The organism is Nocardia sputi, from assembly GCF_023501985.1.
The window spans coordinates 55,584-112,500 of record NZ_JAMFLC010000014.1; the positions used below are offsets into that span (position 1 = coordinate 55,584).

Annotated in this window: 53 protein-coding genes, 2 tRNA genes and 1 pseudogene (2 of these 56 only partly in view); 28 read left to right on the forward strand and 28 right to left on the reverse strand. The window is 68.6% G+C overall.

Annotated features, from left to right (window positions below; translation table 11 throughout):
- From M8859_RS18600 to M8859_RS18615, 4 genes are all read right to left on the reverse strand, one after another.
- Positions 1-59, reverse strand: partial view of a hypothetical protein gene (locus tag M8859_RS18600; RefSeq protein ID WP_159929192.1) — the 5' end (the start) only. The gene continues 202 nt to the left of window position 1, outside the view; the window shows 59 of its 261 coding nt (coding positions 1-59); its start codon is at positions 57-59; the stop codon falls past the left edge of the window.
- A 95-nt stretch (positions 60-154) separates the two neighbouring features.
- Positions 155-1,135 carry a ribose-phosphate diphosphokinase gene (locus M8859_RS18605; protein WP_249644606.1) on the reverse strand — a complete coding sequence of 327 codons (981 nt, stop codon included), beginning with the start codon at positions 1,133-1,135 and terminating at the stop codon, positions 155-157.
- Positions 1,132-2,622 (reverse strand): bifunctional UDP-N-acetylglucosamine diphosphorylase/glucosamine-1-phosphate N-acetyltransferase GlmU, encoded by a 1,491-nt coding sequence (glmU, locus tag M8859_RS18610; RefSeq protein ID WP_159929188.1) that lies wholly within the window; start codon positions 2,620-2,622, stop codon positions 1,132-1,134. The genes M8859_RS18605 and glmU overlap by 4 nt, the downstream gene beginning before the upstream one ends.
- An 89-nt stretch (positions 2,623-2,711) precedes the next feature.
- Positions 2,712-2,782: transfer RNA gene (locus tag M8859_RS18615), tRNA-Gln, on the reverse strand.
- A gap of 436 nt (positions 2,783-3,218) precedes the next feature.
- Here M8859_RS18615 and M8859_RS18620 point away from each other — a divergent pair.
- The 7 genes and pseudogenes from M8859_RS18620 (at position 3,219) to M8859_RS37665 (ending at position 11,040) form a co-directional block, all read left to right on the forward strand.
- Positions 3,219-3,833: a TetR/AcrR family transcriptional regulator gene (locus tag M8859_RS18620; protein ID WP_159929186.1), complete on the forward strand. Its 615-nt coding sequence runs from the start codon at positions 3,219-3,221 to the stop codon at positions 3,831-3,833.
- A 181-nt stretch (positions 3,834-4,014) separates the two neighbouring features.
- On the forward strand, positions 4,015-4,662 hold the full coding sequence (locus M8859_RS18625) for a TetR family transcriptional regulator (RefSeq protein ID WP_159929184.1): 648 nt from the start codon (positions 4,015-4,017) through the stop codon (positions 4,660-4,662).
- Between the two features lie 141 nt (positions 4,663-4,803).
- Positions 4,804-5,097, forward strand: coding sequence for a DUF1330 domain-containing protein (locus M8859_RS18630; RefSeq protein WP_195070948.1), 294 nt, complete (start codon positions 4,804-4,806; stop codon positions 5,095-5,097).
- A 223-nt stretch (positions 5,098-5,320) separates the two neighbouring features.
- Entirely contained in the window at positions 5,321-8,932 is a 3,612-nt protein-coding gene (gene mfd, locus M8859_RS18635; RefSeq protein ID WP_249644607.1) for a transcription-repair coupling factor, read from the forward strand.
- Between the two features lie 149 nt (positions 8,933-9,081).
- The gene (locus M8859_RS18640; RefSeq protein ID WP_223521801.1) at positions 9,082-9,723 is read left to right on the forward strand and encodes a nucleoside triphosphate pyrophosphohydrolase; all 642 of its coding nucleotides are present in this window, start codon (positions 9,082-9,084) and stop codon (positions 9,721-9,723) included.
- Between the two features lie 635 nt (positions 9,724-10,358).
- A pseudogene (locus M8859_RS18645) lies at positions 10,359-10,919 on the forward strand (DUF5753 domain-containing protein); the annotation flags it as partial.
- 22 nt (positions 10,920-10,941) lie between these two features.
- The gene (locus M8859_RS37665) at positions 10,942-11,040 is read left to right on the forward strand and encodes a DUF397 domain-containing protein (RefSeq protein WP_201295356.1); all 99 of its coding nucleotides are present in this window, start codon (positions 10,942-10,944) and stop codon (positions 11,038-11,040) included.
- Positions 11,041-11,422: 382 nt separating this feature from the next.
- On the opposite strand, the gene M8859_RS18650 is transcribed toward M8859_RS37665, so the two are convergent.
- The 3 genes from M8859_RS18650 to M8859_RS18660 all read right to left on the reverse strand — a co-directional run bounded on the left by M8859_RS18650 (position 11,423) and on the right by M8859_RS18660 (position 13,144).
- The gene (locus M8859_RS18650; protein WP_159929175.1) at positions 11,423-11,998 is read right to left on the reverse strand and encodes a TerD family protein; all 576 of its coding nucleotides are present in this window, start codon (positions 11,996-11,998) and stop codon (positions 11,423-11,425) included.
- Between the two features lie 64 nt (positions 11,999-12,062).
- The gene (locus M8859_RS18655) at positions 12,063-12,548 is read right to left on the reverse strand and encodes a hypothetical protein (protein WP_159929304.1); all 486 of its coding nucleotides are present in this window, start codon (positions 12,546-12,548) and stop codon (positions 12,063-12,065) included.
- Between the two features lie 140 nt (positions 12,549-12,688).
- Complete coding sequence (locus M8859_RS18660; protein WP_195070951.1) at positions 12,689-13,144, reverse strand: flavodoxin domain-containing protein; 456 nt, start codon at positions 13,142-13,144, stop codon at positions 12,689-12,691.
- 507 nt (positions 13,145-13,651) lie between these two features.
- Here M8859_RS18660 and M8859_RS18665 point away from each other — a divergent pair.
- Positions 13,652-15,115, forward strand: a complete 1,464-nt coding sequence (locus M8859_RS18665; protein WP_159929171.1) for a stealth family protein — start codon at positions 13,652-13,654, stop codon at positions 15,113-15,115.
- Here M8859_RS18665 and M8859_RS18670 read toward each other — a convergent pair.
- The 7 genes from M8859_RS18670 to M8859_RS18700 form a co-directional block, all read right to left on the reverse strand.
- A complete protein-coding gene (locus M8859_RS18670) occupies positions 15,063-16,016 on the reverse strand; it encodes a phosphodiesterase (RefSeq protein WP_159929170.1) in 954 nt (317 codons plus the stop codon). The two genes, M8859_RS18665 and M8859_RS18670, sit on opposite strands and share 53 nt — an antisense overlap.
- A 163-nt stretch (positions 16,017-16,179) precedes the next feature.
- Positions 16,180-17,268: a glycerol dehydrogenase gene (locus tag M8859_RS18675; RefSeq protein ID WP_159929169.1), complete on the reverse strand. Its 1,089-nt coding sequence runs from the start codon at positions 17,266-17,268 to the stop codon at positions 16,180-16,182.
- Positions 17,269-17,427: 159 nt separating this feature from the next.
- Positions 17,428-18,831, reverse strand: coding sequence for an MATE family efflux transporter (locus tag M8859_RS18680; protein WP_159929167.1), 1,404 nt, complete (start codon positions 18,829-18,831; stop codon positions 17,428-17,430).
- Between the two features lie 70 nt (positions 18,832-18,901).
- Entirely contained in the window at positions 18,902-19,933 is a 1,032-nt protein-coding gene (locus tag M8859_RS18685; protein ID WP_249644608.1) for a PLP-dependent cysteine synthase family protein, read from the reverse strand.
- Between the two features lie 34 nt (positions 19,934-19,967).
- Positions 19,968-21,350, reverse strand: coding sequence for an alanine racemase (locus M8859_RS18690; RefSeq protein ID WP_308221210.1), 1,383 nt, complete (start codon positions 21,348-21,350; stop codon positions 19,968-19,970).
- Positions 21,351-21,366: 16 nt separating this feature from the next.
- On the reverse strand, positions 21,367-22,377 hold the full coding sequence (locus M8859_RS18695; RefSeq protein ID WP_201295355.1) for an ornithine cyclodeaminase family protein: 1,011 nt from the start codon (positions 22,375-22,377) through the stop codon (positions 21,367-21,369).
- Positions 22,349-23,506, reverse strand: coding sequence for a TauD/TfdA family dioxygenase (locus M8859_RS18700; RefSeq protein WP_249644609.1), 1,158 nt, complete (start codon positions 23,504-23,506; stop codon positions 22,349-22,351). Before M8859_RS18700 ends, M8859_RS18695 begins: the two co-directional genes overlap by 29 nt.
- A 321-nt stretch (positions 23,507-23,827) precedes the next feature.
- Between M8859_RS18700 and M8859_RS18705 the strand changes: the two genes are divergently transcribed.
- The 9 genes from M8859_RS18705 (at position 23,828) to M8859_RS18745 (ending at position 33,076) form a co-directional block, all read left to right on the forward strand.
- Positions 23,828-25,345, forward strand: coding sequence for an ABC transporter substrate-binding protein (locus M8859_RS18705; protein ID WP_195070955.1), 1,518 nt, complete (start codon positions 23,828-23,830; stop codon positions 25,343-25,345).
- Positions 25,342-26,271 (forward strand): ABC transporter permease, encoded by a 930-nt coding sequence (locus tag M8859_RS18710; protein ID WP_249644610.1) that lies wholly within the window; start codon positions 25,342-25,344, stop codon positions 26,269-26,271. Before M8859_RS18705 ends, M8859_RS18710 begins: the two co-directional genes overlap by 4 nt.
- A complete protein-coding gene (locus M8859_RS18715) occupies positions 26,268-27,116 on the forward strand; it encodes an ABC transporter permease (protein WP_159929161.1) in 849 nt (282 codons plus the stop codon). The genes M8859_RS18710 and M8859_RS18715 overlap by 4 nt, the downstream gene beginning before the upstream one ends.
- The gene (locus M8859_RS18720; RefSeq protein ID WP_249644611.1) at positions 27,113-28,675 is read left to right on the forward strand and encodes an ABC transporter ATP-binding protein; all 1,563 of its coding nucleotides are present in this window, start codon (positions 27,113-27,115) and stop codon (positions 28,673-28,675) included. Before M8859_RS18715 ends, M8859_RS18720 begins: the two co-directional genes overlap by 4 nt.
- Positions 28,676-28,771: 96 nt before the next feature.
- Entirely contained in the window at positions 28,772-29,497 is a 726-nt protein-coding gene (locus tag M8859_RS18725) for a lytic transglycosylase domain-containing protein (RefSeq protein WP_159929294.1), read from the forward strand.
- Between the two features lie 114 nt (positions 29,498-29,611).
- Positions 29,612-30,898, forward strand: a complete 1,287-nt coding sequence (eno, locus tag M8859_RS18730; RefSeq protein ID WP_159929157.1) for a phosphopyruvate hydratase — start codon at positions 29,612-29,614, stop codon at positions 30,896-30,898.
- Between the two features lie 90 nt (positions 30,899-30,988).
- Positions 30,989-31,600 (forward strand): FtsB family cell division protein, encoded by a 612-nt coding sequence (locus M8859_RS18735; protein WP_159929155.1) that lies wholly within the window; start codon positions 30,989-30,991, stop codon positions 31,598-31,600.
- Complete coding sequence (locus M8859_RS18740) at positions 31,597-32,136, forward strand: DUF501 domain-containing protein (protein ID WP_223520741.1); 540 nt, start codon at positions 31,597-31,599, stop codon at positions 32,134-32,136. The genes M8859_RS18735 and M8859_RS18740 overlap by 4 nt, the downstream gene beginning before the upstream one ends.
- A complete protein-coding gene (locus M8859_RS18745) occupies positions 32,129-33,076 on the forward strand; it encodes a Ppx/GppA phosphatase family protein (protein WP_249644612.1) in 948 nt (315 codons plus the stop codon). The genes M8859_RS18740 and M8859_RS18745 overlap by 8 nt, the downstream gene beginning before the upstream one ends.
- A 19-nt stretch (positions 33,077-33,095) precedes the next feature.
- On the opposite strand, the gene M8859_RS18750 is transcribed toward M8859_RS18745, so the two are convergent.
- Complete coding sequence (locus tag M8859_RS18750; protein ID WP_195139760.1) at positions 33,096-33,620, reverse strand: SRPBCC family protein; 525 nt, start codon at positions 33,618-33,620, stop codon at positions 33,096-33,098.
- 164 nt (positions 33,621-33,784) lie between these two features.
- On the opposite strand from M8859_RS18750, the gene M8859_RS18755 reads away from it, so the two are divergent.
- From M8859_RS18755 to M8859_RS18770, 4 genes are all read left to right on the forward strand, one after another.
- Positions 33,785-35,251, forward strand: a complete 1,467-nt coding sequence (locus M8859_RS18755; protein WP_249644613.1) for a peptide MFS transporter — start codon at positions 33,785-33,787, stop codon at positions 35,249-35,251.
- 146 nt (positions 35,252-35,397) lie between these two features.
- Entirely contained in the window at positions 35,398-36,813 is a 1,416-nt protein-coding gene (locus M8859_RS18760) for an amino acid permease (protein ID WP_195071000.1), read from the forward strand.
- Between the two features lie 50 nt (positions 36,814-36,863).
- Positions 36,864-37,781 carry a ribonuclease Z gene (locus M8859_RS18765; RefSeq protein ID WP_159927678.1) on the forward strand — a complete coding sequence of 306 codons (918 nt, stop codon included), beginning with the start codon at positions 36,864-36,866 and terminating at the stop codon, positions 37,779-37,781.
- A 230-nt stretch (positions 37,782-38,011) separates the two neighbouring features.
- Positions 38,012-38,085: transfer RNA gene (locus tag M8859_RS18770), tRNA-Leu, on the forward strand.
- 44 nt (positions 38,086-38,129) lie between these two features.
- Here M8859_RS18770 and M8859_RS18775 read toward each other — a convergent pair.
- Together M8859_RS18775 and M8859_RS18780 are read right to left on the reverse strand one after the other, a co-directional pair.
- Positions 38,130-38,360 carry a hypothetical protein gene (locus M8859_RS18775; protein ID WP_159927677.1) on the reverse strand — a complete coding sequence of 77 codons (231 nt, stop codon included), beginning with the start codon at positions 38,358-38,360 and terminating at the stop codon, positions 38,130-38,132.
- Positions 38,361-38,421: 61 nt separating this feature from the next.
- Positions 38,422-39,225 carry an SDR family oxidoreductase gene (locus M8859_RS18780; protein ID WP_159927676.1) on the reverse strand — a complete coding sequence of 268 codons (804 nt, stop codon included), beginning with the start codon at positions 39,223-39,225 and terminating at the stop codon, positions 38,422-38,424.
- Between the two features lie 470 nt (positions 39,226-39,695).
- On the opposite strand from M8859_RS18780, the gene M8859_RS18785 reads away from it, so the two are divergent.
- Both M8859_RS18785 and M8859_RS18790 read left to right on the forward strand, forming a co-directional pair.
- The gene (locus tag M8859_RS18785; protein WP_249644614.1) at positions 39,696-41,105 is read left to right on the forward strand and encodes a three-helix bundle dimerization domain-containing protein; all 1,410 of its coding nucleotides are present in this window, start codon (positions 39,696-39,698) and stop codon (positions 41,103-41,105) included.
- A 104-nt stretch (positions 41,106-41,209) separates the two neighbouring features.
- Positions 41,210-41,533, forward strand: coding sequence for a hypothetical protein (locus M8859_RS18790; protein WP_159927674.1), 324 nt, complete (start codon positions 41,210-41,212; stop codon positions 41,531-41,533).
- 180 nt (positions 41,534-41,713) lie between these two features.
- Here M8859_RS18790 and M8859_RS18795 read toward each other — a convergent pair whose 3' ends face one another.
- The 4 genes from M8859_RS18795 to M8859_RS18810 form a co-directional block, all read right to left on the reverse strand.
- Positions 41,714-42,265 carry an Rv2240c family protein gene (locus M8859_RS18795; protein WP_159927673.1) on the reverse strand — a complete coding sequence of 184 codons (552 nt, stop codon included), beginning with the start codon at positions 42,263-42,265 and terminating at the stop codon, positions 41,714-41,716.
- 136 nt (positions 42,266-42,401) lie between these two features.
- Positions 42,402-43,013 (reverse strand): DUF305 domain-containing protein, encoded by a 612-nt coding sequence (locus M8859_RS18800; protein WP_159927672.1) that lies wholly within the window; start codon positions 43,011-43,013, stop codon positions 42,402-42,404.
- 81 nt (positions 43,014-43,094) lie between these two features.
- Positions 43,095-43,802, reverse strand: a complete 708-nt coding sequence (locus tag M8859_RS18805) for a hypothetical protein (protein WP_195070961.1) — start codon at positions 43,800-43,802, stop codon at positions 43,095-43,097.
- Positions 43,803-43,865: 63 nt separating this feature from the next.
- Positions 43,866-44,456, reverse strand: coding sequence for an AMIN-like domain-containing (lipo)protein (locus M8859_RS18810; RefSeq protein ID WP_159927670.1), 591 nt, complete (start codon positions 44,454-44,456; stop codon positions 43,866-43,868).
- Between the two features lie 690 nt (positions 44,457-45,146).
- On the opposite strand from M8859_RS18810, the gene M8859_RS18815 reads away from it, so the two are divergent.
- The gene (locus M8859_RS18815) at positions 45,147-46,298 is read left to right on the forward strand and encodes a class I SAM-dependent methyltransferase (RefSeq protein ID WP_159927669.1); all 1,152 of its coding nucleotides are present in this window, start codon (positions 45,147-45,149) and stop codon (positions 46,296-46,298) included.
- Positions 46,299-46,432: 134 nt separating this feature from the next.
- Positions 46,433-47,296, forward strand: coding sequence for a Bax inhibitor-1/YccA family protein (locus M8859_RS18820; protein ID WP_159927668.1), 864 nt, complete (start codon positions 46,433-46,435; stop codon positions 47,294-47,296).
- A gap of 60 nt (positions 47,297-47,356) precedes the next feature.
- Here M8859_RS18820 and M8859_RS18825 read toward each other — a convergent pair whose 3' ends face one another.
- From M8859_RS18825 to M8859_RS18835, 3 genes are all read right to left on the reverse strand, one after another.
- On the reverse strand, positions 47,357-48,577 hold the full coding sequence (locus M8859_RS18825) for an acetyl-CoA C-acetyltransferase (RefSeq protein WP_195070962.1): 1,221 nt from the start codon (positions 48,575-48,577) through the stop codon (positions 47,357-47,359).
- Between the two features lie 44 nt (positions 48,578-48,621).
- Positions 48,622-49,473 carry an SGNH/GDSL hydrolase family protein gene (locus M8859_RS18830; RefSeq protein WP_159927721.1) on the reverse strand — a complete coding sequence of 284 codons (852 nt, stop codon included), beginning with the start codon at positions 49,471-49,473 and terminating at the stop codon, positions 48,622-48,624.
- A 127-nt stretch (positions 49,474-49,600) separates the two neighbouring features.
- A complete protein-coding gene (locus M8859_RS18835) occupies positions 49,601-50,062 on the reverse strand; it encodes a hypothetical protein (RefSeq protein ID WP_159927665.1) in 462 nt (153 codons plus the stop codon).
- A 103-nt stretch (positions 50,063-50,165) separates the two neighbouring features.
- Between M8859_RS18835 and M8859_RS18840 the strand changes: the two genes are divergently transcribed.
- A complete protein-coding gene (locus M8859_RS18840; protein WP_159927663.1) occupies positions 50,166-51,554 on the forward strand; it encodes a cystathionine beta-synthase in 1,389 nt (462 codons plus the stop codon).
- 10 nt (positions 51,555-51,564) lie between these two features.
- Here M8859_RS18840 and M8859_RS18845 read toward each other — a convergent pair whose 3' ends face one another.
- Both M8859_RS18845 and M8859_RS18850 read right to left on the reverse strand, forming a co-directional pair.
- On the reverse strand, positions 51,565-52,044 hold the full coding sequence (locus M8859_RS18845; RefSeq protein ID WP_195070963.1) for a DUF4254 domain-containing protein: 480 nt from the start codon (positions 52,042-52,044) through the stop codon (positions 51,565-51,567).
- Between the two features lie 249 nt (positions 52,045-52,293).
- On the reverse strand, positions 52,294-52,500 hold the full coding sequence (locus tag M8859_RS18850) for a hypothetical protein (RefSeq protein WP_159927659.1): 207 nt from the start codon (positions 52,498-52,500) through the stop codon (positions 52,294-52,296).
- 280 nt (positions 52,501-52,780) lie between these two features.
- Between M8859_RS18850 and M8859_RS18855 the strand changes: the two genes are divergently transcribed.
- A complete protein-coding gene (locus tag M8859_RS18855) occupies positions 52,781-53,755 on the forward strand; it encodes a mechanosensitive ion channel family protein (protein WP_195070964.1) in 975 nt (324 codons plus the stop codon).
- A 94-nt stretch (positions 53,756-53,849) separates the two neighbouring features.
- Here the strand turns inward: M8859_RS18855 and M8859_RS18860 are convergent, their stop codons facing one another.
- Positions 53,850-55,025 (reverse strand): acyl-CoA dehydrogenase family protein, encoded by a 1,176-nt coding sequence (locus M8859_RS18860; RefSeq protein WP_159927655.1) that lies wholly within the window; start codon positions 55,023-55,025, stop codon positions 53,850-53,852.
- 227 nt (positions 55,026-55,252) lie between these two features.
- On the opposite strand from M8859_RS18860, the gene M8859_RS18865 reads away from it, so the two are divergent.
- Positions 55,253-56,395 (forward strand): cystathionine gamma-synthase, encoded by a 1,143-nt coding sequence (locus M8859_RS18865; RefSeq protein WP_159927653.1) that lies wholly within the window; start codon positions 55,253-55,255, stop codon positions 56,393-56,395.
- A 97-nt stretch (positions 56,396-56,492) separates the two neighbouring features.
- On the opposite strand, the gene greA is transcribed toward M8859_RS18865, so the two are convergent.
- Positions 56,493-56,917, reverse strand: partial view of a transcription elongation factor GreA gene (gene greA, locus M8859_RS18870; protein WP_040869622.1) — the 3' portion only. Its footprint extends 70 nt past the window's final position; the window shows 425 of its 495 coding nt (coding positions 71-495); its start codon lies off the right edge, out of view — the gene reads right to left on this strand; its stop codon occupies positions 56,493-56,495.

Consider the following 56,917-nt stretch of genomic DNA (forward strand, 5'->3'; position numbering starts at 1 on the left):
CGGATCTCGTCCTCCTGGTCGTCATCCCCCATCTCGGTTTCCAGCGGGTCACGGTCCATACCCTCAGTATCCCCACCGATCGGCGCGGCTAACGCGCATACGACAACGGCGGCCCGGACCGAAGTCCGAGCCGCCGTTCTCGCGATGTGTTCGTTTATGCGTTGCCGTTGAAAAGGCCGGTGACCGAGCCGTTCTCGAAGACCTCGCGGATGGTTCGGGCCAGCAGCGGCGCGATGGACAGCACCGTCAGCTGCGGGAACTTCTTCTCCTCCGTCAGCGGCAGGGTGTTGGTCACCACGACCTCCTTGGCGCCGCAGCTCGCCAGGCGCTCGGCGGCGGGCGAGCTCAGCACGCCGTGGGTCGCGGCGATGACCACGTCACCGGCGCCGGCCTCCTTGAGCACCTTGACCGCGCCCGCGATGGTGCCGCCGGTGTCGATCATGTCGTCGATCAGGATGCAGGTGCGGCCCTCGACCTCACCGACCACGCGGTTGGACTTCACCTGGTTGGGCACCAGCGGGTCGCGGGTCTTGTGGATGAAGGCCAGCGGCGAGCCGCCCAGCGAGTCGGCCCACTTCTCCGCGACGCGCACGCGGCCGGAGTCGGGGGACACGACGGTGATGTGCTCGAGGCTGTAGTTGGTGCGGATGTACTCCGCCAGCTGCAACTGGGCGTGCATGTGGTCGACCGGGCCGTCGAAGAAGCCCTGGATCTGGTCGGTGTGCAGGTCGACGGTGATGATCCGGTCCGCACCCGCGGTCTTCAGCAGATCCGCCACCAGGCGGGCCGAGATGGGCTCGCGGCCGCGGTGCTTCTTGTCCTGGCGGGCGTACGGGTAGAACGGCAGCACCGCGGTGATCCGCTTGGCCGAGCCGCGCTTGAGCGCGTCGATCATGATGAGCTGTTCCATCAGCCACTGGTTCAGCGGTGCGGGGAAGCTCTGCAGAACGAAGGCGTCGGAACCGCGGACCGACTCCTCGAACCGGACGAAGATCTCGCCGTTGGCGAAGTCCCGTGCGATCTGCGGGGTGACGTGGACGTCGAGTTCCTTGGCGACCTGCTCGGCCAGCTCAGGATGAGCGCGTCCCGAGAAGAGCATCAGGTTCTTCTGGTTATCGATCCATGACGCGGTCACTGCTGATTGCCATCCTTTTGCTCTATTGCCTGACCCGACATCTCCTTGGCCGCGATGGCTTCCGCCGCCGCGCGGGCCGCGTCCGTCCCTGGACGGTGTCGCTGCACCCAGCCGTCGATGTTCTTCTGCGGTCCACCGGACACCGCGAGAGCCCCTGGCGGAACGTTTCTGCGCAGTACAGTACCCGCCGCCGTATAGGCTCCGTCACCCACCGTCACCGGCGCGACGAACATCGTGTCGCTGCCGGTGCGCACGTGCGAGCCGACGACGGTGTGGTGCTTGCTCACGCCGTCGTAGTTGACGAAGACGCTGGACGCACCGATGTTGCTGTGCTCGCCGATGGTGGCGTCGCCCACGTAGGTCAGATGCGGGACCTTCGAATGCGCCCCGATCGAGGCGTTCTTGGTCTCCACGAAAGCGCCCAGTTTGCCCTCGTCGCCCACGACAGTGCCGGGACGCAGGTAGCTGAACGGACCGATGGTCGCCTTCGGACCGATGGTCGCGCCTTCGCCGTGGGTGCGGATCACCCGGGCGCCGTCGCCGACGACGACGTCGGTGAGCGTGCTGTCCGGGCCGACCTCGGCGTCCTCGCCGATGACCGTATTGCCGAGCAGTTGGACACCGGGCCGCAGCACCGCGTCCCTTCCGATGCGCACGCTGGCGTCCACCCACGTGGAGGCGGGATCCATGATCGTGACACCCGCGCGCATGTGGCGTTCGAGGATGTAGCGGTTGAGCGTTCGCGCCGCCGAGGCCAGCTGCACCCGGTCGTTGACGCCGGTGACCTTGGCCGCGTCGACCAGCCGCGCGCCGTGCACCGGGTGACCCGCCTCGCGGGCCAGGCGCAGCACGTCGGTCAGATACAGCTCGTGCTGGGCGTTGGCGGTGGACAGACGGCTGATCATGGTGCGCAGCACCGCGGCGTCGAACGCGTACACACCGGAGTTCACCTCGGTGATCGCGGTCTGTTCCGGGGTGGCGTCGGCGTGCTCGACGATCTCGGCCAGCTGGCCGTCCGCGTCGCGGACGATGCGGCCGTAGCCGTTCGGGTCCTCCGGCACGAAGGTCAGTACGGTGACCGCGGGGCGTTCGGCGTAGCTGCGGTGCTCGTCGAGCAGCGCGGCCAGCGTGTGACCGTCCAACAGCGGGACGTCGGCGGAGGTGACCAGTACGTCGCCGGTGAAGCCGACCGGCAGGGCGGCCAGCGCGCACTGCACCGCGTGCCCGGTGCCGAGCTGCTGCTCCTGGATCGCGGGGGCGATCTCCCGGCCCAGGTCGTCGGCCACCGCGGTCACCGCCGCGCCGACTTGTTCGCGGTCGTGCCCCACCACGGTGATGAGGTACGCGGGGTCGATCTCGTTCGCCGCATGCAGCGCGTGCGCGAGCATGCTCCGACCGGCCAGCGAATGCAGCACCTTGGGGGTCTTCGACCGCATCCGCGTCCCGGCACCGGCTGCGAGAACGACGACGGCGGTCTGCTGTGGCATGGATCTCCCTCGGCTGCCTGTCATCGTGGGGGTCGTCGTCGTACTTGGTCAGCGATGTGCGGGCCAACGATAGTCATCGTGCTCTCGAGCTCCGCCGCCAGGACTCGAACCTGAACTCTCTGAACCAAAATCAGATGTGCTGCCATTACACCACGGCGGATTGCCACACCGGCGGTTGGCGAACCCCCGCCGCTGTGCCACGGCACGGGATGAATCCTCGCATACTCGCCCGCCTCCCCGCGAATTCTTGGTGTGTTCGGTCGTGAGCCGCTTGCGCGCGTCTTCCGGCCGTACCATTCGAAGTTCTCTCGTTTCACTCCGCGGCGTCATGGCGGGTCGGAGCGGAGGGTCGACGGGGTGTATCACCGAGCTGTCTGGAACAGTGGTATCCGAACGGCGGCGTCGTGCGTCGGAGCCCTGATGCGACGCCGGCGTCTACGCACATGGGTAACTCGCCGGGCACGCCCACGACTCGGCCGGGCATGCGACCGCGGCCCGGAGGCGAACCGTCGACGCACGCACGGCCGGCGAGAACGCGGAGAGGCGGAGAATTGTCAGTGTCTTCGGGTGAGTCGCATCGAGTGCCCCGGCCGCGTATGACCGGCACCCAGCGGCGTCAGCAGCTGATCGAGATCGGGCGCGCGCTGTTCGCCGAACGCGGCTACGACGCGACCTCGATCGAGGAGATCGCGCAACGCGCCCAAGTCTCCAAACCGGTGGTGTACGAACACTTCGGCGGCAAGGAGGGATTGTACGCGGTCGTGGTCGACCGCGAGATGTCGATGCTGCTGGACATGATCACCTCCTCGCTCACCCGCAACCGATCGCGGATCCGGCTGGAACAGGTCGCACTGGCCCTGCTGACCTACATCGAGGAACGAACCGACGGATTCCGAATCCTGGTGCGTGATCAGCCCGCCGCCGCCGCGGAGGGCAGGTACTCCAGTTTGCTCAACGAGGCGACCAACCAGGTGGCGCACATCCTGGCCGGAGATTTCGCGCGCCGCGGGTTCGACACCAGCCTGTCCACCCTCTACGCGCAGGCGCTCGTCGGCCAGGTCGCCACCGCCGCGACCTGGTGGCTCGACGAACGTCAACCGTCGAAAGAGGTTGTCGCGGCGCACTTGGTGAACCTGTGCTGGAACGGGCTGAGCCATCTCGAGGCCCATCCGCGACTGAGTTCGGAATGGCGCGCGGGCGCCGGTGAGTGACGCGGATTGTTAACTAGAAAATTGCGCGGCAGCTCTGGCCGAATGCTCGAATTGGCTGCTGGGCGCGCCTCTGGTGGTACGGTTCACCCATCCTTTGGGTGCTGTTCGGGCGGTAAGTCGGTCAACTTCGGGATGTCGGTCTACTTCAGGATGGCTGGTTTTAGGATGACAGGCGGATCTGATGGCTAGGCAAGCGCGCGCGGAGATCACCCGCGATTCCGTCCTGGCAGGCGCTGCCGATGTCTTTCTGCGCTTGGGATATGCGAATGCGAGCCTGAGCGAGATCATCGCGCAGTCCAATGTCACCAAGGGCGCCTTGTACTTTCACTTCGGCTCGAAGGAAGAGCTGGCGCGCGCCGTGGTCGACCAGGGCAACGAGAGACTGACCAGTTCGTGTCAGGGGTTCTTCGATCCTCGGGTGCCCGCGCTGGAGGCGTGCATCGGCATCACCTACGTCGTCGCCGATCTATCGATGAACGATCCGATGGTCGGCGCCATGCTGAAGCTGACCCATCAGATCGGCGACTACCGTGGCGCGCAAGGCGACAACATCGCCAAGAACTGGGGCGACACCTACCGGCTGCTGGCCGAGCGGGCCATCGCCCAGGGCGACCTGATCGCCGACCTGGACGCGGAGGTCATCGGCCTGTTGTGGCAGGAGATGGCCGCGGGAGTGCACATCATCGCCGTCGGCACGGAATCCATCGATGAGATGGCGGTCCGGATGGAGCGCGCCTGGTATTTCCTGCTCCCGGCCCTCGTGCCGCCCGAAAAGCTTTCGTACTTCAGGGAATTCGCGGCAAGGCGGTTGCGGCGCTACGTGCCGTGAGCGGTGTCCGGCCGCCACTTCGTCGCGGCGTGGCTATGTGGTCGCTGCGGCACGGCCGTAGTACCGGTCGCGTGCGGACGTCGTGATCACGCGACGCTAGTGTGGCTCGCGTCGGACCCGCTCGTCTTGCTGGAGTCGTGTATGCCCGCTTATGTCATTGTCGAGGCCGAGGTTTCGGACGAAGAAGTCGGATTGCAGTACTCGCGGTTGGCGCAGTCATCGATCCGGCAGTACGGCGGCCGTTATCTCGTCGCGAGCGTGCCCGAAGCGGTGGAAGGCGCCTGGCCCGCCGGTCGGCGCGCGGTGATCCTGGAGTTCCCCGATCTGGACCGGATCCGGGAGTGGTACGACTCACCGGAGTATCTGAAGGCGCGCGAGGTGCGCAAGTCGGGGGTCGAGGTGCGGATGGTCTTCGCGGACGGACTCGCCGGGTAGGCCTCTGCGCGGTGGCTCGAGGTCGGTGCTCCTCGCCGGCGAGGCGGAGCACGTCCCGACAGACCGCCGCGTTCGCGACCGGACCGGCCCGATGCCTTCCCTCGGCCGCGGACCAGAGGCGCCTGCGAACGCGCAGCGGCGCGGGCGCCGCAAAAACGAGATGCTCGCTTCACTAGACTCGGTTGGCCGCTCGAAACGTGTCGCCTGCGCTCAGGAGTTCTTGATGTCCACCCACCGCCCGCCGTTGGCGGGACTGGCCGCCGCGGCCGGTGCCGATTCCTCGCTTCGGACCGTCGCGGAGCTGATCGGCACCACGTCGGTCGAGTTGGTCGCGCCGTCGGCGGTGCGGCCGTTCGTCGCGGCGCGGGTGGCGGCCGAGCGTCCGCTGGTGGTGGTCACGGCGACCGGGCGTGAGGCCGACGATCTGACCGTGGAGCTGGAGGAGATGCTCGGCCCCACGGTCGCGCAGTTCCCGTCCTGGGAGACGCTGCCACACGAGCGGCTCTCGCCGGGCGCGGACACGGTGGGGCGCAGGCTGGAGGTGCTGCGCCGGATCGCGCATCCCGACGACTCGCATTTCCCCGCGCCGCTGCGAGTGGTGGTGACCACCGTGCGGTCGCTGATGCAGCCGATGTCGGGCGGGCTCGGCGACATCGAGCCGGTCGTGCTGCGGGTCGGCGCCGAGCTGGACTTCGACGAATTGCTGACGCGGCTGGTGGAATTCGCTTACACCCGCGTCGACATGGTGGGCAAGCGCGGCGAGTTCGCGGTGCGCGGCGGCATCCTGGACCTCTTCCCGCCCACCGCCGCCCACCCGGTGCGCGTGGAGTTCTGGGGCGACGAGGTCACCGAGCTGCGGCCGTTCGCCGTCGCCGACCAGCGCTCGCTGCCGGACGTCACGGTGGACGTGGTGGTCGCGCCGCCGTGCCGGGAGCTGCTGCTCACCCCCGAGGTGCGCGAGCGGGCCGCCGAGGTCGCCGCCGCCAACGCGGCCGACGCGGCGCTGGTGGAGATGCTGGAGAAACTGGCGCAGGGCATCCCGGTAGACGGCATGGAAGCGCTGCTGCCCGTGCTGCAACCCGGCCGATTGCGCCTGCTCACCGAGGTGCTGCCGGAGGGCACGCACGTGCTGCTGTGCGACCCGGAGAAGATTCGCACCCGCGCGGCGGACCTGGTGCGCACCGGTGAGGAATTCCTGGAGGCCTCCTGGACCGCCGCCTCCTTCGGTGGCGCCGCGCCGCTCGGCGGGCACGGACTCGACCTGGCCGCCTCGGCCTACCGGCCGCTGCCGGAGATCCACGCCAGCGCCGACCGGCAGGGCCTGCCCTGGTGGACGCTGAGCCCGCTCGCCTCCGGCGATGCGTCCGAGGTCGCACTGCGGGTGCTGCCCGGTCCGGCCGCGCGCGGCTCGGACGAATTGGTGGCGACCTTGTTCGCCTCGCTGCGCGCCCACGTCACTACCGGCGGCAGGGCCGTCGTGGTAGTCGCGGGGCACGGCACGGCCCAGCGCATTCTGGAACGGCTGGCCGATGCCGACGTGCCCGCCGTGGCGCTGGAGCAGGGTAGCGAGCCGAACGACGGCGTGGTCGGCGTGCTGTGCGGCTCGCTGCACGACGGCCTCGTGTTCGAGGACGCCGGTCTGGTGATCGTCGCCGAGTCCGACCTCACCGGCAACCGGGTCACCGCGCCGACCGAGGGCAAGCGGATGCCGGCCAAGCGCCGCAACCAGGTCGACCCGCTCGCGTTGAGCGCGGGCGACATGGTGGTGCACGATCAGCACGGCATCGGCAAATTCGTCGAGATGATCGAGCGCACCGTCGGCGGCGCCCGCCGGGAATACCTGGTGATCGAGTACGCACCGGGCAAGCGCGGCCAGCCCGGCGACCGGTTGTTCGTGCCGATGGAATCGCTCGACCAGCTCTCCCGCTACGTCGGCGGTGAGATGCCCAGCCTCTCCAAGCTCGGCGGCTCGGACTGGGCCAACACGAAACGCAAGGCGCGCAAGGCCGTTCGCGAGATCGCGGGCGAACTCGTGCAGCTGTACGCCGCCCGTCAGGCGGCGCCCGGCCACGCTTTCGGGCCGGATACGCCGTGGCAGCAGGAGATGGAGGACGCGTTCGCGTTCACCGAGACCGTGGACCAGATGACCGCCATCGCCGAAGTGAAGGCGGACATGGAGAAGCCGGTCCCGATGGACCGCGTGGTCTGCGGCGACGTGGGCTACGGCAAGACCGAGATCGCGGTGCGCGCGGCGTTCAAGGCGGTGCAGGACGGCAAGCAGGTCGTCGTGCTGGTGCCGACCACGCTGCTCGCGCAACAGCATCTGCAGACCTTCGCCGAGCGTGTCGCGGGCTTCCCGATCACCGTGAAGGGTCTGTCCCGCTTCACCGACCCGGCCGAGGCCCGCGCCGTGCTGGAGGGGATGACCGACGGCAGCGTCGACATCGTGGTCGGCACGCACCGGCTGCTGCAGACCGGCGTCCGCTGGAAGGACCTCGGCCTCGTCGTGGTCGACGAGGAGCAGCGCTTCGGCGTCGAGCACAAGGAGCACATCAAGGCGCTGCGCACGCACGTCGACGTGCTCACCATGTCGGCGACCCCCATCCCGCGCACCCTGGAGATGAGCCTGGCCGGGATCCGCGAGATGTCGACCATCCTCACCCCGCCGGAGGAACGCCACCCGGTGCTCACCTATGTGGGCGCCTACAACGACAAGCAGGTCACCGCCGCGATCCGGCGCGAGCTGCTGCGCGACGGCCAGGTGTTCTACGTGCACAACCGCGTGTCATCGATCGACAAGGCCGCCAAGCGGATTCGCGATCTGGTCCCGGAGGCACGGGTGGCGGTCGCGCACGGTCAGATGAACGAGGACGCGCTCGAGTCCACCGTGCAGGGCTTCTGGCAGCGCGAATACGACGTGCTGGTGTGCACGACGATCATCGAGACCGGTCTGGACATCTCCAACGCGAATACGCTGATCGTGGAACGCGCCGACGCACTGGGGCTTTCGCAGCTGCATCAGTTGCGCGGCCGGGTCGGGCGCAGCCGGGAACGCGGCTACGCCTACTTCCTGTACCCGCCGGAGAAGCCGCTCACCGAGACGGCCTACGACCGGTTGGCCACCATCTCGCAGAACTCCGACCTGGGCGCGGGCATGGCGGTCGCGATGAAGGATCTGGAGATCCGCGGCGCGGGCAACGTGCTGGGCGCCGAACAGTCCGGTCACGTCGCCGGCGTCGGCTTCGATCTCTACGTCCGGTTGGTCGGCGAGGCGGTCGAGGCCTACCGCGCCGCCGCCGACGGCAAGCCGATCACCACCGAGGAGGTCAAGGAGGTGCGCATCGACCTGCCCGTCGACGCGCACATCCCGCCCGACTACATCGCCAGCGACCGGCTGCGCCTGGAGGCGTATCGCAAACTGGCCGCCGCGCAGGACGATCCGGCGCTGGCGCTGGTCGTGGACGAGCTCGTCGACCGCTACGGTCCGCTCCCGGTTGAGGTCGGGCGCTTGGTCTCGGTGGCAAAGTTGCGGCTGCTGGCCCGTGAGTACGCCATCACCGAAATAGCGGTCACCGGAACAACTTTGAAGATCTCGCCGCTGCATCTGCCCGATTCCAAGCAGATGCGCCTCAAGCGGCTCTACCCGAGCGCGGGGTACCGCGCCGCCTCCGGTGTGGTGCAGCTTCCGCTGCCGCGCGTGGAGGACAGCGTCGGCGCCGAGCGCGTGCGGGACGTCGTGCTGCTGCAGTTCGTCGCAGACTTGCTGCTGGCGTTGGACGGCAAGGCCCAAGGCGCGGTCGACCTCACCGTCGCCGCCGAGCTGGCGCCGCGATGAGCTCGGCCGATCGCGACGAGTCCGTCTTGCGGGCCGCCCGGCATCGTGCCGCCGGAGGCGCGCCGTCCGGGAGCGCGCCGAACGGCGACTCGCTGCCGCGCACGGACACGGCGGTGGTCGCGGCGGGGCTGACCGGCGCCGTCGAGGTGATGGACCGCCTGTGGCACTTCGGCGGGTGGGAGGTCACCCAGACCCACGACTCGTTGCGCCCCTATCTGCTCGAGGAGACCTACGAGCTGCTCGACGCCATCCAACACAGCGATACCGAGATGATCAAGGAAGAACTCGGCGACCTGCTGCTGCAGGTGCTCTTCCATTCCCGGATCGCCGAGGCCGCGGGGGAATTCACTGTCGACGACGTCGCCGCCGCGCTGGTCGCCAAGCTGGTCAACCGCAGCCCGCACCTGGTCGACGCCCCGATCGATCCGTCCGCGTCGGTAGCCGAGAAGATCGCCGCCCAGGAACGCGCCTGGGAGGAACGCAAATCCGCCGAGAAGTCCCGCCGCTCCTGCCTGGACGGCATCGCCATGGCCCAGCCAGCCTTGGCGCTCGCCGAGAAGATCATCTCCCGCAGCACCAGAGCCGGCCTCCCGCCCGATCTCGTTCCCGAAGCGCTCCGGGTGGTGCGCCTCGGCGGTCCGGAAAGCGCCGAAGAACATCTCCGCAAAGCGACGCTGACGTTCGCCGCCGCTATCCGTGCGGCGGAGGACGCGGCGGAAAAGGAACGCGGCGAACGCCTCCCGCTCACCGCCGAGGATTGGCGCGCCTTCTGGCCGGAGGAGACCGAGTAGAGATCACCCGGCCGGCGAACCGTAGTGCAATCCGCGCGGCCGTCCGCATCAGGGACACTGAGACAATGCCGTATCCCGAGCTGAACGCACGACCGCGATGGCAATCGACCGGGAACGGCAGGTTTCCCGTCGCCGCCCACGTCGACGGCCACTGGTGGGTCTTGCGGATAAATGGTTTTCCCGACCACCCACTGTGGACACTGTTCATCGACGGCGCACCGCGTTTCGACCTCGACGACACCCCGGCCACTTGGGGCCGGCCGAGCCCTCGATCTTCACCGCCGCTCGAACCCGGTACAGCCGAACAAATCTTGGCGCCTATCCGGGACTTCACGGCGTACGGCAGTGAAGTAGGAAAACCCTGCGACGACATGGTTTGCTGCGGATGACTAACGTGCGCATGACATGCAAGCACACGCGATGTCTGTGATCAGCCAGTCCCGAGGAACGGAGGCGAGAGCGGCGGTGTCCTGCGTGAGCTGGACATCCGGGAGCTGTCCCGTATCTACGGTTTCGATGACGACAAGACGACTGCGATGGCCGGCTTGGCTCGGCAGACGGATGCGAAGTGCTGGTGGCACACATTCGACGATGTCATCCGGAGAAGCTACAACATGTAGGTCGGGCTCGAGTTCGCCGCGACGTTATTGACGATGTTCCGCCCGAATCTGGTTCCGGGAATCCTCCAGACTCCTGACTACGCCAAGGCCCTCGATCGCATCTTCTTCCCCGACGATACGGCTCAGGAACTAGACCGGCGAGTGCAGCTGCGAATCAAGCGACAGGCCGTCATCACCCGACGTACACGGCCGGTGACGCTGAAAGTGGTGTTACAGGAGTCCGCCCTGAGGACTCTGGTGGGAAGCCGAAAGACGATGGCGGCGCAGCACCGGTATATCGCGGACATGAGTACTCGCGACAATGTGGAGGTGCGCATACTTCCATTCGAAGCGGGATTTCCCGTGGGTCTGTATGTCGGGCCGTACGTGATTCTGGACTTCGGCTTCGACTCGAAAGGGGAGAAGGTCGCGCCGTCGGTTGTCTTCGTCGAAGGTTACACGGGCGACATGTACCTTGAACGAGCGCAGGATGAGCGGATCTACCGAAAAGCGTTCGTAGCCACCGAGCGCGCAGCGTTGGACCCGGTGCAAAGCAGGCACCTGCTCCTGCAGGTAGCGAGGGAGTTCGCGGTATGAAGATCGATCTATCCACGGCTGAGTGGTTCAAGAGTATGCACAGCGCCGGTGTTCAGAATGCGTCGAAGTCGCGTTCCTTGATGGCGGTGTCGGTGTCCGCGACTCGAAGAGAGGGTTCTAATGGCCGCCCGGTAGGCGGCGTCGGCCGACGGAGACGTCTGTAGCGAGGTCTTCGTAGCCGATGGCTTGGAGACGCAAGCTCCTTGCCCCCTGGAGCGGTGCGCGCGCGGTGCGAGACCAGGACGTGTTCGCTGCCGGTGTTATCTAGGCTCCCATCCGCGAAGTGATTCGAGAGTACTGACAGCGCTGAAGGTGCGGAGTGCGTCGAGGTTGCGTTCCTCGATAGCGGCGTCGCCGGCGTTCGATCGGTCGTAATCCACCACATGCACAGGCGGTAGCGGTCGGGCTCAGGTCGGCCGGTGCTGAACCGACGCCGCTCGGGTCTTCCGGAATTCGATGGTGTGCATCGCATTCCGGATGACCCGCGGCGTTGGGGAATTCGATCAGACGTTTACGCCGTAATCCCGGGCGATGCCCCCCAGGCCGGAGGCGTAGCCCTGGCCGATGGCGCGGAACTTCCATTCGTTGTTATGGCGGTACAGCTCGCCGAAGATCATGGCCGTTTCAGTCGACGCGTCCTCGGTGAGGTCGTAGCGAGCCAGTTCGACGCCGGTGCCCGCGTCGACGACGCGGATGAAGGCGTTGCGGATCTGGCCGAACGACTGGCCGCGAGCGTCGGCGTCGTGGATGGACACCGGGAAGAAGATGTTGGTGATCTCCGGCGGAGCCGCCGTGAGGTCGACGTTGATCACCTCGTCGTCGCCTTCACCCATGCCGGTGAGATTGTCGCCGGTGTGTTCGATGGATCCGTCGGGCGAACGCAGGTTGTTGTAGAAGATGAAGTGCTGATCGGAGAGCACTTTCAGATTCGGTCCGCAGGCGAGCGCACTGGCGTCGAGGTCGTAGTCGGCGCCGGTGGTGGTGCGCACGTCCCAGCCGAGTCCCACCGACACCTTGGTGAGGTTCGCCGCCTGCTTCGACAGCGAGACGTTGCCGCCTTTGGCAAGAGTGACGCTCATGATCCCCTTCCGCGCGGCACGGCTGGTGCCGCCACTTCCGTTGCCCGCAGCTGCCGGGCTGATTTCAGTTCTGGTGGTCGGCCCAGGATCGCAGGGTGTCGACCCGGCTCTCGAGCGCGCGCAGTTCGCTCTCGTCGTCGAGCACCGTGCGCTGGATGCCTTGCACGACAGCGAAGGCCGACTGGCGGTGGTCATCGATCACGTCGACGTCGATGCGGACGGCGACGTAGTCGTCGGCGTCGGGCATCCGCTCGGCGACCACGTGCGCGGTGCCACGGGCGCACATCGCCACGTTGCCGCCGCCGAGGATCAGCAGCGCCACCTCGGGATTCTCACGCAGCCGCGCCAGCGAACCGCGATCGTATTTCAGGCTCAGCAGAATTTGCCGGTCACCGGCCCGCACCGGCCAGGACACCGGGATGGCGTGCGGCGCGGGATCCGTCGTCACCAGCACGCCGATCGTCTCCAGGGGCCATTCCGGGAGCACGTCCAGCTCGGGATGATCTGTCGAGTTGTGCTGACGTTGGGCGGGGCTCGCTCCGGCTGCCATCTTCGTCACCTCATGGATCGTCGAGCGCGGCGGGCTGTGCCGCGCTTGATAGCAGTCTAAGGTGCTGTGCCACATGTGCGCTGGCGCTGTGCGCATTGTCCGGACCGCTCAGGCGACCAACAGTCCGCGCATGCCGCCGATCAGGCCGAGACGAGCGTGGAAATGTCGAGCGTGGCGGCCCATTCCCGAGCCATGTCCTCGACGCGGACCTCCGTCGACGCGTCGTGGCGCGCGTGCTCGCCGACCTGGGTGGCGCCGCAGGCGAGCAGTTTCTCGGCGATGAGCTCGCCGCCACGGTTGAACGTGTCGCCGTAGACGCTGTCACCGAGCCCGAAGACGGCGAACCGCAGGCCGCCCAGATACGGCGCGTGACGCTCCAGTGCGTCGTAGAAGGGTTCGGCGCCGGTCGGCAGGTCACCGTCGCCGTAGGTCGAGCACACCACGACGTGGAAGTCGCGCACGTCCAGATCCTCGATGTCGAAGTCCGTCATGTCGGACACCGAGACCTCGTGCGCCGCGCGCAACTCCTCGGCGATGCTGTCGGCCGCGGACTCCGCGGTGCCCATCTCGGTTCCGAAGAGGATGACGACACGCACCGACACAACCCTTTCTCGAGTGAATATGGTGAGCCTATCCTAACCACATAGCCCGGGGTGTGCTACCGGCTCGGCGGAGGAGGGGAGTCGGTGGCAGCGGAAGGGCACAGGCAGTTCAGCTGCAGCGATTGACGGAATCTCTGATGCGTTGCATCATTCGTAGAGGTGCCCGGTGTTTTCTGGGCACGATTGCCGCCGGCCGATGACTGTCCGGCTCTGCGGCTGCCGCCCGTGCTCTTCGATCGTCACCGCACGAGTGCAGCGCTTCCATCCATGACGCTTCGCGCGTCCGGCCGTGAGTGAGGTGAAAACGAAATGGTCTACCAGTCGTCTGCATACCAGGTGATCAATTCGCACCTCCGCTTCGGCACCCTTCCCCATTTCTGAATGTCACCGCGCCGGGCGCGGTCATCACTCGCCGATGTCGAGCATCGGCGGACTCATCGCTCGGCGCGGTGCCCCGAAACAGATCGGAAACCGGCGGATCGACGGATGTGGGAGGCAAGCATGGTGGACAGGGGAGCACTGGGTACGGGGGCGGTAGAAATGGTGACGCGGCTCATGGCGAGCAATCTCGCCGTGTCCGCCGCGATGATCGAGGATCTCGGCTACTTGCGCGCGGAGCTGGCGACGGCGGAGGTGCCGTTCCTGCTCGTGCGCGACAGCGAGCACCGGCTGGTGCTCGCGGCCGACGCGGCGCACCGCACGATGGTGCGCCGGGTGACCGCCGCGGCGATCGCGGCCGGGTTCGCCTGTAAAGAAATGCAGCACAACGTGTTCCGTCTCGGGCGCGACCATGATCCGGCGCATCACGTCGAGCTGCAGCTGTGGGAGTACCACGGCGACACGGTGACCTGTCCGCGACCGAACGCGCTGACCCGCTCGGTGTTCGACCTCGCCGACGTCCAGCACACGCAGGTGCGGCTGTTCGACCGGAACTGGCCCACCCTCGTCGACATGTTCGCGCCCCAGACCAGCGATGTCGGTTTCGATATCGACCTGGTGTTCTCCTGGGTGGACGGCACCGATCCCGAGTTCCGCGCACGCCGCGCCGGGATGCTCGCCCAAGTCGTGGTCGGCGAAGGCGACGACGCGGACGCCAGGGTCCGCCAGATCGACGAGTTGAAGTACGCCCTGCGGTCGGTGCGCAAGAACGCGCCGTGGATCCGCAGGATCTTCATCGCGACCGACTCCACGCCCCCGGACTGGCTGACCGCGCATCCGAAGGTGACCGTGGTGCGCGCGGTCGACCACTTCCGCGACGTCAGCGGCTTGCCGGTGTTCAACTCACATGCCGTGGAAAGCCAGCTGCAGCACATCGACGGGCTCAGTGAGCACTTCCTGTACTCCAACGACGACATGTTCTTCGCGCGGCCGGTGCGTCCGTCGATGTTCTTCACTCCGGGCGGGGTCAGCCGGTTCATCGAAGCGGACACCAGGATCGGGCCGGGGCGCAACAACGAGCGGCGCAGCGGTTACGAGAACGCCGCGCGGGTCAACCGTGCGCTGCTGGCCGAGCGCTTCGGCCATGTCATCACGCGGCATCTGGAGCACACGCCCGCGCCGCTGCGACGCAGCGTGCTCCTGGAGATGGAGGAGGAATTCGCGGCGGATTTCGCGCGCACCAGCGCGAGCCGGTTCCGGTCGGCCACCGACATCTCGGTCACCAATTCGCTGTACCACTACTACGCCTTGCTGACCGGGCGCGCGGTGCCGCAGGAGACGGCGAAGGTGCGCTACGTCGACACGACCAGCTACAGCGGATTGGCGCTGCTCGACGGGCTCGCACGCCATCGCGACGTCGATTTCTTCTGCCTCAACGACGGCAGTTTCCCCGAGGTCGCCGAGTTCGAGCGGGTGCGGATCGTCTCGGAGTTCCTGGCGGCGTACTACCCGGAACCGGCACCGTGGGAGCGGCTCAGTACACCGCCTCGTCATCCGCTTCGGGAGTCGACGCCTGGCGCCGCATGACGTGGGGGATGCGCGCGGCGGGCGGGATCACGATGCCGTCCTCCGCCAGCCGTTGCCGCGCTTCCTCCGGCGTGGCGGGCGCGCCGACGGTGCGGCCGCGCTCGATCGGCACCACCGAGTGCACCACGGTGTCCGGGTAGACGTGCACGTAGTTGAAGGCCTGCGCGCTGTCCTGGCCGCGCAGGCCGCCTCGAGCCACGCCGAGATCCTGGCTGTAGCAGGTGGACGACGCCACCGAGACCGGTACGCCGGCGAATGTCGCGCTGGTGGAGAAGTGCAGGTGTCCGGCGAGGATGGCGCGCACGTCGCTGCCGTCCAGCACGTCGGCCAGCCTGCGCTGATCCCGCAGTTCCACGGTGACGGCGAGGTCGACCACGCACGGTACCGGCGGGTGGTGCATGGCCAGGATGGTCCCGAAGGGCGCGGGCTCGGCCAGTACCGAGCGCAGCCACTCCAGCTGGTCGTCGGAGATCTCCCCGTGGTGGTATCCCGGCACCGAGGTGTCCAAGGCGATGACGCGCAGGCCGTCGATCATGTGCACCCGGTCCAGCGGGGAACTCGTGGGGTACTCGCCGAGCAGGCGCGCGCGGAGGGCGGCGCGGTCGTCATGGTTGCCGGTGACCCACACTAGGGGCGACTGCAAACTCCTGGCGAATGGCTCGACGATCGACTTGAGCTTGGTGTACGCGGCGGGCTCGCCCCGATCAGTGAGGTCGCCGGTGAACACGATCGCGGTCGGACGGATCCCGCTTGCCGCGGCCTGCTCGAGCAGTTGCCGTAACCGCAGGTCGGCGTCGACATCGCCGTACAGCGGGTCGTCGCCTGCGATGAGATGTGTGTCGCTGAAGTGAAACAACACGTGATCCGGACGCGGGTACTCCGCGACTCTGGTGATGGACACCGGACCGAATCCCTCCTGGCGGTTTGCCCGCCATTGGCTTGGCTCCGTCGCCACGATAGCGGCGGTTACGGACAGGTTTCCCGACGGTTGATGAAGACACGCTTGCGGGAAGGTGAGATTTCGGTGTCGAACGCTGGGGAAACGCGGGCGCCTGTGGGATTGGTCACTGACCGAGGGCGTCGGCGGCGCGCAGGGCGTCGGCCACCATCGCGGCATCCACGGTGAAGGGTTCGTTGTGGATCGTTTCACCCGGGGCGGTCGCCCGCTGCGCGATGGCCGACAGCGTCTCGTCGTCGGCGTCGGACAGCCCGAGTGCGGCGAGCGTGGTCGGCAGGCCGACCTCCGCGCAGAAATCGAGCACCGTGCCGATCTCGGACGCGGGCGCGCCCTCGAGCACGAGTTGGGTGACGGTGCCGAAGGCGACCTTCTCACCGTGCAGGAACGGGTGGGTCTGCGCGGCGGCGGTGAGACCGTTGTGCACGGCGTGCGCGGCGGCCAACCCTGAGGACTCGAAACCGAGCCCGGACAGCAGCGTGTTGGCCTCGACGACGCGCTCGAGCGCGGGCGTGACGACGCGGTTGCGGACGGCGTTCAGCGCGTGGGCGCCGTCGGCGAGCAGGGTGCGGTAGCAGAGTTCGGCCAATGCGGTGGCGCTGCGCGTGGAAGCGCCGCCGCGCATGTTGCGCACCTGCGCGGCGCCGCACGTGCGCGCCTCGAACCAGGTGGCCAGGGCGTCACCCATCCCCGCGATCAGCAAGCGGGCCGGAGCCTGGGCGACCACCGAGGTGTCCACCAGCACCAGCGCCGGATTCCGCCGGGCCAGCTGATACGCCTCGAACTCGCCCGCCTCGGTGTAGATCACCGACAGCGCGCTGCACGGCGCGTCGCTCGAGGCGGCGCTCGGGCAACTGATCATCGGCAGATCGAGGTCGTCGGCGACCGCGCGCGCCGCGTCGAGCACCTTGCCGCCGCCCGCGCCGAGGACGACAGTGCTGCCGGACTCCGCGACGGCGTGCGCGATCCGCGCGATCTCCGCCCTGCTGCATTCACCGCCGGACAACTGGACCGAATAGGCGATCTTCGCGTCCGTCAGCGAGCGCTCCCAGGTGTCGGCGAGCAGCCGGAAAGCGCTGGACCCGGCCACGATCAGCACCGGACCGCCGATCCCGAGCCGGGTCATCTCCGCGCCGAGCGCGGCGGTGGCATCCCGGCCCTGCACGTAATGTCCCGGCGAGGAGAACACGCTCAGCACCTGGCACCTCCCGATCCCGGGCCGCGAACGCGCGCTGTGACAGCCCGACCGAACGACCCTTCAACGCTACGCGAGGCGCGCCCTCGGGAAGTCGGCTTCGGCGATCGCCAGCGTCCTCCTACCCGACCAACGGTGGGGTTGGAGGACGCCGGCACCGGATCAGGTCGGTGTGGTGAGGGTTTCCGGGAGCAGCCGCGGCCGGTCGCGGTCCAGCTCGCCCAGCAATGCGAAGTAGCGGCGCAGCATGAGGATCGCGGTGGTGGCCAGACCCGCGGTGAGCCCCCACCAGACGCCCGCGGCGCCGAGGCCGGCCGGGTAGGCCAGCAGCAGGGCGACGGGCAGGCCGACGCCCCAGTAGCCGATCAACGAGAGCCGGAAGCCCGCGTTGGTCGCCTTGAGGCCGCGCAGCAGGCCGGTGCCGATGTTCTGGGCGGCGTCGAAGAATTGCAGCACGATGCCGATCAGCAGCAAGGTGTGCGCGATCCGTACGGTGTCGGCGTCCGAGGAATCCAGGAAGGGGCGCAGCACCACATCGGGGGCGACCACGTACACCGCGCCGGTCACCGCCGCGATCACCGCGGCGTGTCGCAGGGCGAGCCAGGCCAGCGCGCGGGCGTGCGCGTGCTCGTCGCGGGCGACCGCGTGGCTGACCAGGATCGAGGCACCGTGCGACAGGCCGATCGCCACCTGGAAGACGATGTAGATGATCTGGTAGACGACGTTGTGCGCGGCCAGCGCTGCTGGTCCGATGCTGCCCATGACCAGGGCGAGCACCGAGAACATGCCCGCCTCGGAGCCGTAGGTCAAGGCGATCGGCGTACCCAGCTTCAACTCGGCGCGCACCGTCGCCAGGCGCACCGGCAGCGGAGTCATCGGCAGCGTGCGGCCGAGTTCCTCGTCGCGCCAGACCATTGCCCAGAACACGCCGAAGGTGATCAGGAACACCAGCGAGGTCGCGACGCCGATGCCCGTGAGCCCGAGTTCGGGCAGCCCCGCCTTGCCGTGGATGAAGCCGAGCGCCAGCAGCAGGTTCAGCGCCACCGAGCCGAGCGTCACCAGCAACAGAGCCTGCGGACGCTGCATGCCGACGGTGTACTGGCGCAGGACCTGGAACCACAGGCACGGCAGCAGGCCCGGCGCGAGGGCCACCATCAGCGGACGGGCGTCGGCGAGCACTCCGGGGTCCTGTCCGAGCCACGGCAGCACCCAGCCGAGCCCGATCAGCGCCGCGCCGCCGAGGAGGCCGGCGACCGTGGCGATCGCGAAACTCGACCGCAGCAGGTCACGGATCTCCGGATCCGGTGACGTGCCGCGTTTGCCCGCGGAGCTCACCGCGGTGGCGATCTGGTTGCCGCTGCCGGTGATCAACCCGACGCACATGGTGCGGATCTGGTTGAACAGCACGATCGCCAGCCCGCCCGCGGCCACCTGCCGGACACCGAGCGTGCCCATCAGCGCGATGTTGGTGGTGGACACCGCGATCTGCGCCAGCTGGGTGAGCGCGATCGGCGTGGCGAGCGCGGTGAGCCGCCCGCCGTCGCCACGGAAGCTCGAAATGATCACCGGTCCTCCTTCGCAACCGACGGGAGCGTCCCGCGCGGGCGCGGCGTCGCGCCGTACGACCGATCGGAGTTCACCGCGCCTCCACCAGAGTCTGGCGCGCGGCGGGCGTGTAGCGCCGCAGCATGTCCGCGACCGAGCGTTCGGCATCGGCGTCGAGCAGGTCGCGCTCGTTCATCCACTCGTCGTCGAACACCGTGTCCAGGTACTTCTCCCCGCCGTCGCACACGATGGTGACCACGGTGGAGCCGGGCGGGAACTCCTCGAGCCGGGTGAGCGCGGCGTGCACCGAGCCGCCCGCCGACCCGCCGATCATCAGGCCAAGTTCGGCCGCCACCGCGCGGACGGTCGCGAACGCCGCCACGTCGGAGACCTTCACGCCCTCGTCGAGTAGTGAATAGTCGACGGCGGTGCCGATGGTCGCGCCCGGCGGGGTACCGGTGCCCGACTGCCAGTACGGGCCGCCCGGCCCGCCGAAGGCGATGGAACCGACCGGCTCGACGCCGATCACGTGGGGTGTGCAGCCCAGCTGGCGCAGCCGGGTCGCGGTGCCGAACAGCGAACCGCCGGTACCCACCGCCGACAGCAGGATGTCCACCCTCTCGACGTCTTCGAGCAACTCCTCGGCCACCGCGTAGTAGCCCACGGCGTTGGCGTCGTTGTTGTGCTGCTCGGTGAAGAACGCGTCGTCACGCTCGGCCGCCATCGCCTCGGCAAGGTCCTCCCGTGCCGAGGTGGCCAGGTTGTCGTCGCCCTCGTCGGCGACATACACCAGTTCCGCACCCATTGCCCGCATCGCGCGCAGTTTGTCCTTACATGCGTGATGGTCGACTACCGCGGTGAAGCGATACCCACGTTCGGCGGCAACTACCGCGAGGCCGAGCCCGGTGTTTCCGGACGTGGATTCGATGATATGTCCGCCACTGCGCAGCAAACCGCGGCGCTCGGCGTCGAGCACCATCTCGCGCGCCATCCTGATCTTGGCCGCACCGGTCGGGTTGAACTGCTCGAGCTTGAGCAGTAAGCGGGTGCCCGTCGCGGTGGCCGCGAGCTCGAACAGCGGCGTGCGGCCGATCAGATCCGTCACGCGCGTGACGAGCGGCATTGATCTCTCCTGGTTCGTATCGGGGGATGTCGAGTCAGCTACCGTCGCGGGTCCAGCGGAAACGCTCGCCGGGTGCGTCGTGCAGCACGACTTTCGGTGGGATGGGGAGTTCGTGAAAGGCGGATTCGTTCGAATCCATCTGGTAGCCGGCGGTATTCGGGTAGATCAGCAGATCGCCGATCTCGGCGGGGCGGGGTAGCGGCACCCGGCGCCAGCTGAGCATGTCGGAGTCCAGACAGGTGGCGGCGCCGACGCTGGTCGGCGTCACGGCGCCCGGCCGCGCGGGCCACAGCACCGGATCGGGCAGGTACTCGCTGTCGAACCACTGCTCCGAGAGACTGAGACTGGTGCCGTCGACGGTGAGCAGCCGGTAGGGCCGGCCGTGCGCGTGCCTGGTCTTGCTGCCCTGCACGCGGAAGACGGTGCAGCCCGCGTGCGCCAGCAGCGCGCGTCCCGGTTCGATCGCCAGGCGCAGGGCGTTGTCGCGCAGCCGTCCGGCGAGATCTTCGTGCGCGAGGATCTGCGCGAGCATGGCCGCACCGGGTACCGGAAAGTGGTACGGGTAGTACGAGTCGAAGGACTTCCCGGAGTGGAACCACTGCCTGCCCACCCGTTCGGCGAACTCCAGCGCGGCCTCGGCCGGAACGTAGTCGACGCCGAAACCTCCGCCGATCGACACGGTGGTGGCCGGATGCCCGAGTGTGCGGGCGTGCAGGCAGCGGGCGATCAGCTCGCCCGCCAGTTCCGCGCGCGCCACCGCGTCGTAGCCGGACAGGTGGAAACTGAAGCCCTCCAGCCGGATCGAGTCGCGGCTGCCGCACACCGCCAGCGCGTCGTCGATTTCGCCGGATGTCATGCCGAACCGGCTGGCCGAGGCCGCGGGCAGCACTCGGATCAGCACGCGCGCGGGCGCCGCGGAGGAGGCCAGTGCGGCGAGCCGGTCGAGCTCGGCGGGATCGTCCACGGCGATCAGCGAACCGTGCCGGGCGGCCAGCCAGAGCAAATCGTCGGCCTTGGCCGGTCCGGTCACCATGAGCTCGTCACCGCGGACGCCCTGGGCCAGCGCGGCGGTCAGTTCGCCGACGCTGGCGACGTCCACGCCCGCGCCGTGTTCCGCGCACGCCCGTGCGATGCACGCGGCCTTGTTCGCCTTCTTTCCGTAGTAGATCGCGCCGTGCACCCCGGCGTGCGTGAAAGCTGCATGGAACGCCTGGATGTTGTGTGCCACCCGCGCCGGATACATCACATGGAACGGGCCGCCCATCGCGAAAGCCAGGTCACCGAGCAGATCCGGATCGGCGAGCAGTCGGCGCTCCCACGGATCGAGATGCGCGGGCATCGGCGCCGCGCTGATCGAATCGTGCGCGGCCGCATCCGATCCCGGTTCCACGACGGTACCCGTGTGTTCTAGGCCCACCGTGCACCTCCGTGCGCTAGTCCCACAGCGGCACCTCCGTGCCCCGGCCTTCCGCGATCGCCCGCTCGGCCAGCGCGTGGGCCACCGCGATGTCGGTCAGCACCAGGCCGCTGTTGTAGACGAAGACTCGCTCGTCGTCCGAGCGCCGCGCGACCGCCCGACGACTCAGGATCTGCGGCAGTTCGGCGTCGACCGGACGCAGCGTGCCGTCGGGGCCCGCCATGTCGGTGCCGGTCAGCGCCATCTGCTCGGCGCTGGTCGCGATCACCCGGTCGGCATCGCTCAGCGTGGACGGCGCGAGTCCGTAACCGACCAGCACGGCCACCGAACCCGGTGCCAGATCCTCGGATTCGAGCGCGACCTCGGTGGCGGGACCCGCGGTGGCCAGCACGACATCGGCGGTCGCCGCCGCCGCGCGGGGATCGGTCACGGTCTCGAGCAGCGCGTGCGGATGGTGCTCGGCGAGCCCGCGGTGCACGGCCGCCAGCCCCTCGGGGTGCGTCCCGTAGACCATCAGTTTGCGCAGCTGCGGATTCGCGGCGAGCAGATGCGGAAGGGCGTTGCGGCCCTGGGTTCCGGTGCCGATCAGCAGCACGCTCTCCGCGCCGCGCCGGATGGTCTCGCGCACCAGCAGGGCCGACACCGCGGGCGTGCGCAGCGCGCCGACACGCGCGCAGTCCATCATCGCGATCGGCGCGCCGGTGCTGTCGTCGTAGAGCGTGATGGTCGTGTAGTACCGCTTCGTGCTGCGATCGTGGCCGGGGTCGAACTTGTAGGAGGTCTTCATCGCGACCACGCGCCTGCGGCCGTCGCGGCCGAGCATGGCGTAGGCGACCGACCAGCCGTCCGGGTTCGCGACGCTGAGCTTGCGCGGGTTGTCCGAATCACCGGCGGCGAACGCCAGATACGCCTCTTCCACCGCGCGCACCACCGCGGCCGGCGTGATCGGCACGTCGGCGAGGTCGCTGCGGCTCAACACCCGCAGGGGTGTGCTTCGGTCACGCGTGCTCAAAGGGTCCTCGATCATGTCGTACCGCATCCCGCTCATCAGTGCCGCTCTCGACCGGCGAAGTGAGCGCCGCTCGGAACGGGGCTACGATTTGTTGCCCGTAGCCATTCTCATCCGCTTCCCCGGTCCGCCGCCGTCGTTCCGGAAGCCGGATGTTCACTCGCTTGAGCCACCGGTCGGTGCCGTCGTACCGTGCGGTGAACGGCACCCGGCCGTGCACGGCCACGTCGTTGTCCACCAGCAACAGCTCGCCGGGCTCGAGCGCGGCGGTCACGCAGACGCGTTCGAGTTCCGCGGTGAGCTGCTCGTAGGCAGCGCGGAATTCGGGATCGGCTTCCGCGAGCGGGGTGTACGCGGGGTCGTAACGCAGCGTCTGCTGGTCGGGTCCGCCCGCGCTCCACAGCGTCGGAATCGGCGCTGCGCAATACATTTCGTGGCCGTCACCGTAGGAGACGTCCGGCAGGATCGGCAGCGTGGGCGTGCTGAGCACGGCACGCTGCTCGGTGGACAGTTCGATCCGGCGCACCGACGAGACGGTGGTGCCGACCAGGTCCGGATTGCGCAGGCAGCCGAGCATCAGCAGGTGCGCGCGCCGCGGATGGAAGGCGTCCTCGGTGTGCGGGCTCAGCAGTACTCTGCTGCTGGCGCCGGACTGTTCGTGCTCGTGACCGGCCGCGGGGACGATGTTGTTGACCAACCGCCCGTCCTGCTGTCCCTGCCAGCCGAACGGCTCGCCCGCGCTGCGCGCGAGCAGCAGCATGACCAGGTCGAGTTCGAACGAGTGTGCGCGCAGCGCCGGATCACCGCTCCAGCGCGCCGCCTCGCGCCAGCTCGGCGGCGTCGGCCCGAGTTCGTTGTCCGACAGCGGAAGACGGCCGACGATGGCGGCTCCCGCCGCTGTGGCGGGCGGCCGCACGGCGTGACGCAGCTCGGCCGGGAGCTGCGCGGCGCCGGCATCGATCCGTTCGATCAGCGCCGGGTCTGCGAGCGTGCGCGCGGCGGCGGCCGGATCGGTGAGGGCGAGGTCGAGTGTGGCGGAGATCTCTCTGGCGAGTTCGCGCACCGCCCGGCCCGCCTCAGCGGAAAACTGGCGTCGTTCGAGATCTTGTTGGTGAAGCGTCTTACGTTCGGAGAGAACGCTTTCCACCGGAGGTCCCTTCTTCGCATCGGTTCGAAAAGCAGGGTGAACGATTAGTATGCGAAGGTAGCCCTTCCCATGGAGTGAAGCAAGGCTTACCTAAGCGCGTCGGCGAAAAAATAGCCGAATCGCATAACTTGGGTTGCGACTCGGGTGGTCGTCTACGGGTGCGCCGGGGCTTGTTTCGATGAGTTTGCGGGCGGTACGCCCCAGTGCTGCCGTTTTGGTGCCGCTACCGGCGAGTCGCGCAACCCATTAGGCTAGCCTGTCCTGATCAATACACTGAGTGCGGGTACCGCCGTGGGTTCGGTTCAGGAAGAGGGCAGCGCAATGGTTTTGAATCGACGGCAACTGCTGGGGTCTGGTCTCGGCGTCGGGGCGCTACTGCTGGTAGCCGCATGTTCCGACGGCACGAACTCCTCCGGGCCCGCGCGGCGCGGCGGCACGCTGCGCGTCGGCGCGCTCGGCACCGCGGCCCGCATCGAACGCGATCCGCACGCCAACCTCAGCAACGACAGCGACTTCCTGGTCACCTCGCTGGTCTACGACGCCCTCACCGTGCCGGGCGGAAACCCGAATGTCGCTGCGCGCCTGGCCACGCGCTGGGAGCCGGACGCCGATCGGCGGCGGTGGAGCTTCACGCTGGCCGAGAACGCGACATTCCACGACGGGTCTCCGGTGACGTCCGAGGACGTCGTGTGGTCGCTGCGCAGACTGCGCACGGTCGGCGGCGCCTCGAAGATGCCGGTGGCCGTGGAGGACATCACCGCAGACGGGCCGAACCGGGTGATCCTCACGGTGCCCGCGCCGAATACCCAACTGCCGCTACTGGTCCGGTTGATGACCTTCACGGTCAAGAAGGACACCACGGACTTCACCGAGGCGATCGGCAGCGGACCGTTCCGGTTGGAGTCCTACCACGGTGGCAACGCCCGGCTGGTGCGCAACGACCGGTGGCACGGCACACCGCCGCTGCTGGACGCGATCGAGGTCACCATGTTCGAAAGCGTCACCGCGCTGGGCAACGCGGTGCTCGGCGGGCAGATCGACTTCGCCTCCAACGTCGGCGCCATCGCCGGACGCACCGCCGAGGGACGCGGCGACCTGACGGTCGTTCGCCGCCCGAACGACACGATGCTCGGCGTGGCCATGCGAACCTCCGACGGTCCGTTCTCCGACGCGCGGGTACGCACCGCGCTGCGGCTGGGCGTCGACCGCAAAGCCCTGGTGAACCAGGTGCATTCGGGCTACGGGTCGGTGGCCAACGACATCCTCGGCACCGGCGACCCGCTCTACGACACCTCCATCGCCCAGCGCACCCGCGACGTGGACCGCGCGAAGGCGCTGCTGCGCGAAGCGAATTTCGACACCGGCCGCAGCTATCCGCTCGTCACCAAGGCGGAGGCCCCCGGCGAGGTCGAGTCGGCGAAGGTCATCGCCACCCAGCTCGCCGACATCGGCGTCCGGCTCGAGGTGGTCACCCAGGAGCCCAACGCCTTCTACGACCAGACCTGGCTGAAGGCGCCGCTGTACACGGTCTCCTGGGGCACCAACGACTCCACGCTCTTCTTCGCCAGCAATCTGCTCTCCAGCGGCTCCAACCGCAACGAAACGGCCTTCAAGGACGCGGCTTTCGACGCCGCCACCGCCAAGGCTTCCGCCGCGCGCAGCGATTCGGAGTACCAGCAGGCCGCCCAGGAAGTGCAGCGCATCCAGTACGAGCGTGGCGGCTACCTGGTCTGGGGTATGGCCGACGGCATCGATATCGCCTCCTCCCGGGTGCGCGAACTGCCCACCCTCGGCGGGTTCGCCCGGGTTCAGTTGGAAAGGGCTTGGCTGGCCGAGTGATCTCCTTCGCGCGACTCCTCTTGCGGCGCGTCATCCTGCTGGTGACGCTGCTGGCGTGCGTCTTCGTGGCGGTGGATCTGCTGCCGGGGAATACCGCCCGTGCCGTCCTCGGCCGGGAGGCCACGCCGGAGCAGATCGCGGCCAAAGAACACGAACTCGGCCTGGACCGCCCGCTGGCGATGCGGTTCCGGGACTGGATATCGGGTGTGGCGACCGGTGATTTCGGGCGTACCGCGCGCGGGCGGTCGGTCAACGACCTGCTCGTCGACAAGTTCCCGCCGACGCTGCTGCTCGGCGGACTCGCCCTGGCGCTGACCGTGCTCGCCTCCCTCGCGCTGGGCGCGTGGTGGGCGACCCGCCCGGGCAGTGCGGCGGCACGCGTATTGCAGCCGGCGACGACCACGGCGGTGGCGGTCCCGGAGTTCGTGATCTCGACGGTGCTGATCCTGATCTTCGCGCTGGCGCTCGGCTGGCTGCCCGCCGTCACCATCACCGACCGGTCCGGATTCCCGGCCGGGCCGCAAATGCTGGTGCTGCCGGTGCTCGCGCTCGCGTTGCCGCAGATCGGGTGGAACACCAGGGTGGTGCGCGCCGCCCTTTCCGACGCGGCGCTCGCGCCGCACGTGGAAAGCGCGGTGCTGGACGGACTTTCGACGCGGGTCGTACTCACTCGGCACGTGCTGCCCTTCGCGTTGCCGACGATCGTCGCCAGCTTCGCCACCACGGTGGGGATGGTGCTCGGCGGCGCCCTGGTGGTGGAGACCATCTTCAACTACCCCGGTCTCGGTGCGGTCCTGGCCGGTTCGGTGGCCGACCGCGACACCTCGGTGGTCGCCGCGGTGGTCGCGCTGTCCGGAGTGGTGATCATGGTCATGCTGGCCGCCGCCGACGGCATCCGTACCTGGTCGTTGCGGGGGCGGCGATGACCGTTTCCAGGGCGGTGCGCAGAACAAGGGCGACAGGCGCAGAGCGTCGGCGGGCGAAGCGCGGGCTGGGCCTGCTGACCGTCGCGCCCGCGCTGGTGGTCACCATGCTGTCGGTGCTCGGGCCGACACTGGCACCGCACGCCGCGCAGGAGGCGGTCGGCATACCGTTCGGTGATCCCGGCGACGGCGCGGTGCTCGGCACCGACCGGCTCGGCCGGGATGTGCTCAGCCAAGTGCTCTACGGCGGTTGGGGATTGCTGTTGCTGTCGGCTGTCATCGCGGTGGCGGTCACCGGTCTGTCGTGTGTGCTCGGCGCGGTCGCCGCCCTGCGTCCGCGCATCGGCGCGATGATCGAGCTGGGCACCGACTTGTTCATCCTGATCCCGGCGGTGCTGGGCATCCTGCTGGTACTGACTTCCTGGCCGGACGCGGGCAGCGTCGGACTCATCGTGGTGGCGCTGCTGTTCGGCGTGCCGTACTGCGCACGGATCTTCGCGGCGGCGGCCGCGGGGGTCGCGGCGTCCGGGTTCGTGGAGAGCGCGCTGGCCGCTGGCGAGCCGCTGCGGCATCTGGTCTTCCGGGAGGTGATCCCGAACATGCGCGAAGTCCTGACCACCCAGCTCGGGCTGCGTTTCGTGGCCGCGGTCTACCTCGTGAGCACGGCGTCCTTCCTGCAACTGCCCACCACGCTCGGTGCGAGCAACTGGGCGGTCATGGTGCGCGAGAACGCCTCCGGCATGCTGCTCAATCCCTGGGCCGTGCTGGCCCCGAGTCTTGCGATCGCGATCGTCGCGGTGAGTGTGAACCTGGCGGTGACGGCGTTCGGACGAGGGGTGCGGGAATGAACGACGACATTCCGGTGCACGACCTCGTCGCGGTCGAGAACCTGACCGTGCTCGCCGCGGACGGGCGGGAACTGGCCGGTCCCGCGACCTTCCGGATACCGGCGGGCACGGTCACCGCGCTCACCGGTCCGTCCGGGTCCGGCAAGACCACGGTGATGCGCGCACTGCTCGGCCAACTGCCTTCCACCGCGGCGCGGACGACCGGTTCGGCGTCGGTCGCCGGGCACGACGTGTTCGCGCTGAATCGCGACGCGCTGCGTCGTTTCCGGCGCAGGCACATCGCCTACGTGGGACAGGATCCGGGATCGGCGCTGAACCCACTGCTGCGCGTGCGCGCCCTGTTGCGCGAAGTGGCTCCGGACGCGTCCAAGTCCACCCTCACCGATACGCTGGCGCTGGTCGGCCTGTCGCCGGACTACCTGCACCGCCGCCCCGGGGAACTCTCCGGCGGTCAGCAGCGCCGCGTCGCCCTCGCCAGGGCGCTGATCCGCCGGACCGGCGTGCTGGTGCTCGACGAGCCGCTCGCCGGGCTGCACGGCGCCCTGCGCACCGACATCGCCGGACAACTCGCCGCACTGGCTCGGGAGCGGTCTACGGCGATCCTGCTGTCCGGGCACGACACCGCCCTCGTGCACTCGATCGCCGACGACGTCGTCGAACTCGGGGACGGTCGCCCGGCGTCATCGCCGATCGGTCCGGGCTCGGCGTCACGAACCGCCGTCTCCGCAGCGGTTTCCGATGCCGAATCAGGGCCGCGTGCGTCCGCGGCGGTTCGCGACGAGCCGAACGGCCGCGAGCGTTCACCTGCTACCGCGACGGACGATCGAGATGTCCTGCGCGCACGGGGAATCACCGCGTCCATCGACGGCCATCAGGTGCTTGCCGATATCGACCTCGCGCTCGGCGCGGGTTCGGCGCTCGCGGTGGTGGGCGCGTCGGGCGCGGGCAAGACCACGCTGGCGCGCGTCATCGCGGGTCTGCACGATCGCGCGAGCGGGTCGCTCACCCTGCGCGGCGAGCCGGTCACGGTCGGGCGGGGACGGCGTATCCGCTACGGCGCGGGCGGCATTCAGCTGGTCACCCAGAACCCCAGATCCGCGCTCAACCCGCGCCGCACGGTCGCGCAAACGCTGGGCCGCCCGCTACGGCGAATCGGCCGCGTCCCGCGCCGCGATCTCGCGCGGCGGATCACCGAGCTCCTCGCCGCGGTGGAGCTGTCCGCCGACCTGGCCGCCCGCTACCCGCACGAGCTGTCCGGCGGCCAACGCCAACGGGTGGCGCTGGCCCGAGCGTTGGCCGCCGACCCCGCCGTGCTCCTGTGCGACGAGATCACCTCGGCCCTCGATCACGCCACCGCGGCAGCGATCATGGCACTTCTGGACCGGATCCGGGCCGAGCACGACACCGCCCTGCTGATCATCACCCACGACATGGCGTTGGTCGCCGAATATTGCCCGAGGCTGCTCGTCCTCGATCACGGACGCATCGTCGAATCCGGCCACACCGGAACCGTTCTCGCCGCACCCGCGCACAACGCGACCAGTGAGCTGCTGGTCTGACCCGGGCCCCGCCGCCGCGGGGACAGTCATGCGCGCACCCGACACGCAGTGGACTCGATCACCCGCTTGCCGTGGGCACTCGCCGTCATCTGGATCATGGAAGGGGTGTTGCGAAAGACCGGCGCCTGCGCCGCCGTCGTGGTGATCCTCGGGCTCGCCGGTTGCGGGATCGACCGCACCCCCATCCCGGAGGGCATTCCGCCCGGCCCGGGCACCCCGCTGCCCGTGATCGACCTGGACGCTCCCGGACGCACGGCCGTCCAATTGCGTGGTTGGTCCGACGAACAGGCCGATCGGCTGGGTATCCCGTCGATCGCGCTGGAGGCCTACGGCTACGCGGCCGCCGTGATGACCCGGGCCCGTCCCGGCTGCGGCATCGCGTGGACCACGCTCGCGGGCATCGCGAGCGTGGAGAGCAAGCACGGCACCCATCGCGGTTCGGAGGTCGGCGACGACGGCTCGGTCCGCCCGCCGATCATCGGCATCCCGCTGGACGGCGCACCGGGCGTCGCGCGGATCGCCGACAGCGACGGCGGCGCGCTCGACGGCGATCCGGTGCACGACCGCGCCGTCGGTCCGCTGCAATTCATCCCGGAGACCTGGAAGCGCTGGGGCGTGGACGCCAACGGAGACGGCGTCGCCGATCCGCAGAACATCGACGACGCCGCGCTCACCGCGGCCCGGTACCTGTGCGCGAGCGGCGGCGACCTCACCTCCGAGCACGGCTGGCAGCGGGCGTTGCTCACCTACAACCAGTCGCGCAGCTACCTGCTGACCGTGCGTGACCGGGCCGCCAGCTACAGCGTCGGCCGCCGGGTGTGATCCGCCGGTCCCCGGAGTGCCGGTTACCCGCGGCGCGGCCGGGACGATAGGCTCGCAGCGCACGGCCCATCCCGTGAGACCTACCGTGTCAGCAGCCGAAGGAGTGTCGTTTTCGTGGCCATCATCGAACAGGTCGGAGCTCGCGAGATCCTGGATTCCCGCGGTAACCCCACCGTCGAGGTCGAGATCGCTCTCGACGACGGCACCCTGACCCGGGCGGCCGTGCCCTCCGGCGCGTCCACCGGCGAGCACGAGGCCGTCGAACTGCGCGATGGCGGCGAGCGCTACGGCGGCAAGGGCGTGCGCAAGGCGGTCGAGGGCGTGCTCGACGAGATCGCGCCCGCCGTGATCGGCTTGGACGCCGTGGAGCAGCGCACCGTCGATCAGGTTCTGCTCGACCTGGACGGCACCCAGGACAAGTCCCGCCTCGGCGCCAACGCGCTGCTCGGCGTTTCGCTGGCCGTGGCCCGCGCCGCCGCCGAGTCCTCGGGCCTGGAGCTGTTCCGCTACCTCGGTGGTCCGAACGCCCACGTGCTGCCCGTGCCGATGATGAACATCCTCAACGGCGGCGCGCACGCCGACACCGGCGTCGACGTCCAGGAATTCATGGTCGCCCCGATCGGCGCGGCGACCTTCAAGGAGTCGCTGCGCTGGGGCGCGGAGGTCTACCACGCGCTGAAGGCGGTGCTGAAGGCCAAGAGTCTGGCCACCGGCCTCGGTGACGAGGGCGGTTTCGCGCCCGACGTGGCGAGCACCAAGGCCGCGCTCGACCTGATCAGCGAGGCCATCGCCAAGACCGGCCTGAAGCTGGGCAGCGACGTCGCGCTCGCGCTCGATGTCGCGGCCACCGAGTTCTACACCTCGGGCAGCGGCTACAAGTTCGAGGGCGCCGTGCGCTCGGCCGAGGAGATGGCGCAGTTCTACGGCGAGCTGATCAACGCCTACCCGCTGGTGTCCATCGAGGACCCGCTGTCGGAGGACGACTGGGACGGCTGGGTCACCCTGACCGACCAGATCGGCGACAAGATCCAGCTCGTCGGCGACGACCTGTTCGTCACCAACCCGGAGCGCCTGGAAGAGGGCATCGCCAAGGGCGCGGCCAACGCGCTGCTGGTAAAGGTGAACCAGATCGGCACGCTCACCGAGACCCTGGACGCGGTGGAGCTGGCGCACCGCAACGGCTACAAGACGATGATGTCGCATCGGTCCGGCGAGACCGAGGACACCACCATCGCCGACTTGGCCGTCGCGGTCGGCAGCGGCCAGATCAAGACCGGCGCCCCGGCTCGCAGCGAGCGTGTCGCCAAGTACAACCAGCTGCTGCGCATCGAGGACGCGCTCGGCGACTCGGCGCGTTACGCCGGCGACGTGGCGTTCCCCCGCTTCGCGTTCGAAGGCTGACCCACGGTGCGAGCGGCGTGCCCCGCGGAGGTAGCCTGCGTGACCACGCAGGGCGCCGGGAGCGCCGCGAAGTAGAGACCGAGGCGTGAGATGACGGAGCGACGTGCGCGTGGGACCAGTCCGGCCGGACGCGGGGACCGCCGCACGTCGCGTGCCGCCAGATCACGTCCGGCCGACTCCGCGGCCAAGCGCGGCCGCAGGAGATCGGAGACCGCCCAGAAGCCGAAATGGCGCAGGAGCGCGTCGCGTTCGGCCGCCGAGCAGCACGACCACACTTTCCTCGGGCTCTCCACCGGCAAGGCGGTGATCCTCGCGATGGTGGTGTGCGGGCTCGCGCTCACCCTCGCCGTGCCGATGCGCACGTACTTCACCCAGCGCGCGGAGGCCGCGCAGCTGGCGCAGCAGCGCGAGGAACTGGAGGCGGATCTGGCCCGGTTGCGGGATCGCCGGGCCCAGCAACAGGATCCGGCCTACATCCGCACCGAGGCGCGGGACCGTCTTCGCTTGGTAATGCCCGGTGAGACCCCGTACATCGTGCAGGTGCCCGGCATCGAGGCGCCCGCCCCGCCGCCCGCGCCCACCAGAGCCAGGGAACCCGATCCCTGGTACACCGAATTGTGGCGCAGCATCTCCGAGCCGGGGCCTTCGCCTGCCGCCGCTCCGCCATCACAAGCACCGGAAGGACTGGAAGGACCCAGGTGAGCGCACCGAACGACCAGGATCTCGCGATCATCGCCGAGCAGTTGGGCCGTGCGCCGCGTGGCGTGCTCGCCGTCGCTTACCGCACCCCGGACGGGATTCCGGCCGTTGTGAAGACCGCGCCCCGGCTGCCGGACGGCACTCCCTTCCCCACCCTCTACTACCTGACCGATCCCCGGCTCACCGCGGAAGCGAGCAGGCAGGAATCCGCCGGTGTGATGCGTGAGATGACCGAGCGGCTCGGCGCCGACCCGGAGCTGGCCGCCGCCTATCGCGCCGCGCACCAGAGCTATCTGGCCGAACGGGACGAGATCGAATCGCTCGGCACGGATTTCACCGGCGGCGGGATGCCCGAGCGGGTCAAATGCCTGCATGTCCTGATCGCCCACGCACTGGCCAAGGGGCCGGGAGTGAACCCGCTCGGTGACGAGGCCGTGGCGCTGGCCGCCGAGCACGGCCTGCGCGGCACCGCGATCCCCGCCGACTGGCCCGCGTACCCGCCGAACGGCCCCGAGAGACTGGAGCACAGCGATGAGTGACCGGGTTGCCGCCGTGGATTGCGGCACGAACTCCATCCGACTGCTGATCGCCGACGTGCTCGGCGACGGCCGCCTGACCGACGTGCATCGCGAGATGCGGATCGTCCGTCTCGGTCAGGGGGTCGACGCCACGGGCTCGCTCGCGCCGGAGGCGATCGAACGCACCCGCGCCGCGCTGGCCGACTACGCTGCGCTGATGCGCGAGGCGGGCGTCTCCAGGGTGCGGATGGTGGCCACGTCCGCCACCCGGGACGCCGCCAACCGGGAGGACTTCTTCGCCATGGCCCGCGCCGAACTCGGCGCCGTGGTCGCGGGCGCCGAAGCCGAGGTGATCACCGGTGACGAGGAGGCGCGGCTGTCGTTCGCCGGCGCGATCGGCGAACTGTCGGAAGCGGCGGGTCCCTTCGTCGTGGTGGACCTCGGCGGCGGATCGACCGAGCTGGTGTTCGGCGACAGCGCCGGTGTGCGCGCCGCGTTCTCCGCGGACATCGGCTGCGTCCGGATCACCGAGCGGTGCCTGGCGGGCAACCCGCCGACCGCCGATCAGATCGCGGCGGCGCGCGCCTTCGCCACCGAACGGTTGACCGAGGCGTTCACTCACGTCCCGGTGGAGGGGGCGCACACCTGGGTCGGCGTGGCGGGCACGATGACCACCCTGGCCGCGGTAGCGCTCGATCTCCCCGAGTACGACTCGGGGCGGGTGCATCTCACCCGGCTGACCATGGATCAGGTGCACGAGGTCTGCGACCGCCTGATCGCCATGGACCACGATCAGCGCGCCGCGCTCGGCCCGATGCATCCGGGCCGGGTCGACGTGATCGGCGGCGGTGCGGTCATCACCGAAGTGCTCGCCGAGGAACTGTCTCGGCGCGCGGGCATTTCCGAGCTGGTCGTCAGCGAGCACGACATCCTCGACGGCATCGCCCTGTCCATCGCCTGACCGGCCGGGCCGCGTCCGGTCAGCTCCGGGGGGCGTTTCCGTCCAGCTTGATCTCGGCGTGCGTCTCGGCTGCGGCGCGAACCGCCGTGCCGGTGTGCGCGGCCCGGCGCGCCTTGCCGACCGCTATATCGGCGAGCCGGGAAAGCGATTCCTTGTTCCGCGGCACCAGAAGGACCTCTTGCAGCACGTTGGGCATCAACGTGCCGAGCCCCCGTTTCGCGTGCTCGTACATCCGGATCTCGGTTTCGCCGGGCACGGTCTCGACGAGTTCCAGACGGATCCACGCCGAGCCGAGGGGCGAGAACTTGGCCTCGAGTTCGAGCATGTGCGGCGGGTCCACCGAGACGACCTGCGTGGTGTCCTCCGCGGTGAACGGCCAGACTCCCACGCTGTAGCGGAGCTCGGAACCGGCGGCGGGCCATTCGTCGTCGACGTCTCGGATGTGCGTGGCGCCGACCACCCAGGCACAGAACAGCCAGCCGTCGGACAGGACGGCGAAAACCTGTTCCGGGGTCGTCGGCACGGTGATTTCCACGTGAACCATCAGCTCAGCGCTTTCTGGGTGCGGGCCGGGGCGGGTTTGCCTTGCGCTTGCGGGTTGCCCGATGCGGCGGTGGGCAAACCCTTCGGCGCGCCCGGGTTTCTCCTCTCGCCTGAACAGAACACACGAATCCTCCTCCGCACCGGCCGAGGTGCGATCTTCGTCGCATGATCGAAGCGACGACCTCGCGAGAATCAGTGCGGACACCGACCGTGTTCGGCCACCCGATCGGGCTGGCCAACCTGTTCGGCGTCGAACTCTGGGAGCGGTTCTCGTTCTACGGGATGGTCACCATCCTCGGGTACTACCTGTACTACTCGGCCACCGACGGCGGTCTGGACTTGGCCAAGGACACCGCCGTCGGCATCGTCGGCGCCTACGGCGGCCTGGTCTACCTGTCCACCGTGCTGGGCGGCTGGATCGCCGATCGGTTGCTCGGGATGGAACGCACCCTCTTCTACGGCGGCGTGGTCGTCATGGCCGGGCACATCGCCCTGGCCGTGCTGCCCGGCCTGTCCGGCGTCGGGGCGGGGCTGGCGCTGGTCGCGCTCGGCAGCGGCGGCTTGAAGGCCAACGCGTCCTCGCTGCTGGGCACCCTCTATCCGCAGGGTGACGCCCGCGCGGCCGGTGGATTCACGCTGTTCTACCTGGGCATCAATCTCGGCGCGTTCACCGGGCCATTGCTCACCGGCCTGTTGCAGACCCGCCTGGGTTTCCACTACGGCTTCGGTGCGGCCGCGATCGGCATGGCGTTCGGCCTCGCCCAGTACGCGATGTTCCGCCGCAATCTCGGCACGCACGGCCGCAGGGCGCCCCACCCGCTCGCGCCCGGAGCCGCCGTGCCGATCAGCGCCGCGCTGGCCGCCGCCGCGGTGCTGATCGCGGTGGTGTGGATGACCGGCGTCGTGACGCTGGACAATCTGCCCGAAGTGACGACGGGCGTCTTGGTCGTCGCGTCGGCCGGGTACTTCACACTGCTGCTCACCAGCGCCGAGGTCACGCCGTCCGAGCGCGGCCGGGTGCGGGCGTTCCTCCCGCTGTTCCTGGCCAACGCGGTGTTCTGGTCGCTGTTCAAGCAGATCTTCACCGTGCTGGCGGTCTACTCCGACGAGCGGATGAACTGGACGATCCTGGGCTGGACCGCGCCTTCGAGCTGGATCGGATCGATCCAGCCGGTCTGGGTGCTGCTGCTGTCGCCGTTGTTCGCGCTGCTGTGGACGAGACTGGTGCGGCGCGCCCCGAGCACTCCCCGGAAATTCGCGCTCGGCGTGATTGGTATGGGAGTGGCGTTCTGGCTGTTCGTTCCCATGTCCGGCACCACGGGACGCGCCGTGCCCGCCCTGCTCGTGCTGGCGATCATGGCGGTGTTCGCGATCTCCGAACTGCTGCTGTCGCCCATCGGGCTTGCGGTGACCACCCAACTCGCACCGGAAGCTTTCCGGGCTCAGATGATGGCACTGTACTTTTTCTCGGTTGGTATCGGAACGTCGATGTCGGGTAGCTTGGCCCGGTTCTATGACCAGGGCCATGAGTTCGCCTACTTCGGCATCACCGGGACGGTCGTGGTGTGCGCGGGGCTGATCGTCGCCGCCATCGCACCATGGATCAGCAAGTTCATGGCCGGCGTGCATTGACCCGCCGTATGGGTACAGAACAAACGCACAGCAGCACGAATGAAGGAGTACGCGTGACGACCAACCCCGGGCCACAAGCCGAACCGGCGGGTGACGTCTCGCCTCGGTGGGGCGATCTTTTCCGCACCAAGTCCGTCGAACAGTCGATCCGCGACACCGACGAACCCGACTCGAAACTACGCAAGGACCTGACCGCCTGGGATCTCACCGTCTTCGGCGTCGCTGTCGTGGTCGGCGCGGGCATCTTCACCCTCACCGCACGCACCGCGGGCAACGTCGCGGGACCGTCGGTCTCGCTCGCCTTCGTGTTCGCCGCCATCGCCTGCGGGTTGACCGCGCTCTGCTACGCCGAGTTCGCCTCCACCGTGCCGGTCGCGGGTAGTGCCTACACCTACTCCTACGCCACCTTCGGCGAACTCGTCGCCTGGATCATCGGCTGGGACTTGATCCTGGAGTTCGCGCTCGCCGCGGCGGTGGTGGCCAAGGGCTGGTCGCAGTATCTCGGCGAGGTGCTCGGCACCACGTCCCCGATCGTGCACATCGGCTCGGTGAGTTTCGACTGGGGCGCGGTCCTGCTGATCACCGTGCTCGGTGTGCTGCTCGCGACCGGCACCAAAGTGTCCTCGCGGGTATCGGCCGTGGCGGTCGCCATCAAGCTGGGCGTGATCGCGTTGGTGCTGGTCGTCGGCCTCACCTACTTCAAGTCATCGAACCTCTCGCCGTACATCCCGCCGTCGCAGCCCGGTGAAGAAGGCGAGGGCTTGCGGCAGTCGCTGTTCTCCTATCTGACCGGCGCCGGGCACACCGACTTCGGCTGGTACGGCCTGCTCGCCGCGGCCAGCCTGGTGTTCTTCGCGTTCATCGGCTTCGACGTGGTCGCCACGACGGCCGAGGAGACCCGTAACCCGCAGAAGGCGGTGCCCCGCGGCATCCTCGGCTCGCTGCTGATCGTCACGGTCCTCTACGTCGCGGTCTCGCTCGTGCTCACCGGCATGGTGCCCTACACCGAGCTGTCCGGTGGCGACGCGACGCTGGCGACGGCGTTCGGCATCCACGGAGTGACCTGGGCGAAGAACATCATCTCGATCGGCGCCCTCGCCGGGCTCACCACGGTGGTCATGGTGATGTACCTGGGGCAGACCCGGGTGCTGTTCGCGATGGCGCGCGACGGGCTGATGCCGCGCAAGCTCGCGCACACCGGCAAGAACGGCACGCCGGTCCGCGTCACCGTGATCGTCGGCGTGGCCTGCGCGGTGCTGGCCGGGTTCGTGGACTTCGGCACGTTGGAGGAGATGGTCAACATCGGCACGCTGTTCGCGTTCGTGCTGGTTTCGGTGGGCGTGCTCATCCTTCGGCGCACCCGCCCCGACCTGCCGCGCGGCTTCCGGGTTCCGCTGGTGCCGTTGGTTCCCGTGCTCGCGGTGGTGTCGTGCCTGTGGCTGATGCTGAATCTGTCCGTGGAGACCTGGCTGCGGTTCCTGGTGTGGATGGCGATCGGCTTCGTCGTCTACTTCGCCTACTCCCGGCGCAACTCCCTGCTCCGCAAGACCCCGGCCACTTAGTCGCGCACGCCCTGTTCGGCTTCTCGCCTGTCGGCGGATAGCCTGACGCGGTGTCGCAGCGTGAGTTGGTTGTTCTCGGAACCGCGAGTCAGGTGCCGACGAAACAGCGAAACCACAACGGGTACCTGCTCCGGTGGGACGACGAGGCGATCCTGTTCGATCCCGGTGAGGGTACGCAGCGGCAGATGACCTATGCCGGTGTCACCGTCACCGGGCTCACCCGGATCGCCATCACCCATTTCCACGGCGACCACAGCCTCGGGCTGGCGGGAGTGGTGCAGCGGATCAACCTCGACCGGGTACCGCATCCGGTCGACGTCTGCTTCCCGGCGTCGGGCGCCGCCTACTACGACCGCCTGGTCAACGCGACGTCCTACTATCACCGCGCCGAGTTGCGTCCGCGCCCGGTCACCGGGCCCGGCCCCGTCGACCTACCCGGCGCGCCGTTCACGGTGACGGCGGTCCCGCTCTCCCACCCGGTGGACACCTTCGGCTATCGGCTCAGCGAGCCGCCCGGCCGGCGAATCCTGCCGGATCGGTTGCGTGCCTTGGGGATGCGTGGCCCGATCATCTCCGAACTGCAACAGCGCGGCACTGTCGAATTCCGCGGTCGCACCGTCAGCCTGGACGAGATCAGCGAGCCACGGCCCGGCCAGAGCTTCTCCTTCGTGATGGACACCCGCTTGTGTCCCGGCGTCGAGGAACTCGCCGCCGACGTCGACATGCTCGTCATCGAAGCCACCTTCCTGGACGCCGACGAGCACCTGGCCATCGAATACGGCCATCTCACCGCGGGACAGGCAGCGCGGGCGGCCGCCGACGCGGGAGTCCGCACCCTGGTACTCACCCACTTCTCCCAGCGTTACCGCGACCTCGACGAGCACTGGGCGGAAGCGGCAAAGTACTTCTCCGGCGAGATCCACATCGCCACCGATCTCGCCCGAATCCCGCTGCCGCCCAAGCGCTGAGGCGCCGCGCCGATATTCGCCACGCCGAGTTGGCCCGCGGACGCTAACACCAGCTCGCCGCTACCGATCTAGTTCTCTGGGACGCCTGCCAACCCCGGGCGAGAAACAACCGCCTCCGGCGCCGGTCACCCGACCGCCCGCCCGGCACCCGGCAACGGCCGACGCCCCGCCACCCCGACGAACTGTCGGAATTCCGGTACAGCCGTACGACTCGGTACGCTGTCCCGGACGCCCCCATAGCCCAATTGGCAGAGGCAGCGGACTTAAAATCCGCCCAGTGTCGGTTCGAGTCCGACTGGGGGCACCGAAGCCTGGCGGTCCGGCGGCGACACGAGGGCCTGCGGCCGACTACGACTGCACGATCAGGCGATCGGGTGCCGCGCCGGTGTCCAGCCATGCCGAAGCGATTTTTCCGGCTACGGCTCGGTACAGCATGTCATCGGGAGCGTTCTCGCGCGCAATGGTCTGTCGGGCTTTGTTCAACAGCAGGGTCTGTTCGACTCCGTGTATGTCTCGGTAGAGGTACCGAACCTGCTGATCGTCTTCGTCCAGCTTCTCGATCTCGGCGTAGAGAGCCATGCATTTCAAACGGTGTGCACCAGAGTAAGCCCGCGACGCGGGAGGAAGTGCCTACGCGGCCTCAGCGGGAAAGGCCGTGTGCTCGGGCGATGACGCGCTCCATGACCGTGCGGGGGAGAAGGCGGCGGAGGGCGAAAAGGGCCGGCGCGTTGCTGCCTACCGCGTAGAGAGGTTGGGGTCGGTCGGCTTCGATCGCTCCGACGATCGTGGTTGCGACCTTTTCCGGGGTGATGCCTTTCGCCTGCTTCTCATCGAGTTCCGCCATGAACGTTGTGAAATCGGCGGTGTGCGGGGAGCCTTCGGCGAGGTATTTGGTGCGTCGTTCGCGCAGGCCGGTATCGATCTGACCGGGTTCGACGGCGGTTATCCAGACGCCGAAGGGGGATTCCTCGAAGCGAGCGGCGACCGCGAAGCCGCGCAGTGCCGCCTTGGTGGCGACGTAGGAGGAGCGATAGGGCATCGGGAAGCTGGCGAGCATCGACCCCACCATCACGACGCGTCCGTACCCGCGTTCCCGCATGCCGGGCAGCACCGCTCTGGTCAAAGCGACCGGACCGAGCACGTTCAGCTGGAACAGTCGCTCCACGGCATCGGTGGGCAGTTCGGACAGCGGACCCGCTTGGCTTTCGCCCGCATTGTTGACCAGCGCGTCCACCGGGCCGAGACCGGCCGCGAACGTCTCGATCGAAGCCGGATCGGTGAGGTCGAGCGCCCGGTACTCGACGCCGGGCACAACGGCGTCGGCACCGATGGCGCCGGGATTCCGGCTGGTTCCGATCACCCGATAGCCTTTCCCGGCCAGCGTGGCGGCCGTAGCCTTTCCTATTCCGGACGACGCACCGGTGACTACGGCGAGGCGGGACATGAGACTCCTTCCGAGGCGATGTGCTGACGATATCGTCAACTTCATTTCCGTGCTACCCGGGAGTACGTTCGCGCCGCCCGCGGTTGCCGATCGGGGCGCTGCGGAACCGAGGTCGCGTCCAGCGAGACGTGGGCGCACACCGTCACTCGGGGCCGCTCGGCGGCGGGAAACAGGAGTACAACGTGTGGTGGCGGCTCGGGGATAGCCCATTGAATTCTCCATGGCGGGTTCCGGGCTGGAAGTGTCGCTCCTGTGGCACCGCATCTGCCGTCATCCGGACCGTTGGCGGGCCGCTGAGCTGGGCGGACGAGAGTTCGCCCGGGGTGTGAGATACGCACCGGCACAGCCGGAATCGTTCACCAGCGGGAAGTTCTCGCGGATGTCGGCGGCCGAAAGTTGGGGCTAGTGTTGGCCGGCGCGGTGCAGGCCGGAGACGCTGCCGCGTTACCCCCGACGCCGAGGAGACTGTGGTGGTTGTCGATACCGTCCGTGAGGAACAGGCGATTCGTCAGATGACGGAGCGGCTGGTCGAAAACTACACCGAGACTTACCCTCCGGAGCATATCGAGAGCACCGTGGGCGCGGCCCGACAGAAGTTCGAGGGCCGCCCGGTGCGCCAATTCGTGCCGATCTTGGTCGAGCGGTTGGTCCGGCGCGAGCTGGAGAAGTCGCCCGAAGCGGAAGTTCAGCCCGCGACGGTCGCGTTGGACGATTCCACCGAGCCCGCCGCGACCGCGCCGAGGAAGATGCCGGACTTGCGTGAGTTGTGGTCGTCGAAGAAGCGATTCGCGCCGTACGCCGTGGGGGCCGTCGTCATCTTGACGGTGATTGCCGTAGTTCTGGCTGTGCGGCAACCCGCTGCCGAGGCACCCGCTGCCGCTGCCGCTCCCGCTCCCGCCGCGCCGCTCACGGTGGTCCGCGGTGTGGTGGGATCGGAGAAGATGCCGTTCTTCCAGGACTCGAAGGTAATCGACGCGCTGGCGCGCAACGGAGTGCGCGTCGAGGTCGAGTCCGCGGGATCGCGCCAGATCGCCACGTCCGTCGATCTCGCGAGATTCGACTTCGCTTTCCCGTCCAGTGAGCAGGCGGCCGAGCGAATTCAGCGGCAGCGCAACGTGACCGCGAAGTACACGCCGTTCTCCTCGCCGATGGCCATCGCGACGTTCACGCCGATCACCGATCTGCTCGCCAAGGCAGGAGCGCTGCGCCCTGGGCCGGTGCCGACGCTCGACCTGCGCCGCTACCTCGATCTGGTGCGCAGCGGCACACGCTGGGACGAACTTCCCGGCAACACCGCATACCCCGTGCGCAAAAACATCCTGATCTCGACCACCGACCCGCGCAGCTCCAACTCCGCCGCGATGTATCTGGCCGCGGCGAGCTACGTCGCGAACAACAACACGATCGTGCAGGGTCCGGCCGCCGAGCAAGCCGTCCTGCCCGCGGTGTCACGACTTTTCGTCGGCCAGGGCTACACCGAGAACACCACCGAGGGACCGTTCAACAACTACCTCGCCACGGGTATGGGTCCCACACCGATGGTTTGGATCTACGAGGCGCAGTACGTCGAGGCCACCATGCGCGGGCAAGTCGACCCCGAGATGACGCTGCTGTATCCCTCCCCGACGGTGTTGTCCCGGCACACGCTGGTGCCCTTCGGCACGACGGGTGACCAGCTGGGCCGCCTGCTGTCCACCGACCGGGAGTTGCAGCGGCTGGCCGCCGAGCACGGCTTCCGCACCAACGACGGCGCCCAGTTCGCGAAGGTCGCCGCCGAACGCAACCTACCGGTGGCCGCGGACTTGCTCGACGTGGTCGCGACCCCGACCTACGACACCCTGGAGCATCTGCTCGACGGAGTCACCAAGTCCTACAACTGAAGCCGCTGGTGCGCCCGCACTCGCGTTTCGGCGAAGCCGATCCGGGCATTCCGTTCGCATGAGATACCGGTTGACGGGCCGGTATCGCGGCGGGAGGAAGCACAGTGACAGCGGACGACGGGCCATGGGAGATCCCCCCGCTCGATGACGCTCCGGACATCGCGCGCGATCCCGCGCCGCAGCCGGGAGCGACGATGGCCGACACCAGGAATTGGCCGGGGTACGGGTTGCTGCTGGCAGCGGCGGCGGCCGCGATAGCCGCCGCGGTGCTCGCGGGCTGGGGGCTGGCCCGTCTGTCGGTCGTGGCGGCGATCATCACCGTTGTCTTCCTGCTGATCGGCGTCGGCCTGATCGTGCTGGAGCAGGTGCGCGGCCGAGCGAACGCCCGCAGGAGCAACGAACAACCCGCCACTGCGCCGGGGAACTGAGATCGCTCGGTCCGGTCGGCGGAACATCTACCAGAACGAACGCCGATCGGCCTCGACTGCTGCTGCGCGGACGCTCATCGATGGCGACGCTGGACGCCCGCAGTCGAATTCGCGTTCAGACGCAGAAATCGCTTTCAACCCCGGTGCGCCGCACTGACTACCGGCAGGAGTCGTGGCGGACTACCGGGTCCCGTGTCCCTCGCACGCTGCCAGCGCCGTGTTCTTGGTGGCGTTGAAGCGGTCGATCACCGCGTTCAGGGTGTCGGTGTCCGCGCGGCGGTCCAGCGTGTCGGCGAGGGCGTTCGTGTCGTCGCGATAGGCGCGCAGCGGGGTGGCGACCGCGGAGGGCACCTCCTTCGTCACGTTCTGGTCGACGGAGCGCGCATTGTTCCGCAGTGTCGTGACAGCGGTGTCGGCTTTGCCGTTCGTATCGGGATCGTTGCGGCCTCTGGCATTGCTGGCATCGATGTAGTCGTTGAATGCCCGCACCGAACTGCCGTTGGCGCTGAGGAAGGCGTCACAAGCCGTTCTGGTCGCCCGTTCGACGGCCGCCGCCCGTGACGACGAGGCGGCGGCCGAGGAGGAGGTGACCTCCGAGGCGTACGCGGCCAAATCGGTCCGGTTCACCTGTGCCGAACCGGAAACTTGCTGTGCGCAGGCGCCGATCACCAGCACGCCGGCCGTGGTGGCCATCGCGGCGGCCAAGAGGCCAGCGCGTTCGAGTCGTCGCATGTCGGTCCCTCGCTCCCCTCGGAAGTCCGGCCGGGACGGATGAACAGAGCCGGACGATACGACGGTACGTCGTGTGGGCGGGCGATGACCACCCGCGCCGACATCGATGGTCAACCGATATCGGCGCGGGCGCGGCTCAGCCCTGGCCGAGCATGGCGCGCATCTGTTCGATCTCCGACTGCTGGGCGGCGATGATCGTGCGGGCGAGCGCTTTCGCGTCGGGGTTCGCACCGTCGGCCAGTTCGGTTTCGGCCATGGCGATCGCGCCCGCGTGGTGCTCGATCATCATGGTCAGCCACTGGCGATCGAAGTCCGGACCGGACGCCGCTCGCAACGCCGCCATCTGTTCGGCGGACATCATGCCGGGCATACCGTGGCCGCCGTGCCCCTCGCTCGCGGCGGGGGCCTGCTTGCCGAAGCTCTCCAACAGATCGGTGATCTGCCGCATCTCCGGAGCCTGTGCCTGCTCCACCTTCGCGGCCAGCGCACGCAACTGCTGGTTGTCGGTGTGACTCGGCACCAGTGCCGCCATCTCGACGGCCTGGGCGTGATGCGGATACATCATTTGCAGGAACATCACGTCGGCGTCGTTGTACTCGGCGCTCGCCGGGACGCTCGTGGCAGCCGAGGTGGTCGTCGACGTGTCGTGTTCGGTGGTGTGCCCGGTGTCGGCGTCACCGCAGCCGGTCAGGCTCACCGCTGCTGCCGCGGTGAGGGCGAGAATCGTGCGGGTACGGGTGATGAACATATGGTCGCTCCTTGCGAAGTCTGTGAGGGAGTTGAGGCGACGCCGCGACCGTGGTTCGGACGCACGGCGGCGGCGAAGGTGTCAGATCCGCAGAATCGCCAGTTCGGCCAAGGTGAGCACGGTCCACGGCGGCGGTCGCTCCCGCCGGGGCCGCCAGTGGCGCGGTCGCGCCGCACCGCTGCCGGGACGATCGACCGCAATCCGGTAGAGCAGCACCAACGCGGCCAGCGCCAACAGGGCGACCAGGATGAAGACGCAGCCGTGCAGTCCACTGTGCGCGCCGTCGCACCCGCCGCCCGCACATGGCATGTCGTCTACCGGGCTCATCGCCACGGCGACCGAGCGCGCGGCCACGGCCCACGACTTTGTGGCGGCGCCGCCCGAGATGGTTCGCGTGAGCCGGGAGCTGCCCGCTGCGGCTGCCGTGGTCCCAGCGCTGCCGAAGGAATCGGCGCTTCCGGCTTGCGTCCGGTCCTGCGGCTGGAGGTGACCGTGGCGAGTGGGGGAGCCCTCATGAGTCGGGACTGCCGCGATCCTGTGGTGCGGTGAAGTCTCGACGCCGCCGGAAGCGTGATGGGCGGGACCGGTCGGTGCGCCCGCAGCCCGCCCGGGTTCGTCGAGCATCGCTTCGGCGACAGGGGCGGCCTGTGCGCCAGACGCATGGACGTGGCCGGAGGCCGCGAAGACGGCCGAGTGCATGGCGACGATCCCGGCGAGTAACACCAGCACTGCGAGGAGCTGGAAGTGCCGGGCGAGCCCGGCGGTGTGCAGGATGCGGCGTTCGACCACGAGTGCCGAGTCTAGCCGCCGCCGGACCGGCGCGGCGGAGATACCCCTTCGGCGTACCAGTATCTAGGAATTCGCGATGTCGACGACCAGCCGGGTCGGATTGGACAACGTGCTCACCGTGAAGCCGGGCCGGTCGGCTTGCACGCCGATGAACGACTGTGTGACGCCTTCGAACACCGTCGTCCGGTAGACGCCCGCGATGCCGGGAACCGCAGGGTCGACGGCGGGGTCCGGCCCCTCGTACGGCGTCACGCCGCTGTCGAACGGGTAGGCCGAGCCGAGGATGCGCACCTCCAGAATCGACCGGCCCGCCACGTCCACGGGATTGCCGCTGCCTTCCTGCACGGCGCGGTCGGTGTAGCGGACGATCCAGCCGGGCGTGCCGACCCCGCCGAGGTCGTAGACCACGCGATCGAAGCCGGGCTGACGGCCCAGGCGGACATCGGTCACCGTGAGCGCGGCGTCAGCGGACGCCTTGCCCTGTTTCGGTCCAGCGTCCTGTGGGGCCGGGGCCTGCGGTGACGGGGCTTGCGCGACGGCGGCCGACGTGCCGGTGATCGAAGCGACCGGGGCGCCCGGTGTCGGATCGCTATCACCGCAGCCTGCGAGCAGTGCCGTCGCGACGGCGACCACGAGCACCATCCTGTTGCGCATGGCTCGATGCTACTCAGCCGAACGCGTCTGATGGCGTAATCGCGAGAGTGTTGCGGCTGATTCGCCATCAGCGGGCAGCGAAAGGGGTGCGCACGTGGGTGATTGCAGACCGTCTGGTCGGCCGGTCGGGCATGCCTATTGCTAATCGATTGCTGTAGCGAACGTTCGGCGCACGAGCTCCTGGCGCACGGGTTCGGTGACCTCCCGGTCGCGGATCGTCCCTTCCGTGGACCCGAATGGGCCGGATACCAGCTGCTGTGCGAGTGTCCGGATTACGGTTGCCCGGCAGCGGTTTCAGGAAGATCCGGGGGTTGTCCGCGTGCGGTGGTCCGCTTATCGATACCTGCGCGTCGAAGGCGTCCGGTTGTGGCCGGGCCGAGTCCGCTGGTCAGGTCTAGAGTCCACTGGTGAGGCAGACGATCTCGCGAATGGCGTGCTCGCTCCTGGAAGGTGTCGGCCAGATGACCGGTGGAGTTCCCGTCGCGCCGGTGATGACGATCGGGCGCGTGATCCGTTGGGCTGTCGAGTCGGTACGGGTCGGGAGTCGTCGTCGCGACTGCCGTGCGTGGTGTTCGCGAAATCGCCTGTCGCGGCTCGCTTCAGGAAGTGGCTCACCTCTTCCGCGGTGCGACGGAATTGATTGGGCGGGGTGGGCGTGACCGCTGGGCAACGATCTAGCACACTTGAGGCGTGGGAAATGTCGAGGACGTACTGAGCCGGCTGCGGCGGTATCCGGACGTGGAGGCGCTGAACCTCTACGCCGTGGATGCCGCTGATCGGTTGATCCTCGACGTCGCGGCCGACGCCCTGGCGACTGTGGATAACGGACAAGTAGCCGTCATCGGTGACGCCTATGGCGCGCTGACGCTCGGCGCCATCGCGGGGCATGATCTGCGCGACGTCCGAGTACATCAGGATCTGCTCACCGGCGAACTCGCGCTCGCCAACAACGCCCGCGCGGCCGGGCTGGCGGATCGCTACACCGCGCACCCGCTCGGTGCCGGATTGCTGCGAGGTGTCCAGGTGGTCCTGCTCCGCCTGCCCCGGGTGCTGGCCGGGCTGGCCGAGGCCGCCGACGCGATCGCGCGCTACGCCGATCCGGCGGTCGAGGTGTTCGCGGGTGGCCGGGACAAGTATCTGACCAAGTCGATGAACGACGTCCTGGCCCAGTCTTTCTCCGAGGTGCGCGCCAGCCGCGGCAGGCAGAAGTCACGGACCCTGCTGGTGACCGGGCCCAAACCGGTCGCGGACAAGCCGTTTCCGGTGCGCGATCGGTTGGAGGAACTGGGTCTCGACGTAGTCGCGCACGGTGCGGCTTTCTCCGGTGCGCGCTTGGACATCGGCACCAGATTCCTGCTCGATCACCTGCGACTGATGAAGCCCGACGCGCGGGAGGCCATCGATCTCGGCTGCGGCACCGGCATCCTGGCCGTCACGCTGGCCACCGCACGGCCGGGAATCAAGGTGACCGCCACGGATCAATCCGCCGCCGCGGTCGCATCGGCGCGGGCCACCGCCGAGGCGAACGGGGTCGCCGACCGGGTGTGCGTCGTGCGCGACGACGCCATGTCCTCGGCCGCGGACAACAGCGCCGATCTGGTGCTGTGCAACCCGCCGTTCCATATCGGCGCGGCCGTGCACACCGGATCGGCGATCAAGATGTTCGCCGAGACGGGTCGGGTGCTGCGCCCCGGCGGGGAATTGTGGACGGTGTACAACTCGCATCTCAACTATCGGGCGGTGGTCGAACGGATGGTGGGCCGGACCGAGGTGATGGGGCGCAACCGGAAATTCACGGTGACTCGTTCGGTGCGTGGCTTGCACGACCCGCGGCAGCGGTAGAGTCCGAATTGTCTGGCTCCGTGAGTGTCCCCCCGGGAACTCACGACAGATGACAAACGTTGGAAAGGGCAGTTGGATATCGAGTAACTGAACTCGATGATCAGCGGCAACGACTCCAGAAAGGGACGCCGTTCATGCGTACCACGAGCAATCCGGTTTTCAGGAACCTGCCCAGGCAGGAGGGCGGTGGATACGCCAACTTCGGTTCCGGTGTGACCGCCGCGGGACAGTTCGGCAACCAGTACGGCCAGCAACCCCAGCAGTACGGCCAATATCCGCAGCAGTACCAGCAGGCTCCGCCCACCACGCGGGCGATGACCATCGACGACGTGGTGACCAAGACGGGCATCACCCTCGCGGTGCTGGCCCTGTCCGCGATCGTCTCCTACGGCCTCACCAACGCGAACACCTCGCTCGCGCCGCTGTTCGTGATCGTCGGCGGCCTGGTCGGTCTGGTGCTGGTGCTGATCGCGACCTTCGCGAACAAGATGGACAACCCGGTGCTGGTGTTGTCCTACGCCGTCGCCGAGGGCCTGTTCCTCGGTGCGCTGTCGTTCATGTTCACCAACGTCGAGTTCGGTGGAGTCGGCGGTAGCGCGCTGATCGGTCAGGCCGTGCTCGGCACGTTCGGTGTCTTCGCGGGCATGCTGGTGGTCTACAAGACCGGCGCCATCCGGGTGACGCCGCGATTCACCAGGATCATCGTCGGCGCCATGATCGGCATCCTGGTGCTGGCGCTGGGCAACGTGGTCGCGAGCTTCTTCATCGACGGCGGTCTCGGCCTGCGCGACGGCGGCCCGCTGGCGATCGTCTTCAGCCTGGTGATCATCGCCATCGCCGCGTTCAGCTTCCTGCTCGACTTCGACGCCGCCGATCAGCTGATCCGCGCGCAGGCTCCCGAGCGGGCGGCCTGGGGCGTCGCCCTCGGCCTCACCATCACCCTGGTGTGGCTGTACGTCGAGATCCTGCGGCTGCTGAGCTACTTCCAGAACGACTAGCCATCCAACGAAAGGACGGTCGCCGGGTTTCCCGGCGACTGTCCTTTTCGTATGGAGGGGTCAGCTCAAACGCTCGATGACCATCGCCATGCCCTGGCCGCCGCCGACGCACATGGTCTCCAGACCGAACTGCTTGTCGTGGGTCTGCAGGTTGTTGATCAGCGTGGTGGTGATCCGGGCGCCGGTCATGCCGAACGGGTGGCCCAGCGCGATCGCGCCACCGGAGACGTTCAGCTTGTCCTCGTCGATCTTCAGCTCTCGCGCCGAGCCGAGCACCTGCACCGCGAACGCCTCGTTGATCTCGACCAGGTCGATGTCGTCGATGGTCTTGCCCGCCAGCGCCAGCGCGCGCTTGCACGCCTCGATCGGGCCCAGCCCCATGATCTCCGGCGACAGGCCCGACACGCCGGTGGACACGATTCGCGCCAGCGGCGTCAGTCCGAGCTCCTCGGCCTTGGTGTCGCTCATGACGACCAGCGCCGCCGCGCCGTCGTTGAGCGGGCAGCAGTTGCCCGCGGTGACGGTGCCGTCCGGGCGGAAGACCGGCTTCAGCGCGGAGACCGCCTCGTAGGTGACGCCGGCGCGCGGGCCGTCGTCCTTGCTGATCACGGTGCCGTCCGGCAGCGTCACCGGAGTGATCTCCCGCTCGAAGAAGCCGTTCTTGATCGCCTCCTCGGCGCGGTTCTGCGAGCGCACGCCCCAGCGATCCTGGTCTTCGCGGGTGATGCCGGTGGAGGTCGCGACGTTCTCGGCGGTCTGTCCCATCGCGATGTAGACGTCGGGGATCAGGCTGTCCTCACGCGGGTCGTGCCAGATGCCCGCCCCGCCCTCGGCGGTCTTCGCGGTGCGCTCCTGCGCCGCGGCGAACAGGGGGTTCTGCGTGTTCGGCCAGCTGTCGGCCGATCCGTTCACATACCGCGACACGGTCTCCACACCGGCGGAGATGAATACGTCGCCCTCGCCCGCCTTGATCGCGTGGAACGCCATCCGGGTGGACTGCAGCGACGAAGCGCAGTAGCGGTGCACGGTGGTGCCGGGCACGAAGTCGTAGCCGAGCTGTACGGCGACCACGCGGGCGATGTTGAAGCCCTGCTCACCGCCCGGCGAGCCGCAGCCCAGGATCAGGTCGTCGATCTGGGTCGGGTCCAGGGCAGGCACCTTGTCGAGCGCTGCCCGCACAATCTGCGTGGTCAGATCGTCGGGCCGCAGGTCGACCAGCGAACCCTTGCGGGCACGGCCGATCGGGGAGCGCGCGGTCGAAACGATGACGGCCTCAGGCATGAGGACTCCTTGGGTCGGACGGTTCTGACGAACCCCTGTGCTGGTTACTCACGGGTTCGTATCGAATCTACGTCCCGCCGTGGAGTACCGGAAGCGGGTGTCCCGCCCAGCGCGTCCATCAACACCGGCAGCAACCGCGCCGCGGCCAGCTCGTAACCCGCCGCCGACGGATGGAAGCCGTCGGCGGCGAAAAGGAGTTCGGGCGCGGCCCGGAACTCGGGGGCGAGCAGGTAGCCCACACGCACCGGGTGTCCGCCCGCGACCGTCGTCGCCACGTGCTGCGCCTTGGCCAGCCGCACGCTCCAGTTGTGCACGACGGTGCGCAGTGGCTGTGGAATGGCCGTCACGGTGCCGAGATTCGGGCAGGTGCCGACCACTACGACCGCGTCGGCGCGGCGCAACCGGGCGACCGCCGCGGCGAGCCTGCGCGCGGAGGCGCGGATCGAGTGCTTCTTGGTGACGTCGTTGGCGCCGATGAGGATGACCGCGGCGTCCGGCGGCGGACCGGCGACGAACATGGCGTCCACCTGACCGGCCAGGCCCTTGGAGGTGGCGCCGCAGATCGCCTTGGTGCTCAACCGGATCCGCTGCCCCGTCGCCTCGGCGAGCCCCCGGGCCAGGCGTACGCCCGGCACCTCGTCGGGCACCAGGCAGCCGAGGCCGGCCGCGGTGGAATCGCCGAAGATCATCAGATGCAGGTCGGCGTGCTTCCCCGTGCGCCACGGCTCGGGCGCCCCGCAGCCGGGGGTGTAGATGCCGTCCGCCTCCGGCGGCTTCGAGGTGTCCCGGCCGATCATGCCGCGCGCCACGCCCGCCTGCGCCATGAGCAGACGGTAGGTCGCCCACCACGCGGTGCCCGCGCCCGAGCCGGCCAGCACGGCCGCGGCGCTGGTCATCGCCGCCGTCCGCCAGCGAAATCGAGGAGCGCTCACGCCAGGAATTTTACGAAATCCGGCCGGGACGACCAGTGCCGAACGAAGCGACATCCGATGGGTTCGCGGCGCGTGCGCGACCGGCGCGAGGTCAGCTCGGGACCACGAAGGCGCCGCGGGCGGGGACGCTCGCGGCGTCGGTGGAGACGGTGACCTCCACGAGGCCGGGGCCGGTGTCCTGGAACAGCGCGTACTGGATGCTGCCGTAGATGCCGGTGACCACGATGTTGTCGTAGCTGCCCGTCGCGCCGGTGGTGACGTTGCGCCACGCTACCGTGGTGCGAACCTCGCACAGCGGCGCGAACGGGTGGACACCGGGCCCGACGCCGCTCACGGGGAGCGCGCGCACGTTGAGAATGGCGCGACCGGGCCATTCGGGGCTGGTGTCGGCCCAGGTGCGGATGCTCGTCCAGCACAGACCGCCGCGGGCCAGCGTGGGCACCTGCGGGAATTCCACGGTCGCCGCCTCGGCTCGCGCACCGGATCCGACCACTAGAGCCACCGCCGATCCGACCAGAAGCATTGCGGCGCGGGCGATGTTCGGCTGCCTCATGGCAGCGATCCTAAAGCCGCGGGCGCCGGTTCGCCGGGAGTGCGGGCCCGCTGCGCGCGGCGTGCGCGAACTCACAGTTAGTGCGTCTGCAACGATGGGGTCCATGCGCATCGCGGATCATGTCGTGGATCTCATCGGCAACACGCCGCTGGTCCGGTTGAACTCGGTCGTAGGACCGAACGCGGGGCTGGTCGCGGCCAAGATCGAATATCTGAACCCGGGCGGCAGCTCCAAGGACCGGATCGCGGTGAAGATGATCGACGCCGCCGAGCAGTCCGGGAAGCTGCGGCCCGGCGGAACCATCGTGGAGCCCACCTCCGGCAACACCGGCGTCGGCCTCGCCCTAGTCGCACAGCAGCGCGGCTACAAGTGCGTGTTCGTCTGCCCCGACAAGGTCAGCGAGGACAAGCGCAACGTGCTGCGCGCCTACGGCGCCGAGGTCGTGGTCTGCCCGACCGCTGTGCCGCCGGACCACCCGAACAGTTACTACAGCGTCTCCGACCGCTTGGTCCAGGAGATCGACGGCGCCTGGAAGCCCGATCAGTACTCCAACCCCGGTGGTCCGGCCAGCCACTACGAGACCACCGGCCCGGAGATCTGGCGCGACACCGACGGCAAGGTCACCCACTTCGTGGCGGGTGTCGGCACCGGCGGCACCATCACCGGCACCGGCCGCTACCTCAAGGAGGTCTCCGGCGGGAAGGTCCAGATCATCGGTGCCGACCCGGAGGGGTCGGTGTACTCCGGCGGCACCGGGCGGCCGTACCTGGTCGAGGGCGTCGGCGAGGACTTCTGGCCCTCCGCCTACGACCCCGCCGTGCCGGACGAGATCATCGCGGTCTCCGACGCGGATTCTTTCGACATGACGCGCAGGCTCGCCCGCGAGGAGGGCCTGCTGGTGGGTGGCTCCTGCGGCATGGCGGTCGTCGCGGCCGTCGAGGTGGCGCGCCGCGACCCGGACGCGGTGGTGGTGGTGCTGCTTCCCGACGGCGGCCGCGGCTACCTGTCGAAGATCTTCAACGACGAGTGGATGAGTTCCTACGGCTTCCTGCGCGAACGAATGGACGGCACAGCCGAACCACTCGTGGGTGACGTATTGCGCGGCAAGTCCGGCGAGCTGCCCGATCTGGTGCACACCCACCCGTCGGAGACGCTGCGCGACGCGATCGAGATCCTGCGCGAGTACGGCGTGTCCCAGATGCCCGTGGTCGGCGCCGAGCCGCCGGTCATGGCGGGCGAGGTCGCGGGCAGCGTGTCCGAACGCGATCTGCTGTCGGCGGTCTTCGAGGGCCGGGCCCACCTGACCGATTCGGTGGCCCAGCACATGAGCCCGTCGTTCCCGCTGATCGGTTCGGGCGAACCCATCTCCGCCGCGACCAAGGCGCTCTCGGACACCGACGCGCTCATGGTCGTCGAAGACGGCAAGCCCGTCGGCGTGATCACCCGCCACGATCTGCTCGGCTTCCTCAGCACGGGCACCCTGGGGAAGTAGGCGGCCCGCGCTACGCCGGTCTCCTGCCGCGCCCTGCCGCCCGCACGCCGCCGGTGATCAGATCGGTCCATTCGTCGGCCAGCAGAGCCAGCCGATACCAGGCGGCGTGCACCCGGTCGTCGGACACCTTTTCGGCGGTGTGCAGCAGGTGGCTGGCGTGCACGTGGGCGGCGGCCATGCGGTCGACCGTGGCGCCGACGGATTCGGCGCGCAGATGATCCGTCGAGCGTTTGCCCGGCAGCTGGGCGATCACCCACGCGTCGATGGTGGCCACCAGTTCGGCTCGGCGGCAATCGATCCCGGCGGCGGCAAGTGGATCGCAGTGGCGCCTGCGGTGCAGCGCCGCGAGGGCCCGCGCCCAGCCGACCAGCGGGTGGTCTTGTTCCGAATCGCTCGGGTGACCGCCGAAGGCGGCGACCAACTCACGCTGATCCGGCAGCTTCCGGGAGACGCCGTGCGAGCGCCGCGGCAGATGGTCACGCACGAACATGGCAGGCTCCCAGTGCATCCGGAACCGACCACAGTGCGCTACGGTCGATCGACAATGTGTGCATCTTCGCACCTCCGATGGTGTGGCGGTGGAGGCATCGCCCCAATGCCCGGATCCACTGATATCCTCCGCGTTCCCCTTGGCCTGACGGTGACACCCACATGGCACCCAAATGACAAGAGGTAACAATCCTTTACCCGTCCCTGCCTCGGCTCCTGTGAGGTCTGCTTCCCGCGACTCGGCTCGTTCTCATCCGCTTTCCCATTGTGCGAGAACGTTGTTCGGCAGTCTGTCAGCCGCCGGGACGGCGCCGTCCACCGACGCGGGGGACGGTCGCCGATTCGCACCGGCCGCGATCATCGCTTGTGACCAGGCAGGTAACCAGCCCTTTTCGAACGGCATGCCGGTGGCGAGCGACAGTGCCGCGAGCACCTCGGCGGCGCGGATCGACGACACGCACCGACAGTCGTGCCCGTGCCGGGCTATGCAGTCCCAATGCCATTCTCGGGCAGCATAATCCGAGAGACCTGTGCCGCCCGGCGGGATCGAGCGGAGGTCGGGTTCACGCAGAACCGGCGCGTGGCATCCGGTAGCGCGAATCGACGTCATCCTTGTCGAAAAAATACTTCGGCAACTTATCCGCAATTACATGTATGGGCTGACTGTCAACGGTATAAACGGTCAGGACGCACTGGCAGCAAACAGTCATGTCATCGACGGATAGCGAAGGAAGGTAATGCACACCTCCAGTTCGGCTATCGATTATCAGCAGGGGTTGTCCGACGCGTGGAGTTCGGTGGCGTCGTTCGTGCCCGAACTCGCCGCGTTCCTCGTCATCCTGCTCATCGGCTGGCTGGTCGCGAAAGCGATCGCCGCGATCATCGCGAAAGTGCTGGAGCGGAGCGGATTCCACCGTCTCGCCGAGCGGGGCGGGATCCGCCGGTTACTGTCGCGCGGTCGCTACGACGCCGGTGATGCGCTGGCCGAACTGGCGTACTACGCCGTCCTGTTGATCGCGCTGCAACTCGGCTTCGGAGTCTTCGGCCCGAACCCGGTGAGCGACACGATCGACGGCGTCATCGCCTGGCTGCCCAAGGCGGGCGTGGCGATCGTCGTCCTGGTGATCGCGGGCGCGGTCGCCCACGCGGCGCGCGACATGGTCGGCGGCCTGCTCGGTGGCCTGTCCTACGGCGCCACGGTCGGCCGGATCGCGGCGGTGTTCGTGTGGGGGATCGGCATCGTGGCGGCGCTGGACCAGATCGGCGTGGCCACCTCTGTCACGCTGCCGATCCTCGTCACGGTGCTCGCCACCATCGGCGGCATCCTCGTGGTGGGCGTCGGCGGCGGCATGATCCGCCCGATGCAGCAGCGGTGGGAGAACTGGCTCGGCCGCTTGGAGGAGGAGATGCCCGCGGTCCGGGGACACGCCGCCGCCTACCGGCTCGGCGAGGACGCCGCTCGGGAGCAGCTGTGGATGGATCAGCAAGCGGCCAGGGGGCAACATTGGGAAGACCAGCACGGCAACGATGCGGAATGGCAGTGGGACCGCGCGGAGGACGGGTTGTGGCAGGGTGATCCGGCACACCGATGGGAGCAGCAGGGTGCGCGGGCGCACGGGCGGCACTGGGGCGAGAAAGGATCCGGTCCCGGCGGCCGGTATTCGCAGCCGCACGAGTTCATGGACTACCCCGACGAGAACGATTTCCGCTAGGGCGGCAATTGCTCAGTTGTTCGCGGGGTCGCGCCTGCCCTGTGTTTTCGTCCGCACCTCACGCGCGACTCGGAAACTTTCGGCGTGAACCTCGTCAGCGGAATGCGTTCGCGTCGGTCAGAGCTCGGCCGAGCACCAACTGGTGCACCTCAGCGGTGCCCTCGTAGGTGAGCACGGACTCCAGATTGTTCGCATGGCGAAGCACCGGGTAGTCGAGCGTGATGCCGTTGGCGCCGAGGATGGTGCGGCACTCGCGGGCGATGGCGATGGCCTCGCGCGTGCTGTTCAGCTTGCCCGCGCTCACCTGCTCCGGTGTGACGACGCCGCGGTCCTTCAGTCGCCCGATGTGCAGCGCGAGCAGCTGACCTTTGCCGAACTCCAGCGCCATGTCGGCCAGCTTGGCCTGGGTCAGCTGGTAGGCGGCCAACGGCTTGTCGAACACCTCACGGGTCCTGGCGTACTCGATGGTGGACGCCAGGCAATCGCGCGCCGCGCCGAGGGCGCCGAAGACGATGCCGAAACGCGCCTCGCTCAGGCACCCCAGCGGCGAGGCCAGTCCGCGCGATCCCGGCAGCACCGCGTCGGCAGGCAGGCGGACATCGTCGAAGTCCAGTTCCGCGGTGACCGACGCGCGCAACGACAGTTTGCGGTGCATCTCCCGCGCCGTGAACCCGGGCGTGCCCGCGGGCACCAGGAACCCGCGGATCACCTGCTTGCCCTCGTCCTCGGTCTGAGCCCAGACCACCGCGACGTCGCTCACCGAGCCGTTGGTGATCCACATCTTCGAACCGTTCAGCACCCAGTCGCCGCCGTCACGCTTCGCCCGTGTGCGCATGCCGCCCGGGTTCGAGCCGAAGTCGGGTTCGGTGAGCCCGAAGCAGCCGAGCGCGCGGCCCGCGGCAAGCTCCGGCAGCCACTGCTGCTTCTGCTCCTCGGAGCCGTATTTGTGGATCGCGGTCATCGCCAGCGAACCCTGCACCGAGACCATGCTGCGGACGCCGGAGTCGACCGCCTCCAGTTCCTGGCAGGCCAAGCCGTACGTGGTCGCCGACATTCCCGCGCAACCGTATCCGTCCAGGTGCATGCCGAGCAGCCCCAGCGCGCCCAGTTCCGGCGCGATCTCGCGGGCCGGGAAGGTGCCCGCCTCGAACCACTCCGCGATGTGCGGACGCAGGCGCTGGGCCGCGAAGGACGCGACGGTGTCCCGGATCTCGCGCTCGTCTTCGGACAGCAGCGCATCGGTGGCGAACAGTTCTTCGACAGTGACCATGAACTCAGCCTAAACAGGGGCCGGTGCGACGAGACCGAGGTCACTCGGTTGCCGCGACGCAACGTTTCCGGCGGGGATGCCCCCTGCGCGTAAATCGGCCGGACTCGACCGCGAGATCGCGGTATCTCGGCGTAGTTCGGGCGATTTGGCCGGTTTCGTGGCCGCGCGTCCGGCCATATGCAAGGACCGGGAAGTCGCCTGGCAATCGCCCCGATTAGGCTGGCCCCATGAGCGAGCTGGGATTCTCCACACGGGCCGTGCACGCCGGGTATGAACCCGATCCGCAGACCGGCGCGGTGAATGTGCCCATCTACGCGAGTTCGACGTTCGCCCAGGACGGCGTGGGCGGGTTGCGCGGCGGATTCGAATACGCCCGCACCGGCAACCCGACGCGCTCGGTGCTGGAGGCGAACCTCGCCGCGCTGGAATCGGGCCGCTACGGCCGGGCGTTCGCCTCCGGCATGGCCGCGACCGACTGTGCGCTGCGCGCCACGCTGCGTCCGGGCGATCACATCGTGATCCCCGACGACGCCTACGGCGGCACCTTCCGGCTGATCGACAAGGTCTTCAGCCAGTGGGGCATCGAGCATTCCCCCGCGCACGTGTTCAACGTGGACGAGATGCGCGCCGCGATCCGGCCGAACACCAAGCTGGTGTGGATCGAGACGCCCACCAACCCGCTGCTGAGCATCGGCGACATTCCCGCCCTCGCCGACGTCGCGCACGCCGCGGGCGCGAAACTGGTGGTGGACAACACCTTCGCGACCCCCTATCTGCAGCAGCCGTTGCTGCTGGGCGCCGACATCGTGGTGCACTCCACCACCAAGTACCTCGGCGGTCACTCCGACGTCATCGGCGGCGCGCTGATCACCGACGATCCCGAACTCGACGCGGCGTTCGCGTTCCTGCAGAACGGCGCGGGCGCGGTCCCTGGCCCGTTCGACGCCTTCCTCACGCTGCGTGGCGCCAAGACCCTCGCCCTGCGGATGGACCGGCACTGCGACAACGCCGAAACCATCGCCGAATTTCTCTCCCGGCACCCGTCGATCTCGCAGGTGATCTATCCCGGCCTGCCGGAGCACCCGGGCCATGCCGTCGCGGGCAAGCAGATGCGGCGGTTCGGCGGGATGATCTCGGTGCGCCTGCACGGCGATGTCGAGGCGGCCCGCAAGTTCTGCTCGCGGACCGAGGTGTTCACCCTCGCCGAATCACTGGGCGGCATCGAGTCGCTGATCGAGCATCCGGCCGCGATGACGCACGCCTCCACCGAGGGTTCCGAGCTGGAGGTTCCCGCAGATCTGGTGCGGCTTTCGGTGGGTATCGAGGATGTCAGCGACCTGCTCGCGGACATCGAGCAGGCATTGAGCTAAGTTCACCGACATGACGAAGCGGCCGCACCCGATGATCGGGCGCGGCCGCTCGTGTCCGCGGTGGTGTCGGCCGGGCGCTACGCCGCGGCCCGGAGTATCAGCTGTGGTAGGGCTCGGCGCTGATCAGCGTGACCTTCATCGTGTTGCCGTTGGGCAGCGTGTATTCCCTGGTCTCGCCCACCTTGGCGTCGATGAGCGCGCCGCCGAGCGGGGAGTTCGGCGAGTAGGTCTCCAGCTTCGAATCGCTGAGACCCTCCTCACGGGTGGCGATCAGGAAGGTTTCGGTGTCCGTCTCGTCGCCGTCGTAGTAGACCTTGACGACCGACCCGGGAAGCGCGACGCCGGACTTGGTCGGCGCGACGCCGACCTTGGCGTTGTTCAGCAGCTCCTGCAGCTGGCGAATGCGCGCCTCCTGCTGACCCTGCTCCTCGCGCGCGGCGTGGTATCCGCCGTTCTCCTTGAGGTCGCCCTCTTCCCGGCGTTCGTTGATCTCGGCGGCGATGACCGGACGATTGGCGATGA

Excerpts from the sequence above, each read along its gene's own strand:
- M8859_RS18655 (WP_159929304.1), bottom strand. The coding sequence starts at position 12,548 with ATGGCAGCCGGAGCGAGCCCCGCCCAACGTCAGCACAACTCGACAGAT.
- M8859_RS18855 (WP_195070964.1), top strand. The coding sequence starts at position 52,781 with ATGCACACCTCCAGTTCGGCTATCGATTATCAGCAGGGGTTGTCCGAC.
- M8859_RS18750 (WP_195139760.1), bottom strand. The coding sequence starts at position 33,620 with ATGGTTCACGTGGAAATCACCGTGCCGACGACCCCGGAACAGGTTTTC.
- M8859_RS18775 (WP_159927677.1), bottom strand. The coding sequence starts at position 38,360 with ATGGCTCTCTACGCCGAGATCGAGAAGCTGGACGAAGACGATCAGCAG.
- M8859_RS18695 (WP_201295355.1), bottom strand. The coding sequence starts at position 22,377 with ATGATCGAGGACCCTTTGAGCACGCGTGACCGAAGCACACCCCTGCGG.
- M8859_RS18810 (WP_159927670.1), bottom strand. The coding sequence starts at position 44,456 with ATGCGCAACAGGATGGTGCTCGTGGTCGCCGTCGCGACGGCACTGCTC.
- mfd (WP_249644607.1), top strand. The coding sequence starts at position 5,321 with ATGTCCACCCACCGCCCGCCGTTGGCGGGACTGGCCGCCGCGGCCGGT.
- M8859_RS18620 (WP_159929186.1), top strand. The coding sequence starts at position 3,219 with ATGACCGGCACCCAGCGGCGTCAGCAGCTGATCGAGATCGGGCGCGCG.
- M8859_RS18755 (WP_249644613.1), top strand. The coding sequence starts at position 33,785 with ATGATCGAAGCGACGACCTCGCGAGAATCAGTGCGGACACCGACCGTG.
- M8859_RS18720 (WP_249644611.1), top strand. The coding sequence starts at position 27,113 with ATGAACGACGACATTCCGGTGCACGACCTCGTCGCGGTCGAGAACCTG.
- M8859_RS18865 (WP_159927653.1), top strand. The coding sequence starts at position 55,253 with ATGAGCGAGCTGGGATTCTCCACACGGGCCGTGCACGCCGGGTATGAA.
- M8859_RS18800 (WP_159927672.1), bottom strand. The coding sequence starts at position 43,013 with ATGTTCATCACCCGTACCCGCACGATTCTCGCCCTCACCGCGGCAGCA.
- M8859_RS18735 (WP_159929155.1), top strand. The coding sequence starts at position 30,989 with ATGACGGAGCGACGTGCGCGTGGGACCAGTCCGGCCGGACGCGGGGAC.
- M8859_RS18780 (WP_159927676.1), bottom strand. The coding sequence starts at position 39,225 with ATGTCCCGCCTCGCCGTAGTCACCGGTGCGTCGTCCGGAATAGGAAAG.
- M8859_RS18685 (WP_249644608.1), bottom strand. The coding sequence starts at position 19,933 with ATGCCGCTCGTCACGCGCGTGACGGATCTGATCGGCCGCACGCCGCTG.
- M8859_RS18745 (WP_249644612.1), top strand. The coding sequence starts at position 32,129 with ATGAGTGACCGGGTTGCCGCCGTGGATTGCGGCACGAACTCCATCCGA.
- M8859_RS18860 (WP_159927655.1), bottom strand. The coding sequence starts at position 55,025 with ATGGTCACTGTCGAAGAACTGTTCGCCACCGATGCGCTGCTGTCCGAA.
- M8859_RS18845 (WP_195070963.1), bottom strand. The coding sequence starts at position 52,044 with ATGTTCGTGCGTGACCATCTGCCGCGGCGCTCGCACGGCGTCTCCCGG.
- M8859_RS18665 (WP_159929171.1), top strand. The coding sequence starts at position 13,652 with ATGGTGGACAGGGGAGCACTGGGTACGGGGGCGGTAGAAATGGTGACG.
- M8859_RS18830 (WP_159927721.1), bottom strand. The coding sequence starts at position 49,473 with ATGACCAGCGCCGCGGCCGTGCTGGCCGGCTCGGGCGCGGGCACCGCG.
- M8859_RS18825 (WP_195070962.1), bottom strand. The coding sequence starts at position 48,577 with ATGCCTGAGGCCGTCATCGTTTCGACCGCGCGCTCCCCGATCGGCCGT.
- M8859_RS18705 (WP_195070955.1), top strand. The coding sequence starts at position 23,828 with ATGGTTTTGAATCGACGGCAACTGCTGGGGTCTGGTCTCGGCGTCGGG.
- M8859_RS18715 (WP_159929161.1), top strand. The coding sequence starts at position 26,268 with ATGACCGTTTCCAGGGCGGTGCGCAGAACAAGGGCGACAGGCGCAGAG.
- M8859_RS18835 (WP_159927665.1), bottom strand. The coding sequence starts at position 50,062 with ATGAGGCAGCCGAACATCGCCCGCGCCGCAATGCTTCTGGTCGGATCG.
- M8859_RS18625 (WP_159929184.1), top strand. The coding sequence starts at position 4,015 with ATGGCTAGGCAAGCGCGCGCGGAGATCACCCGCGATTCCGTCCTGGCA.
- M8859_RS18795 (WP_159927673.1), bottom strand. The coding sequence starts at position 42,265 with ATGCGACGACTCGAACGCGCTGGCCTCTTGGCCGCCGCGATGGCCACC.
- M8859_RS18840 (WP_159927663.1), top strand. The coding sequence starts at position 50,166 with ATGCGCATCGCGGATCATGTCGTGGATCTCATCGGCAACACGCCGCTG.
- M8859_RS18640 (WP_223521801.1), top strand. The coding sequence starts at position 9,082 with ATGGACCGCCTGTGGCACTTCGGCGGGTGGGAGGTCACCCAGACCCAC.
- M8859_RS18650 (WP_159929175.1), bottom strand. The coding sequence starts at position 11,998 with ATGAGCGTCACTCTTGCCAAAGGCGGCAACGTCTCGCTGTCGAAGCAG.
- M8859_RS18820 (WP_159927668.1), top strand. The coding sequence starts at position 46,433 with ATGCGTACCACGAGCAATCCGGTTTTCAGGAACCTGCCCAGGCAGGAG.
- M8859_RS18725 (WP_159929294.1), top strand. The coding sequence starts at position 28,772 with ATGGAAGGGGTGTTGCGAAAGACCGGCGCCTGCGCCGCCGTCGTGGTG.
- M8859_RS18630 (WP_195070948.1), top strand. The coding sequence starts at position 4,804 with ATGCCCGCTTATGTCATTGTCGAGGCCGAGGTTTCGGACGAAGAAGTC.
- glmU (WP_159929188.1), bottom strand. The coding sequence starts at position 2,622 with ATGCCACAGCAGACCGCCGTCGTCGTTCTCGCAGCCGGTGCCGGGACG.